This window comes from Rhizobium sp. Leaf371, assembly GCF_001424045.1.
Lineage (GTDB): Bacteria > Pseudomonadota > Alphaproteobacteria > Rhizobiales > Rhizobiaceae > Ferranicluibacter.
The window spans coordinates 1-57,267 of record NZ_LMQB01000025.1; the positions used below are offsets into that span (position 1 = coordinate 1).

At 62.5% G+C, this 57,267-nt stretch carries 49 protein-coding genes and 2 pseudogenes (1 of these 51 only partly in view); 28 read left to right on the forward strand and 23 right to left on the reverse strand.

Annotation, left to right across the window (positions count from 1 at the left end; translation table 11 throughout):
- A partial coding sequence (locus tag ASG39_RS16225) for a winged helix-turn-helix transcriptional regulator (protein ID WP_156468166.1) occupies positions 1-279 on the reverse strand: 279 nt, incomplete at its 3' end.
- 242 nt (positions 280-521) lie between these two features.
- Here ASG39_RS16225 and ASG39_RS16230 point away from each other — a divergent pair.
- From ASG39_RS16230 to ASG39_RS16295, 14 genes are all read left to right on the forward strand, one after another.
- Positions 522-1,550: a LacI family DNA-binding transcriptional regulator gene (locus ASG39_RS16230; protein WP_062596031.1), complete on the forward strand. Its 1,029-nt coding sequence runs from the start codon at positions 522-524 to the stop codon at positions 1,548-1,550.
- A 247-nt stretch (positions 1,551-1,797) separates the two neighbouring features.
- Positions 1,798-2,739 (forward strand): sugar ABC transporter substrate-binding protein, encoded by a 942-nt coding sequence (locus ASG39_RS16235; protein WP_062596032.1) that lies wholly within the window; start codon positions 1,798-1,800, stop codon positions 2,737-2,739.
- A gap of 66 nt (positions 2,740-2,805) precedes the next feature.
- Positions 2,806-4,344 (forward strand): sugar ABC transporter ATP-binding protein, encoded by a 1,539-nt coding sequence (locus ASG39_RS16240; RefSeq protein WP_062596033.1) that lies wholly within the window; start codon positions 2,806-2,808, stop codon positions 4,342-4,344.
- 28 nt (positions 4,345-4,372) lie between these two features.
- Complete coding sequence (locus ASG39_RS16245; protein WP_062596034.1) at positions 4,373-5,392, forward strand: ABC transporter permease; 1,020 nt, start codon at positions 4,373-4,375, stop codon at positions 5,390-5,392.
- Between the two features lie 81 nt (positions 5,393-5,473).
- On the forward strand, positions 5,474-6,412 hold the full coding sequence (locus ASG39_RS16250; protein ID WP_062596035.1) for a sugar ABC transporter substrate-binding protein: 939 nt from the start codon (positions 5,474-5,476) through the stop codon (positions 6,410-6,412).
- Between the two features lie 28 nt (positions 6,413-6,440).
- Complete coding sequence (locus ASG39_RS16255; protein ID WP_062596036.1) at positions 6,441-7,343, forward strand: sugar phosphate isomerase/epimerase; 903 nt, start codon at positions 6,441-6,443, stop codon at positions 7,341-7,343.
- A 1-nt stretch (position 7,344) separates the two neighbouring features.
- The gene (locus ASG39_RS16260; protein WP_062596037.1) at positions 7,345-8,355 is read left to right on the forward strand and encodes a Gfo/Idh/MocA family oxidoreductase; all 1,011 of its coding nucleotides are present in this window, start codon (positions 7,345-7,347) and stop codon (positions 8,353-8,355) included.
- 8 nt (positions 8,356-8,363) lie between these two features.
- Positions 8,364-9,149 (forward strand): TIM barrel protein, encoded by a 786-nt coding sequence (locus tag ASG39_RS16265; protein WP_062596038.1) that lies wholly within the window; start codon positions 8,364-8,366, stop codon positions 9,147-9,149.
- Positions 9,150-9,226: 77 nt separating this feature from the next.
- Complete coding sequence (gene iolC, locus ASG39_RS16270) at positions 9,227-11,164, forward strand: 5-dehydro-2-deoxygluconokinase (RefSeq protein ID WP_062596039.1); 1,938 nt, start codon at positions 9,227-9,229, stop codon at positions 11,162-11,164.
- A 1-nt stretch (position 11,165) separates the two neighbouring features.
- Positions 11,166-13,001 carry a 3D-(3,5/4)-trihydroxycyclohexane-1,2-dione acylhydrolase (decyclizing) gene (gene iolD, locus ASG39_RS16275; protein WP_062596040.1) on the forward strand — a complete coding sequence of 612 codons (1,836 nt, stop codon included), beginning with the start codon at positions 11,166-11,168 and terminating at the stop codon, positions 12,999-13,001.
- A 27-nt stretch (positions 13,002-13,028) separates the two neighbouring features.
- A complete protein-coding gene (iolE, locus tag ASG39_RS16280; RefSeq protein ID WP_062596041.1) occupies positions 13,029-13,946 on the forward strand; it encodes a myo-inosose-2 dehydratase in 918 nt (305 codons plus the stop codon).
- 14 nt (positions 13,947-13,960) lie between these two features.
- Positions 13,961-14,773 (forward strand): 5-deoxy-glucuronate isomerase, encoded by an 813-nt coding sequence (gene iolB, locus ASG39_RS16285; RefSeq protein ID WP_062596042.1) that lies wholly within the window; start codon positions 13,961-13,963, stop codon positions 14,771-14,773.
- Between the two features lie 21 nt (positions 14,774-14,794).
- The gene (locus ASG39_RS16290) at positions 14,795-15,184 is read left to right on the forward strand and encodes a tautomerase family protein (protein WP_062596043.1); all 390 of its coding nucleotides are present in this window, start codon (positions 14,795-14,797) and stop codon (positions 15,182-15,184) included.
- Positions 15,185-15,306: 122 nt separating this feature from the next.
- Positions 15,307-16,080, forward strand: a complete 774-nt coding sequence (locus tag ASG39_RS16295; protein ID WP_062596044.1) for a MurR/RpiR family transcriptional regulator — start codon at positions 15,307-15,309, stop codon at positions 16,078-16,080.
- Positions 16,081-16,094: 14 nt separating this feature from the next.
- Here ASG39_RS16295 and ASG39_RS16300 read toward each other — a convergent pair whose 3' ends face one another.
- From ASG39_RS16300 to iolG, 4 genes are read right to left on the reverse strand one after another with little or no spacing between them, the layout of a single operon-like run.
- The gene (locus ASG39_RS16300; RefSeq protein WP_062596045.1) at positions 16,095-17,141 is read right to left on the reverse strand and encodes a Gfo/Idh/MocA family oxidoreductase; all 1,047 of its coding nucleotides are present in this window, start codon (positions 17,139-17,141) and stop codon (positions 16,095-16,097) included.
- A 29-nt stretch (positions 17,142-17,170) separates the two neighbouring features.
- Positions 17,171-18,343: a Gfo/Idh/MocA family oxidoreductase gene (locus ASG39_RS16305; protein WP_062596046.1), complete on the reverse strand. Its 1,173-nt coding sequence runs from the start codon at positions 18,341-18,343 to the stop codon at positions 17,171-17,173.
- 22 nt (positions 18,344-18,365) lie between these two features.
- Entirely contained in the window at positions 18,366-19,280 is a 915-nt protein-coding gene (iolE, locus tag ASG39_RS16310) for a myo-inosose-2 dehydratase (protein WP_082477310.1), read from the reverse strand.
- Between the two features lie 26 nt (positions 19,281-19,306).
- Positions 19,307-20,314, reverse strand: coding sequence for an inositol 2-dehydrogenase (iolG, locus tag ASG39_RS16315; RefSeq protein ID WP_062596048.1), 1,008 nt, complete (start codon positions 20,312-20,314; stop codon positions 19,307-19,309).
- Between the two features lie 117 nt (positions 20,315-20,431).
- Between iolG and ASG39_RS16320 the strand changes: the two genes are divergently transcribed.
- Entirely contained in the window at positions 20,432-21,445 is a 1,014-nt protein-coding gene (locus tag ASG39_RS16320; protein WP_062596049.1) for a LacI family DNA-binding transcriptional regulator, read from the forward strand.
- Between the two features lie 523 nt (positions 21,446-21,968).
- On the opposite strand, the pseudogene ASG39_RS16325 reads toward ASG39_RS16320, so the two are convergent.
- Positions 21,969-23,353, reverse strand: a pseudogene (locus tag ASG39_RS16325) (DUF4158 domain-containing protein); the annotation flags it as partial.
- Positions 23,354-23,448: 95 nt separating this feature from the next.
- Here ASG39_RS16325 and ASG39_RS16330 point away from each other — a divergent pair.
- From ASG39_RS16330 to ASG39_RS23425, 4 genes are all read left to right on the forward strand, one after another.
- Positions 23,449-24,072 carry a recombinase family protein gene (locus tag ASG39_RS16330; RefSeq protein WP_062596050.1) on the forward strand — a complete coding sequence of 208 codons (624 nt, stop codon included), beginning with the start codon at positions 23,449-23,451 and terminating at the stop codon, positions 24,070-24,072.
- A 29-nt stretch (positions 24,073-24,101) separates the two neighbouring features.
- Positions 24,102-24,701: a GNAT family protein gene (locus ASG39_RS16335; protein ID WP_062596051.1), complete on the forward strand. Its 600-nt coding sequence runs from the start codon at positions 24,102-24,104 to the stop codon at positions 24,699-24,701.
- Positions 24,702-24,870: 169 nt separating this feature from the next.
- Positions 24,871-25,218: a hypothetical protein gene (locus ASG39_RS23935; RefSeq protein WP_156468167.1), complete on the forward strand. Its 348-nt coding sequence runs from the start codon at positions 24,871-24,873 to the stop codon at positions 25,216-25,218.
- A gap of 327 nt (positions 25,219-25,545) precedes the next feature.
- Positions 25,546-25,830, forward strand: a complete 285-nt coding sequence (locus ASG39_RS23425) for a PAAR domain-containing protein (protein WP_082477312.1) — start codon at positions 25,546-25,548, stop codon at positions 25,828-25,830.
- A gap of 17 nt (positions 25,831-25,847) precedes the next feature.
- On the opposite strand, the gene ASG39_RS24575 is transcribed toward ASG39_RS23425, so the two are convergent.
- The 4 genes and pseudogenes from ASG39_RS24575 to ASG39_RS16350 all read right to left on the reverse strand — a co-directional run.
- Positions 25,848-26,008 (reverse strand): transposase (locus tag ASG39_RS24575; RefSeq protein WP_347360166.1); only part of this gene is annotated, 161 nt, incomplete at its 5' end.
- Between the two features lies 1 nt (position 26,009).
- Positions 26,010-26,408: pseudogene (locus tag ASG39_RS23430) on the reverse strand (IS5 family transposase); the annotation flags it as partial.
- Between the two features lie 39 nt (positions 26,409-26,447).
- Positions 26,448-27,632 carry an IS3 family transposase gene (locus tag ASG39_RS16345; RefSeq protein WP_082477314.1) on the reverse strand — a complete coding sequence of 395 codons (1,185 nt, stop codon included), beginning with the start codon at positions 27,630-27,632 and terminating at the stop codon, positions 26,448-26,450.
- 102 nt (positions 27,633-27,734) lie between these two features.
- A complete protein-coding gene (locus ASG39_RS16350; RefSeq protein ID WP_062596053.1) occupies positions 27,735-29,555 on the reverse strand; it encodes a methyl-accepting chemotaxis protein in 1,821 nt (606 codons plus the stop codon).
- Positions 29,556-29,866: 311 nt separating this feature from the next.
- Here ASG39_RS16350 and ASG39_RS16355 point away from each other — a divergent pair, with 311 nt between their 5' ends.
- Positions 29,867-30,610: an alpha/beta hydrolase gene (locus tag ASG39_RS16355; RefSeq protein ID WP_244481254.1), complete on the forward strand. Its 744-nt coding sequence runs from the start codon at positions 29,867-29,869 to the stop codon at positions 30,608-30,610.
- A 209-nt stretch (positions 30,611-30,819) separates the two neighbouring features.
- Positions 30,820-31,728, forward strand: coding sequence for a HAMP domain-containing sensor histidine kinase (locus tag ASG39_RS16360; RefSeq protein ID WP_347360163.1), 909 nt, complete (start codon positions 30,820-30,822; stop codon positions 31,726-31,728).
- A 90-nt stretch (positions 31,729-31,818) separates the two neighbouring features.
- On the opposite strand, the gene ASG39_RS16365 is transcribed toward ASG39_RS16360, so the two are convergent.
- The gene (locus tag ASG39_RS16365; RefSeq protein WP_062596056.1) at positions 31,819-32,838 is read right to left on the reverse strand and encodes a LacI family DNA-binding transcriptional regulator; all 1,020 of its coding nucleotides are present in this window, start codon (positions 32,836-32,838) and stop codon (positions 31,819-31,821) included.
- A 262-nt stretch (positions 32,839-33,100) separates the two neighbouring features.
- On the opposite strand from ASG39_RS16365, the gene ASG39_RS16370 reads away from it, so the two are divergent.
- The 5 genes from ASG39_RS16370 (at position 33,101) to ASG39_RS16390 (ending at position 38,717) form a co-directional block, all read left to right on the forward strand.
- Positions 33,101-34,144 (forward strand): sugar ABC transporter substrate-binding protein, encoded by a 1,044-nt coding sequence (locus ASG39_RS16370; RefSeq protein WP_062596057.1) that lies wholly within the window; start codon positions 33,101-33,103, stop codon positions 34,142-34,144.
- A gap of 72 nt (positions 34,145-34,216) precedes the next feature.
- On the forward strand, positions 34,217-35,035 hold the full coding sequence (locus tag ASG39_RS16375) for an ATP-binding cassette domain-containing protein (RefSeq protein ID WP_062596058.1): 819 nt from the start codon (positions 34,217-34,219) through the stop codon (positions 35,033-35,035).
- The gene (locus ASG39_RS16380) at positions 35,032-36,282 is read left to right on the forward strand and encodes an ABC transporter permease (protein ID WP_062596059.1); all 1,251 of its coding nucleotides are present in this window, start codon (positions 35,032-35,034) and stop codon (positions 36,280-36,282) included. The genes ASG39_RS16375 and ASG39_RS16380 overlap by 4 nt, the downstream gene beginning before the upstream one ends.
- Before the next feature lie 21 nt (positions 36,283-36,303).
- On the forward strand, positions 36,304-37,032 hold the full coding sequence (locus tag ASG39_RS16385; protein WP_062596060.1) for an SDR family oxidoreductase: 729 nt from the start codon (positions 36,304-36,306) through the stop codon (positions 37,030-37,032).
- 47 nt (positions 37,033-37,079) lie between these two features.
- Positions 37,080-38,717, forward strand: a complete 1,638-nt coding sequence (locus ASG39_RS16390; protein ID WP_062596061.1) for an FGGY-family carbohydrate kinase — start codon at positions 37,080-37,082, stop codon at positions 38,715-38,717.
- 323 nt (positions 38,718-39,040) lie between these two features.
- On the opposite strand, the gene ASG39_RS16395 is transcribed toward ASG39_RS16390, so the two are convergent.
- The 6 genes from ASG39_RS16395 to ASG39_RS23945 all read right to left on the reverse strand — a co-directional run bounded on the left by ASG39_RS16395 (position 39,041) and on the right by ASG39_RS23945 (position 48,031).
- The gene (locus ASG39_RS16395) at positions 39,041-41,395 is read right to left on the reverse strand and encodes a hypothetical protein (protein ID WP_062596062.1); all 2,355 of its coding nucleotides are present in this window, start codon (positions 41,393-41,395) and stop codon (positions 39,041-39,043) included.
- A 106-nt stretch (positions 41,396-41,501) separates the two neighbouring features.
- Positions 41,502-44,021: a cellulose biosynthesis cyclic di-GMP-binding regulatory protein BcsB gene (locus ASG39_RS16400; RefSeq protein ID WP_062596063.1), complete on the reverse strand. Its 2,520-nt coding sequence runs from the start codon at positions 44,019-44,021 to the stop codon at positions 41,502-41,504.
- Positions 44,018-46,213, reverse strand: a complete 2,196-nt coding sequence (gene bcsA / locus ASG39_RS16405) for a UDP-forming cellulose synthase catalytic subunit (RefSeq protein WP_062596064.1) — start codon at positions 46,211-46,213, stop codon at positions 44,018-44,020. The genes ASG39_RS16400 and bcsA overlap by 4 nt, the downstream gene beginning before the upstream one ends.
- A gap of 46 nt (positions 46,214-46,259) precedes the next feature.
- Positions 46,260-47,324 (reverse strand): cellulose biosynthesis protein BcsN, encoded by a 1,065-nt coding sequence (gene bcsN / locus ASG39_RS16410; RefSeq protein ID WP_062596065.1) that lies wholly within the window; start codon positions 47,322-47,324, stop codon positions 46,260-46,262.
- 369 nt (positions 47,325-47,693) lie between these two features.
- Positions 47,694-47,864 carry a hypothetical protein gene (locus tag ASG39_RS23940; protein ID WP_156468169.1) on the reverse strand — a complete coding sequence of 57 codons (171 nt, stop codon included), beginning with the start codon at positions 47,862-47,864 and terminating at the stop codon, positions 47,694-47,696.
- Between the two features lie 5 nt (positions 47,865-47,869).
- Positions 47,870-48,031, reverse strand: a complete 162-nt coding sequence (locus ASG39_RS23945) for a hypothetical protein (protein ID WP_156468170.1) — start codon at positions 48,029-48,031, stop codon at positions 47,870-47,872.
- 189 nt (positions 48,032-48,220) lie between these two features.
- Between ASG39_RS23945 and ASG39_RS16415 the strand changes: the two genes are divergently transcribed.
- Positions 48,221-49,879, forward strand: a complete 1,659-nt coding sequence (locus tag ASG39_RS16415) for a calcium-binding protein (protein WP_062596066.1) — start codon at positions 48,221-48,223, stop codon at positions 49,877-49,879.
- Positions 49,880-49,901: 22 nt separating this feature from the next.
- Here ASG39_RS16415 and ASG39_RS16420 read toward each other — a convergent pair whose 3' ends face one another.
- Together ASG39_RS16420 and ASG39_RS16425 are read right to left on the reverse strand one after the other, a co-directional pair.
- Positions 49,902-50,951: an ornithine cyclodeaminase gene (locus ASG39_RS16420; RefSeq protein ID WP_062596067.1), complete on the reverse strand. Its 1,050-nt coding sequence runs from the start codon at positions 50,949-50,951 to the stop codon at positions 49,902-49,904.
- A gap of 124 nt (positions 50,952-51,075) precedes the next feature.
- Positions 51,076-51,882, reverse strand: coding sequence for a helix-turn-helix transcriptional regulator (locus ASG39_RS16425; protein ID WP_062596068.1), 807 nt, complete (start codon positions 51,880-51,882; stop codon positions 51,076-51,078).
- Between the two features lie 108 nt (positions 51,883-51,990).
- Here ASG39_RS16425 and ASG39_RS16430 point away from each other — a divergent pair, with 108 nt between their 5' ends.
- Complete coding sequence (locus tag ASG39_RS16430; protein ID WP_062596069.1) at positions 51,991-53,196, forward strand: MFS transporter; 1,206 nt, start codon at positions 51,991-51,993, stop codon at positions 53,194-53,196.
- A 3-nt stretch (positions 53,197-53,199) separates the two neighbouring features.
- Here the strand turns inward: ASG39_RS16430 and ASG39_RS16435 are convergent, their stop codons facing one another.
- The 4 genes in view from ASG39_RS16435 to ASG39_RS16450 are tightly spaced (each overlapping or abutting the next) and all read right to left on the reverse strand, a layout consistent with a single transcriptional unit that may run on beyond the window.
- Positions 53,200-54,675 carry an aldo/keto reductase gene (locus tag ASG39_RS16435; RefSeq protein WP_062596070.1) on the reverse strand — a complete coding sequence of 492 codons (1,476 nt, stop codon included), beginning with the start codon at positions 54,673-54,675 and terminating at the stop codon, positions 53,200-53,202.
- Entirely contained in the window at positions 54,659-55,648 is a 990-nt protein-coding gene (locus ASG39_RS16440; RefSeq protein ID WP_062596071.1) for a branched-chain amino acid ABC transporter permease, read from the reverse strand. The genes ASG39_RS16435 and ASG39_RS16440 overlap by 17 nt, the downstream gene beginning before the upstream one ends.
- Positions 55,645-56,556, reverse strand: a complete 912-nt coding sequence (locus ASG39_RS16445; RefSeq protein WP_062596072.1) for a branched-chain amino acid ABC transporter permease — start codon at positions 56,554-56,556, stop codon at positions 55,645-55,647. The genes ASG39_RS16440 and ASG39_RS16445 overlap by 4 nt, the downstream gene beginning before the upstream one ends.
- Positions 56,553-57,267, reverse strand: the 3' portion of a protein-coding gene (locus ASG39_RS16450) for an ABC transporter ATP-binding protein (RefSeq protein WP_062596073.1). It continues 26 nt past the right edge of the window; 715 of the gene's 741 nt are visible here — the last part of the coding sequence; its start codon lies beyond the right edge, outside the window; it ends in the stop codon at positions 56,553-56,555. The genes ASG39_RS16445 and ASG39_RS16450 overlap by 4 nt, the downstream gene beginning before the upstream one ends.

Sequence of the window (57,267 nt, forward strand, 5' to 3'; positions counted from 1 at the left end):
CCCCTCGTAGCCGAGGCTCACCAAGTCAGCATGCAACTGCTTCATCGTCCGCTTCTGCTTGCGGCCCTTCTTGGATTCCGTCTTCAGCCAGGCCGATAACCGATCTGCAAACGGATCGAGCTTGCTCGGCCGCTCCGGGACAGCGAACTTCGGCTCCACGCCATCAGCACGCACATATTTGCGGACGGTATTCCGGGATAAGCCGGTCCTGCGGCAAATCTCTCGGATCGATAAATGCTCTCGAAAATGCCAGCGTCGGATCACGCTCAGTAACGCCATGTCGATCACTCCAGAGCCCCCGCTGAAAACATGCAGGGGACGGTTGAAACATGGGTCAATTCTCAATGGAAATATAACGCTCGATCACTCCAGAGCCCCCGCTGAAAACATGCAGGGGACGGTTGAAACATGGGTCAATTCTCAATGGAAATATAACGCTGCGCCGGGTCAGCTCTCAGTGGAAATCAACAGCGAGTGATATAGCTGTCATTCTAGGATGAGTTTAATCATTTGGATCTCTCATGAAGCGTCCTACTATTGCTGACGTCGCACATGCCTCCGGGCTGAGCGTCGCAACAGTCGACCGGGTATTAAACGGTCGTCTCCCTGTTCGAGAAGAGACTTCTCGAAAGGTATACGAAGCAGCTGAGAAATTGGGCTTTCACGGTGCCAAGATCATCCGTCAGCGCATGATGGCCGATCTGCCGTCTTATCGTTTCGGCATTATTCTGCGGAAGGAGAGGCAACCCTTCTATCAAGCGTTTGCAGAACAGTTGAACGCGGCTGCGGCAGCCGTGAAGGATCGTCATGTCAGTCTGACGATCACCTATGCCGTATCAGGAGAGCCAAGCGAACTGTCGGAGCTAATGCTGGGTATGGCTGGCAAGGTTTCGGCTATCGCTGTGACCGGCCCGGATCACTATGACGTGACGGCTGCTGTTTCCACGCTCAAGACGAAGGGTATACCAACCTTCGCTCTCCTGACGGATCTGGCGCAAGGTGTGCGTGAGGCCTACCTTGGCACCAACAATATGAAAGTCGGCCGAAGCGCCGCCTGGATGATTTCCAAACTCTCGCCGTCACCCGGAAAGGTCGTTCTGTTTCTTGGAGGCCATCGCTTCCACGGGCATTCGCTTCGCGAGATGGGCTTCCGTGCCTACATGCGCGAGTTCGCGCCAAGATTTCAGGTTCTCGATGCTCATATCAACCTTGAGACTCGGCGGTTGACCTATGAACTCCTCATGGACACCCTTTCGCACCATCCTGACCTTGTCGGAGTCTATTGCATGGGTGGAGGTATGGAAGGCGCCATCGAGGCACTTAAGGAAAGCAAGCGCTCGGAGGAGATCGCCTGCCTCGTTAACGAACTTACCCCAGAGTCCCGCCAGGCGCTGCTCGAGCGCCGGATCTCGGGCGTTTTTCAGACGCCTCTCGTCGAACTTTGTACCGACCTCATTGCAACGATGGTGCATACGATCGAGCACGGCATGGCTGAAAGCCCTGGCCAGAGATTCTTTCCAGCTCTTTTATGGGTTCCTGAGAGCTTATGATGGCTTGATAGAAAACCTCACACGCATCTGAAACGTTTCTATCAGGAATGACGGCTGAACCCTCTCATGACGTGTTGACCCGCCGGGCCGACTGCGGAATTGTCCCCCTGCGGTGACGAGGTAGGAGCTCACCGCTTACGCAACAAGATCCTTGTTTCCCGCTGCTGGTTCGCCAGCGGCATCGGACACGCATGCCCATAAACAGCCGCGTAACGGCGGCAACACGAATAAAGTGGAGGAGAACCCGATGAAGAAATATTTCCTGGCGACAGCGCTCGCGACGATGCTCGCAACAACGGCCTCGGCCGAGACCATCGGCGTCTCGATGGCGCTGTTCGACGACAACTTCCTGACCGTTCTTCGCAACGGCATGACGGACTACTCGAAGGATCTGAAGGGCGTCACGCTGCAGATCGAGGACGCGCAGAACGATGTCGGCAAGCAGCTGAGCCAGGTGCAGAATTTCGTGGCGTCCGGCGTCGATGCGATCATCGTCAACCCGGTCGATACCGATGCGACCGTCGCGCTCTCGCAGGCGGCGGCGGCTGCCGGCATCCCGCTGGTCTATGTCAACCGGCAGCCGGTCAATGTGGACGACCTTCCCGAGAAGCAGGCCTTCGTGGCATCCGATGAAAAGGAGTCGGGCACGCTGGAAACGAAGGAAGTCTGCCGGATCCTGAAGGCGGCGGGCAAGACCCAAGCGAACGCGGTCGTGATGATGGGCGAGTTGTCCAATCAGGCGGCGCGCATGCGCACGCAGGATATCAAGGACGTCCTTGCGACACCCGACTGCAGCTTCATCAAGATTGTCGAGGAACAGACGGCCAACTGGTCGCGGACACAGGGCTCCGACCTGATGACGAACTGGCTTTCGGCAGGTGTGCAGTTCGACGCCGTGATTGCCAACAACGATGAAATGGCCATCGGCGCGATCCAGGCCCTGAAGTCGTCCGGGCGCGCCATGGACGATGTCATCGTCGCCGGTATCGATGCCACCCAGGATGCCTTGGCATCGATGGCCGCTGGCGAGCTCGACGTATCGGTGTTCCAGAATGCGGCTGGCCAAGGCCGCGGTGCCGTGGATGCCGCGCTGAAGATCGCACGCGGCGAGACGGTCGAGAAGAAGGGCTACGTTCCCTTCGAGCTCGTGACGCCTGCAAACCTCAAGGACTATCAGGCGAAGAACTAACCCTCTTTGCCACAATGGGGCGAGGCGACGCACGCCTCCCCCAACCCCATCATGGAGGGTTTGCACATGGTCAGTCCCCGCACTGCCGAAGCGATCAAGCACGTCATCGAAGAGACGGAACGCCACGGACTTCTCGCTATCGAGGGTATCCGCAAGGAGTTCCCAGGCGTCGTCGCACTCGATAACGTCCAGCTGCGCGTTCGCCGTGGCACCGTTCACGCCCTCATGGGAGAAAACGGTGCCGGCAAATCGACATTGATGAAAATCATCGCCGGGATCTATCAGCCGGATGCCGGCGAAATCCGCCTTCGCGGTGAGCTGGTCACGCTGAAATCGCCGCTCGATGCGCTTGAACAGGGCATCGCGATGATCCATCAGGAGCTGGCCCTGATGAACTGGATGACGGTCGCCGAGAACATCTGGATCCGGCGGGAACCGAAAAACCGCTTCGGTCTCATCGATCACGGCCGAATGGCCGAGATGACCGCCGATCTTTTCGCCCGTCTGCGCATCAAGCTCAATCCGCGCGCCCAGGTGTCGGAGCTGACGGTCGCTCAGAAGCAGATGGTCGAGATCGCCCGCGCCGTTAGCTACGATAGCTCCATCCTCATCATGGACGAGCCGACGTCCGCCCTGACCGATCGCGAGGTCGAAGGCCTGTTCTCGATCATCCGCGACCTGCGCGAACGCGGGATCGGCATCGTCTACATCACTCACAAGATGAACGAGCTTTTCGAGATCGCCGACGAGTTCACGGTGTTTCGCGACGGCAAATATGTCGGCTCCCATCTATCGACGCACGTCAACCGCGACGACATCATCCGCATGATGGTCGGGCGCGATATCACCGACATGTTCCCGAAGATCGAATGCCCGATCGGCGAGGTCATCCTCGAGGTTCGCAACCTCACCATTCCCGGCGTTTTCCACGACATCTCGTTCTCGCTCCGGCGCGGGGAGATCCTGGGGCTTGCAGGGCTTGTAGGATCGAAGCGGTCGAACGTCGCCGAAGCGATCTTCGGGGTCACGCCTGCCACATCCGGCGAGATCCTGGTCAACGGCATGGCGGTCACGATCGACAGTCCAAGTGCCGCGATGGCGCAAGGCTTCGCCTTCCTCACCGAGGACCGCAAGGAGACGGGCTGTTTCCTAACCCTGAATTGCCTGGAGAATATCCAGTCGGCGCTGATCACACGGTCGCACGTCAAAGGCGGTTTCGTTGACCAGTCCACCGTGACCAAGCTTGCCGAGGACATGGCCCGCCAGTTGAGGGTGAAAACACCGAACCTCTACGAGACTGTCGAGAACCTCTCGGGTGGCAACCAGCAGAAGCTGCTCATTGCCCGCTGGCTTTTGACCAAGCCGCGCATTCTCATCCTCGACGAACCGACGCGCGGCATCGACGTCGGGGCCAAGTCGGAAATTCATCGACTCATCACCGGTCTCGCGGCGGAGGGGGTCGCGGTGCTGATGATTTCGTCGGAACTGCCGGAAGTGCTGGGGATGAGCGACCGCATCGTCGTCATGCATGAAGGTCGCGTGTCCGGCGTCCTCGACCGCGCCGAAGCCACTCAAGTCAAGATCATGGACCTCGCTGCGCGCTAGTCGTGCACCGCGGGAGGAGACAGCGAACATGAACACCATCACGCAACCCGTTCCCCAGCTGCAGCAGACGCGACGGCGCGTTCCGCCGGAACTGACGATCCTTCTGGTGCTCGTCGGCATCTCGCTGACGTTCGAAATTCTCGGCTGGATCCTGCAGGGGCAGAGCTTCCTCGGCAACACGCAGCGGCTTTCCATCATGATCCTGCAGGTCTCGGTCATCGGGATCATCGCGATCGGCGTCACGCAGGTCATCATCTCCGACGGCATCGACCTCAGCTCCGGATCGATCGTCGGGGCAACGGCGATGATCGCCATGAGCCTGGCCCAGGTCGGGACCTTTGAGCGGGCGCTCTATCCCGGCCTGACGGATCTTCCGGTCATCGTGCCCGTTCTCGCCGGGTTGTTGGTCGGCGTCGTCTGCGGCGCGATCAACGGGCTCCTCATCGCTTACTCGCGCATTCCGCCGTTCATCGCGACGCTGGGTATGATGGTCACCGCACGGGGCTTTGCGAAGTGGTACACCAAAGGTCAACCGATCAGCTTTCCCACAGACAGCTTCGCCGCGATCGGCAAGGGGCTTGCGCCCGTCCTGATCTTCCTCATCGTCGCCGCCATCATGCATGTGGTCCTTCGCTACACCCGTTACGGCAAGTTCACCTATGCGATTGGCGCAAACAAGCAGGCGGCCCGCGTCTCCGGCATCGATGTCGAGCGTCACACGGTCAAGGTCTATGCAGTGGCAGGCCTTCTCTCGGCTCTGGCTGGCATCGTCGTTGCCTCCCGCGGCCTGACCGCCCAGGCCGGCATGGGCACGAGCTATGAGCTCGATGCGATTGCCATGGCCGTCATCGGGGGCGTTTCCCTTTCGGGCGGTCGCGGCTCCATCCTCGGAACCATGATCGGCATGGTCATCTTCGGGGTCATCATTTCCGGGTTCACCTTCCTCCGGCTCGATGCCTATTACCAGGAAATGCTCAAGGGCATCATCATCGTCGCCGCCGTCGTGGCCGACGTTTACCGACAACGAAAACGCGTGAAGACGGCCTGAAACCAGCCACGCCTTCCAAGGGGGCCGGCCTCCCAGCGTCCGACATCACCACCAAACAACCTTCAATTAGCGAGACCTCCGATGAGACAGCTCCTGATCACGACCGCACTTTGCCTTTTTGCAGCACCTGGCCTTCTTGCATCGCCGGCATTCGCCGAGACGAAGGTTGCGGTGTCCATGACGTCCTTCGACAATCCGTTCCTGACGATCCTGCTGAACGGCATTCGCGCCGGCGCAGCGAAAGATACGACCATCGAGCTTCTCACCGAAGACGCCCAGCTCGACCCGGCCAAGCAGCTAAGCCAGGTCGAGAACTTCATCGCCAATGGCGTCAATGCCATCATCGTCAATGCCGTTGATGGAGACGCGACGGCCGCGATCACACAGGCGGCGCTGAACGCCAAGATCCCGCTCGTCTACGTCAACCATCCGCCAGCCGAGCTCGAGAGCGGCTTGCCGGATGGCACCGCATTCGTCGGCTCCAACGAGCTTGATTCCGGGACCATGGAAGCGGACGCAGCCTGCAAGCTGATGGGAGGCAAGGGTCGGGCCGTCATTTTGATGGGTCCTCTCGAGAACCACGCTGCGTTGACCCGGACCAAGGATGTCGAGGCCGTGTTCGCGCGGCCCGACTGCAAGATCGAGATCATCGAGAAGCAGACGGCCAACTGGAACCGGACCCAGGCACAGGATCTCACCGCGTCCTGGCTGACCGCCGGCGTGCAGTTCGATGCCATCATTGCCAATAATGACGAGATGGCCATCGGTGCCGCCCAGGCTCTGAAGTCCGCCGGCGTCGACATGAAGAGCATCGTGATCGCCGGTATCGATGCCACACCGGACGGCCTTGCCGCCATGACCTCGGGCGACCTCGACCTGACGGTCTTCCAGAATGCGACCAAGCAGGGGGAGGTCGCGGTCCAGACGGCCGTCGCGATGGCCTCGGGCAAGCCTACCGAGAAGGCCCTTTGGGTGCCCTTCGAACTCGTCACGCCGGACAACATGGCGTCCTACAAGTGAAACCACAGCGGCCCCGGAGAAGAAGCCCATGAAACACACGCTCGACCCACACATGTTCCGGCACCTGTCACTGGAGGACACCTGCCGCAAGGTTGCCGATCTCGGCTACGATTACGTCGAACTGTCCCCGCGTCCGGATTTTCTCTCCTGGTGGACAAGGCCGAAAGTCTATCCGGAACGCGTCGCCAGCTTCAAGAAGGCGCTGAAGGATCATGGCGTCGGCCTCGCCACGCTCCAGCCGATGTATCGCTGGGCGAGCCCCTATCAGGATGAATGGGATAACGCGATCGACAACTGGAAACGCGTGATCGAGATCGCGGTCGAGATGGATGGCCCGATGCTCGTCTCTGAGTTCGGCCGTGGCGGATCGCCGGAGCGCAGCCTGAACGATCGTTCGGGCCTCCATCGTCCCGAAACCTGCGAGGCCCAGTTCTTCCGCGCCATGGATATTCTCGTGCCGCTCCTTGAGAAGGAAGGCCTCGTCCTGTCGCTGGAAGCGCACCCGGAAGACTGGATCGAACAGATCGCGCCGGCCGTCGACATCATCAAGACGATCAACTCGCCGTCCGTCAAAGCGTCGTTCATCGCGCCGCACACGTTCTTCTACGGCCCGGACATGGTCGCCAATCTCCGCGCCACGGAGGGGCATCTGGTGCATGTCCGGCTGGCCGACACCTACGACCACAACAAGTCGTCGGAGCTCCGCTACATCGTCAACCCTCCCGGTTCCAAGGTGCGTGTCCATCAGCACACCGACTTCGGTCAGGGCGAGATCGATTTCGATACGTTCTTCGCGACGCTCGCAGACATGAAATTCGACGGTGTCCTCTCAAACTGCGTGTTCGCCTGGGAAGACCGCGTCGACGACAGCGCGCGCTTCATGCTCAACGAAACCCGGCGCTATGTCACCAAATATTGGAATGAGGTCTGAAATGACTGTGAGAATTGGCGTTATCGGCACGGGCGCCATCGGGCGCGATCATGCGCGCCGCATTAACCATGTCCTCGGCGGCGCGAAGATCGTCGCTCTGAGCGACGTCAACCGGGCCTCGGCCGAAGCGGTCAAGGCGGACGTCGCACCGGATGCCGCCATCTTCGACACGGGCGAGGCGCTGATCGCGTCGCCGGATGTCGATGCCGTTCTCGTGACCTCCTGGGGTGCGACACACGAGCAATATGTTCTCGCCGCGATCGCTGCCGGTAAGCCGTGTTTCTGCGAGAAGCCGCTGGCCACCACGGCGGATGGCGGCAAGCGCATCGTCGATGCGGAGGTTGCCCATGGAAAACGCCTCGTGCAGGTCGGCTTCATGCGCCGCTACGATGCGGGCTACGTCGCCCTGAAGAAGGTGGTCGACAGCCAGATCGGCGCGCCGATCATGGTGCATGCCGCCCACCGCAACCCCGCCGTTCCCGAGCAATACGTCACCCCGATGGCGATCCATGACACGATGATCCATGAGATCGACGTGCTGCGCTGGCTGCTCGACGACGACTACGTCTCCGCCCGCGTTCTCTTTCCGCGGGCCTCCGCTCGCAGCCATGCCAAGCTCCGCGATCCCCAGATCGTCATTCTCGAAACCGCCAAGGGCACAATCATCGACGTCGAGATCTTCGTGAACTGCCACTACGGCTACGACATCCAGTGCCAGGTCGTCGGCGAGGACGGGATCGCGAACCTGCCCGATCCCATGGCGATCCCCATGCGGCTCGGTGCGCGACAGCAAAGCGAGATCCTGACCGACTGGAAGGACCGCTTCATCGCCAGCTACGACGTCGAGCTGCAGGACTTCATCCATGCAGCTGCCAAGGGCACCGCCTCCGGCCCGAGTTCCTGGGACGGCTATGTCGCCGCGATCACGTCGGATGCCTGCGTCAGTGCGCAGGAAGCCGAAGGGGCAGCCGTCGCCATCAACCTTCCCGCCCGTCCAGCGCTGTATAATTGAGGTCTCCCATGCGTTTTGCCATCAACCACATCACGGCCCCGAACCTGTCTCTCGAGGAATTCTTTTCCACAGCCCGCCGTCTCGGGCTGACGGAGGTCGAGATCCGCAACGACACCCCGGATGTCGTCCACACGATGGATCCCGCCGACGTTAAGGCGGCGGCGGAAAAGGCCGGCGTCGGGATCGTTTCGATCAACGCGCTCTACCCGTTCAACGTGTGGTCGGGAGACCTGCCGGCTAAGGCTCTAGCCCTTGCCGACTACGCTGCGGCAAGCGGCGCCAAGGCACTGGTCATGTGCCCTCTGAACGACGGGACAAAAGTTTCGTTCGATGATCTCGTGGCGGCGCTGACCGCCATGAAGCCGATCCTTCAGGAGCGCGGTCTGACAGGCCTCGTCGAGCCTCTGGGGTTCCCGATCTCCTCCTTGAGAACGAAGGCGGAAGCCCTGCGCGCCATCGACGCGGCAGGTGGCGGCGATGTCTACAGACTGGTGCACGACACCTTCCATCATCACCTTGCCGGCGAAACCGAGCTCTTTCCGAGCCGCACGGGCCTCGTCCATATTTCGGGCGTGGTCGATCCGGCGGTTGCCGTGGACGACATGCTAGACGCGCACCGCGTGCTGGTGGATGACGCAGACCGTCTGGAGAACGTGGCGCAGATCAAGGCACTGATCGCCGCCGGCTTCGACGGCCCCTTCAGCTTTGAGCCCTTCGCCGAAGAGGTCCACGCGTTGACCGATCCGGAAGCGGCCGTCCGCGAGAGCATCGCCTACGTCTCGGCCCATCTCTGACGCAACGAGCGACCGTGTCTGCGCGCCGGCGCAGGCACGGTCGATCCCTGTAACCACGGCCGATGCCGGAGGATGAAATGAACAAGTCACTGGATGTCATCACGATCGGTCGATCATCTGTCGATCTTTACGGCGCCCAGATCGGGGGACGTCTGGAGGATATGGGGTCCTTCCGCAAATATGTCGGCGGCTCGCCGACCAATATGGCTGCGGGAACGGCGCGGCTCGGCCTCCGGTCCGCTCTGATCACGCGGGTCGGCAACGAGCATATGGGGCGCTTCATTCGCGAGGAACTCGCGCGCGAAGGTGTCGATGTCACGGGCGTGAAAACCGATCCGGAGCGGCTGACGGCGCTCGTGCTTCTTGGTATCCGCGACGAGGAGACATTCCCGCTGATCTTCTATCGCGAGAACTGCGCCGATATGGCACTTTGCGAGGATGATATCGACGAAGCCCTGATCGCCCGCGCGCTCTCGGTCGTTGCCACTGGCACGCATCTGAGCCACCCCAACACCGAACAGGCCGTTCTGAAGGCGCTGGAGCTTGCCCGCAAGCACGGGGCCCGGACCGCGCTCGATATCGATTACCGCCCCAACCTCTGGGGCCTTGCCGGCCATGGAGACGGCGAAAGCCGCTTCGTCGAGAGTGCTACCGTCACATCCAAGCTGCAATCGACACTGCACCTCTTCGACCTCATCGTGGGGACGGAAGAAGAGTTCCACATTGCGGGCGGCTCCACGGACACGATTGCGGCCTTGCGTGCGGTGCGCGCCGTCTCGGGCGCGACGCTCGTCTGCAAGCGCGGTGCGGCAGGGGCCGTCGCCTTTGCGGGCTATATTCCCAACGATCTCGACGACGGAGAGACCGGCCCCGGCTATCCCATCGAGGTTTTCAACGTGCTGGGCGCCGGCGACGGGTTCATGTCCGGTCTCATCAAGGGTTGGCTCGAGGATGCCGCTTGGCCGCGTGCCCTTCAATATGCCAATGCCTGCGGCGCCTTTGCCGTCAGCCGCCACGGCTGCACGCCGGCCTATCCCTCGCTGGCAGAGCTTACGTTCTTTCTCGAGCGAGGCGTGAAGACCAAGGCTCTGCGTCAGGATCAGGAACTTGAGCAGATCCACTGGGCGACCAACCGCCACGCGGACTGGTCGACGATGCGTGTTTTCGCCTTCGATCACCGTATGCAGCTGGAAGCCATGCCGGGGGCAACCCCCGACAAGATCGGCCATTTCAAGGCGCTTTGCCTTCAAGCGGCGCTCGGCGTGCAGGACGGTCAGCCGGGATATGGCATTCTCTGCGACAGCCGCTTGGGCAAGCGCGCTCTGCATGCGGCATCGGGCACCGGCCTCTGGATCGGCCGCCCGGTGGAATGGCCGGGGTCGCGTCCGCTGACGCTCGAGCCGGAACTCGGCCCCGACTTCGGCGGCCTGGATGAGTGGCCGCTCGACAATGTCGTCAAGGTGCTGTGCTTCTGCCATCCGGACGATGCCCCCGATCTTAGAGATATGCAGGAGGAAACGGTCCGCCGACTTTTTGCCGCCGCGCGGCGCAACCGGCTGGAGTTTCTGTTGGAAATCATTCCGTCGAAGGTCGGCTCGGTCGATGACGACACGAACGCCACGCTGATCCGCCGCTTCTACGAGATCGGCGTCTATCCCGACTGGTGGAAGCTGGAGCCGATGGCGAGCCGCGTTGCCTGGGAGAAGGCCTGCACCGCCATCACCGACAACGATCCGAACACACGCGGCATCGTGGTCCTTGGGCTTGATGCGCCGGAGGACGAATTGGCGGCCAGCTTCAAGGTCGCCGCCAGCTTCCCGCTGGTGAAGGGCTTTGCGGTGGGACGGACGATCTTCGCCCAGGCGGCCCGAGACTGGCTTGTCGGTGCGACCACAGATGCGGATGCCGTTGCAGATATGCAGGCCCGCTACCGCCGCCTTTGCGTCCTCTGGGACACGGCGCGGGCGGCGGCGCAGGACAATGATGCGGCGGTTTCGTCGCAGGGAGGACTTTGACATGACCGACACCGTTCGACTGACCGCGGCGCAAGCCATGTTCCGCTGGCTTTCCGTGCAGATGACCGAAGAGGGAGACCGCTTCATCGAAGGCGTCTGGGCGATCTTCGGCCATGGCAACGTCGCCGGCATTGGCGAGGCCTTGCATGGAATTGGTGCGAAGCTGCCGACATGGCGCGGACAGAACGAGCAGACGATGGCGCATGCGGCAATCGCCTATGCCAAGACGAAGCGCCGCCGGAAAGCCATGGCGGTGACGTCGTCCATCGGCCCCGGCTCGACCAATCTCGTCACGGCCGCAGCGCTCGCCCATGTGAACCGCCTGCCGGTCCTCTTCATTCCCGGTGACGTCTTTGCCAATCGCCGGCCGGATCCGGTTCTCCAGCAGATCGAGGATTTCGACGACGGCACGATGAGCGTCACCGACTGCTTTCGTCCGGTCAGCCGCTATTTCGACCGGATCACCCGGCCCGAGCATCTTCTGACCGCACTGCCGCGCGCCCTTCAGGTGATGACGGACCCGGCCACCTGCGGTCCCGTCACGCTCGCCTTCTGCCAAGATGTTCAGGCGGAGGCCTACGACTATCCTCTGTCCTTCTTCGACACGAAGACATGGCGCATCCGGCGCCCGGAGCCCGACCTGCGGGAGGTCGAGGACGTGGTGGCGGCGCTGAAGGGAGCCGAGAACCCTGTGATCGTTGCTGGCGGCGGCGTGCTCTATTCGGGTGCTGACGCAGACCTTCTCGCCTTTGCCCGAAAGCACAATATCCCCGTCGTCGAGACGCAGGCGGGCAAAGGGGCGATCGACTGGCAGGAGCGCCTCAACTTTGGATCTCCAGGGGTTACCGGCACGGATTGCGGCAACGCGATTGCGGCGAAGGCCGACCTCATTCTGGGTGTCGGAACGCGCTTTCAGGACTTCACGACAGGAAGCTGGACCATCTTCTGCAAGGCGGACCGCAAGCTCGTGTCCATTAACCTCACCGGATACGACGCAGCCAAGCATGGCGCGATCCCGCTGGTCTCCGACGCGAAAGTGGCGCTGGAGCGGATTTCGAAGGGTCTCGGCGAGCACCGCTTTGCCGATCCGGATTTCGCAGGGCGTGACGCCTGGTTGAAGGCGACGGACCAGGTGACGGCTGCACCGGAGGCTGCGAGCGCCAATGTCCTGCCGTCCGATGCCCAGGTCATCGGGGCGGTGCAGCGGGTTGCCGGGCCACGGACGGTTGCCATGTGCGCGGCCGGCACCATGCCGGGCGCCTTGCAGATCCTCTGGCGGGCGGCCGCAGGCGGCTATCACATGGAATACGGCTTCTCCTGCATGGGCTACGAGGTCGCAGGCGCCTTTGGTATCAAGCTCGCAGCGCCGGAAAAAGAGGTCGTCTGCTTCGTCGGCGACGGCTCCTACATGATGGCGAATTCCGAACTGGCAACCGCCGTCATGATGCGCGTCCCCTTCACGATCGTTCTCACCGACAACCGTGGTTACGGCTGCATCAACCGGCTCCAGCAGGAGTGCGGCGGTGCCGAGTTCAACAATATGTACAAGGACAGCAACATCGAGGTGCAGCCCGAGATCGACTTCGTGGCGCATGCCGGCTCGATGGGCGCACATGCGGTCAAGGTCGATGGCATCGCTGCCCTCGAAAGCGAGATCGTTCTGGCGCGCGATCGCCAGATCCCCACCGTGATCGTCATCGACACCGAGGCGGAAACCGGTCCGGGCATCGGCGGCGCCTGGTGGGATGTCGCCGTTCCCGCGGTCGGCGATACCGACAAGCTCAGGCAGGCCCGCGCCCACTATGAGACCAACACCGCCCGCCAACGCATCAACTGACATTTCGACAGGCCGGAAGGAACGATCATGATACTCTACGGAACCAACCCCATTGCCTGGTCGAATGACGACGATCAGACGATCGGCGCGCATCTGACGCTTGAGGACTGCCTGTCGGACTGCCGCAAGATCGGCTTCGATGGCATCGAGAAGGGCCACAAGATGCCGAACGAGGGCGGAGCCCTGAAGGAAGCGCTCGGCGCGTTCGGCCTGCGCTTCGTCGGCGGATGGCACTCCACCAACCTCCTCGTCAACGACCTGGAGACCGAGATCGCCGCGCTGCAGACCTTCATCGACATGACCAGGGCCGCCGGCGGCGACCACATCAATGCCTGCGAATGCTCCAACACCGTCCACGGCAGCGAGGGCACGCCGGTCAATGACCGACCCATCATGACCGATGCCGAGTGGACACGGTTTTCGCAAGGGTACGAGGCGCTTTCCCGCCATGCTGCCGATCAGGGCGTCAAGATGGGCTACCACCATCACATGGGCACGATCATCGAGAGCGCTGCCGATATCGATCGCTTCATGAGCATGGCCGGGCCCCACACGCGCCTTCTCCTCGACACGGGCCACTGCACCTTCGGCGGTGCCGACCCGCAGGACGTCGCTCGGAAATACATGGACCGCGTCACGCACATTCATGCCAAGAACATCCGGCCCGAGATCATGACCCGCGTCCGCTCCGAAAACTTGTCGTTTCTCGATGGCGTGCGCCTCGGCGTCTTCACCGTGCCGGGTGATCCGGAAGGCTGCGTCGCCTTCGAGCCCGTCCTGAAGATCGCCGCAGAGCACGGCTATACGGGCTGGCTCGTCATCGAGGCGGAGCAGGACAGTGCCGTTCGGGAGCCGCTCCTCTACCAGGACATGGGCCTGAAAGCTCTGAAGGCGATGTCTCGTGACGTTGGTCTCGACACATCCTCCGCAACGTCAGCCGAATAAGGAGGCCGAGAGCGATGAGCATGCTTCGACGCCGGCCCTTTGGCAGTCACGGCAAGGTCCACGAGATCACGCCGCAATCGGCCGGCTGGCGTTATGTCGGCTTCAGCCTCTACCGCCTGCGCGCGGGCGACACGATTGGCGAGGCGACCGGTGCGATGGAGGCCATTCTGGTGATGGTCGAGGGCAAGGCACGGTTACAGGCTGCGGGCACGGATTGGGGCGAACTCGGCGATCGCATGAACGTCTTCGAGCGCACGCCGCCGCACTGCCTCTATGTGCCGAACAATGAGACATGGCAGGCGGAGGCGACCATGGACTGTACCATCGCCGTCTGCCTGGCTCCCGGCAGAGGCGGCCACAAGGCTCACCGCATTGGGCCCGACCGGATCACGCTCACCCCGCGCGGGGTCGGCGCAAACCAGCGCTTCATCAACAACATCGCGATGGAAGCCGACGACGACTGCGACAGCCTGCTCGTGACCGAAGTCTTCACGCCCGCCGGCAACTGGTCCTCCTATCCGAGCCATCGGCACGACGAGGACGATTTTCCGCGGATCACCTATCTGGAAGAGACCTATTACCACAGGCTCAATCCCGACCAGGGTTTTGGCGTCCAGCGGGTCTACACGGAGGATGGCACGCTGGACGAGACGATCGCCGTGAAGTCGCACGATGTCGTCCTCGTGCCGCGCGGCCATCACCCCTGCGGCGCGCCCTATGGCTTTGAAATGTACTATCTCAACGTCATGGCAGGTCCGTTGCGGAACTGGCGTTTCGTGCCTGACCCGGCCGTCCAGTGGATTATCGATCGCGATACCAAGGCGTAACCGCTGTCGAAAGGACGTATCATGCCGCTGATCAAGCTGCACATTCGCAAGGGCCGGTCGGAGGCCGACATCACACGGCTTCTCGACACGGTGCATGCGGTCATGCTGGACGCCTTTCATGTGCCGGAGCGGGATCGCTACCAGATCGTGTTCGAACACGAAGACACGCATTTTCGCGCGCTGGACACAGGCCTCGGCTTCACGCGAACGGATCGTTTCGTCCTGATCGAGGTCGTCTCGCGGCCGAGGCCGAGATCCGAAAAGCTCGCATTCTATCAGGGCCTTGGTGGTCAATTGTCTGAAAGATGCGGCATCCCGGCGTTCGATCTTATGGTGTCGTTCGTTGAGAACAGTGACGAGGACTGGTCGTTCGGTGCGGGTGTCGCCCAATTCGTGACGGGTGATCTATGACCGGTTGCCTGGACCCCGTCCCGCGAGGTCGTCGGGCGTCTGCCTCCGCACGTTCGTTTCAGACACCGCTATCGGGTGACAGGGACCACGGTCCGCCGGATCTCGATACGCTGAAAGCCGTGATGCTGGCGCGGCACGCAGACTTTCCCAAGCGGATCGCAACGCTTGCGCACTTTGCCCTTGAACATCCTGATGACATCGCGTTCGGCACTGTCGCATCGATTGCGAAAGCTGCGCAGGTTTCGCCGTCGGCGCTCGTCCGCTTTGGGCAGTTTTTCGGATATAGTGGGTTCAGCGATCTTCAGTCGGTGTTCCAGCAGGCGGGACGCACGAGAATCGTTGCCAAAGCCACATCTCATGTCGCATTGAAGATTGGCCCCGCCTGCGGCCACTGGAATGCCATTCAAGAGACGGTCGAGGCCTGCCGCATGTCGATCGACGTGATGGGCGAGACCATCCCGCTTACCGATATGAGGGCTGCGTCGGGCATGCTGTCGACGGCGGATAGCATCTTCATTCTCGCAGGCAAAGATGCTCTGCCGTTCGCGAGCTTCTTCCACCGGCGTCTTGTCGAGATGAGCATCCGAGCGATTCTGCTGACCGACATGGCCTCTGCAACCGATATCCTGGCTCTTGCAAGACGCGGAGATGCGGCCGTCATCCTGGAGACCGCCCCGGTCAGCAGCGCGCTCGCCGCTCATGTCGTGGCCATCAAAGAGTTGCAGCTGCCGATTGTCTGCATGACCGACACGCCATTGTCGCCCACGGCAGCACTCGCCAGCGTTCGTTTCGATCTCGCCGGTGCCGGCAGAGACGCCTTGTCACGCGTGACAGCAGGCCTCGTGCTCGGCAACGCCCTGGCCAACGGCATTCGTGCGTCGCTGCAGACGCCGTAACGGGTGACGGAGGCCTATTCCAACAGCCCTGCCTGCGTGAAGTCGATACCAAGCGCCTGACGTATGCCGTCGAGCAGCCGCATGGTGGCAAGCGATGCCTCGGCTGGTCGGCACGCGGTCTCCAATTTTCCTTCCGCAAGAGCCCAGGCAATCTCGGCGGCCTCATGGAAAAGCCCCTCGAAATGCGCGCCTCTCGGCTCTTCGTAGCGGAGGCGGCGGGTGCCATCGAGGGACCAGACCTCGAAGCTGCCCGGCAGGTGAAACTCCGTCTCGAACCGGATCGTGCCTCGGCTGCCTATGATCGCCGCGTTCGTCGGGCTGAAACCGTAAGGCGAAGTCGACATGGTGCCGAGAGCGCCGCGCTTATTGGAGACGACGACGGAGAGTTGTCCGTTGACACCGGCCGGGTCCGGCGTGGCGAGGCCGACGATGCGCTCGTGCGTGCCCAGAAGCTTGGCGAGAAGCGAGACGGGATATGTCCCGAGATCGAGAAGGGGGCCGCCTGCAAGCTTCGCGTCGAAGATGCGATGCTCGCGCGGCAGGTACTCGCCATAGTCTGTGTAGACGGATAGGATGTCGCCGATGATGTCGGTATCGAGGACTTGGCTGATCACGTCGAATTTCGGGAGGAAGTAGGTCCAGAGAGCCTCGGCGAAGAACACACCCTTCGCCCGCGCGGCCGCCACCATGTCCGCTGCCTGTGCGTGATTGAGAGCCACCGGCTTCTCGACGAGAACATGCTTTCCCGCCGCGATTGCCAGCATGGCGTGCTCATGGTGCCTGTTGTGCGGTGTGGCGACATAGATAATGTCGATATCGTCCGCGGCGACGAGCGCCTCATAACTGCCGTAAGTGCGAGGAACCTGCCAGGTCGCCGCAAACCTTTCAGCGGCCTCAGGCGATCGGGAGCCGACCGCTGCGATCGTCTGGCGCGTATGCGCCTGAACCGACTCAACAAACTTCGCGGCGATCCATCCCGTGCCGAGAATACCCCAGCGAAGCGGCGGTGCCTCCATTGGCGGCCGGGTCCGGGGCAGGGGCAGTGTTTCTGGGAAAGACATGAGGGCTCCTCCTTCTCGTCAATAGTGCGTCAGCCGGCGGTCTTCTGCCAGGACCCGGTCTCGACGGAGCGTTCCATCGCGTCGATGATGCGTTCGTTGGCCAGACCGAAGTCGAAGTTCGGAAAACAGTCCGCGCTGTTGCAGATGCCCTCGATAAGATCGCGGACCTCGATAACCTTGACGTCGAAATAGCCGAGACCGCCGCCTGCAAAATCGAACCCGAAGAAGGCGCCGAACTGCGGCACCTGGCTTCCCGCGAGGATGGTCTTGAAACCGCGGTCCGGTTTCGGATCGTTGAAGCGCGAGATCTTCAACTCGTTGAAGCGCTCGCCATCCATGATGATCGTGCCCTCTGTGCCGGAAACCTCCCAGTAGATGCCGAAGACCTTGCCGGCAGCGACGCGCGATGCCTCGATCGTACCGCCCGCACCATTCCTGAAGCGGATTAGCGTCTGGATCTGGTCCTCATTCTCCACAGTCGCGCGCGGCGCATCCGTGTCCGACGTTGCCCCGTAGCCGGAACCGCTTTGCGGCACGGGTCGCGTCGGAAAGAAGGTCTGCGTTTGCGCGATGACCTGGTCGATATCTCCGACCAGATATTGCGCCACCGAGATCACGTGGCTTCCCAGATCCCCGAGCGCTCCCGAGCCCGCATCCTTGCGTGTGCACCGCCAGGAAAACGGCAGGTCCGCATCGTTGAAGAAGCCTTGATCGAACCATCCGCGAAACCGCATCGGCCTGCCGATATCGCCGCGGTCGATCATGATTTTGGCGAGCATCGCAGCAGGGGTCTTGATGTTGTTGAAGGCGACCATGGTCTTCACGCCCTGCCTCCGTGCCGACTCGGCCATCTCTTCGGCCTGCGCCAGCGTCACAGAGAGCGGTTTTTCGCAATAGACGTGCTTGCCCGCGGCAATGGCAGCAAGCGCCATCTCGTGGTGCATCGCGTTGGGCGAGGTGATGTCGACCACGTCGATGTCAGGATCGGTCACGAGGGCACGCCAGTCGCTGGTGCTCCGCTCAAACCCGAAACGGTTGGCGGCATCTGCCGCAAGCTCGCTCGTGACATCGGCAAGCATGCTCAGATGAGGGATTGCAGGCAAATCCCGGTAGAGCGTGGCCGCGCGACGGTAGGCGTCGGCATGGGCCTGCCCCATAAAGCCGGAGCCGATCAGACCGATATTCAGCGTCTTTTTTGGCATCGTCACTGTCCTCAAGGGGCCATCAGGCCGAAAATTGCGCAAAGATATGGTGAAAGGCCGCAGTGACGGCCGGCAAGGGCGCAACGATCGCCGGATCCTGCTCCGCCTCGACCACAAGCCATCCGCGATAGCCGTTCTCCCGGACGAAGCGCGCCAGTGGCGCAAAATCGAGGCTGCCATCGCCCGGCACCGTGAACATGCCGCTCCGCACGCCGTCATTAAAGCTCAGGTCACGGGCACGAATCCGGTCGAGAATCGGCGCGCGGACATCCTTCAGGTGAATATGGACAATGCGGTCGCCGAAGCGCTCGATCAGCTGGGTGTCGGCAAAGCCCGCCGCCGCGGCGTGACCTGTGTCCAGGAGAAGCCCAACCGACGGCCCTGCCGCGTCGAAGATCGACGAGATCTCGTCGAACGTCTCGGCGACCATCATGAGATGATGGTGATAGGCGAGCGTCAGGCCGTACGCATCGGCGAGCCTGGTGCCGAAATCGGTCAATCGGGCCGAATAGGCCGCGACATCCTCTCCCGGTAGTCGTTGCCTCTGCGACATCGGCGCATCGAGAGGTGCGCCCGGCGTCATCATGGCCGTTTCGCCATAGACCATGACCGTCGAGCCCATGGCGCGCAACAGATTGGCATGGGCCGCGACAGCAGCCATTTCTTCCTCGACGCTCCCTTCGGCGAGTCGACCGGAATGCCAGCCTGAGGCAAGCGACAGCTTCCGGCTGTCGAGCAGGGGCGCCAGCAATTCTTTTGTGCGCGGAAGTTTGCGGCCAAGCTCCACGCCGTCGTAGCCCGCACGGGCGGCGTCATCGAGACAGGTCTCGACCGGGATATCGGCGCCAAGATCCTCCAGGACATCATTGGCCCAGGACAAAGGGCTCACGGCGAGGCGGACTCCAGAAGGAAGCGTCGATAGGGTTTCAGATCTCATCATGGTCTCCGGTATGAAGGACTGTGTCAGGGCCGCCAGTCGGAGCCGATCCGGACGGGCAGGCCGGTCGCGACGGATTTCACCGCGGCTTCCGCGATCCGTTGCGCTTCCAGACCGTCGCGGATCGTCGCCAGCGGTTTTGCGCCGGTCCGGATCAGGTCGATGAAAGCGGACATCTCGGCGCGATAGGCCGTCGAGAAGCGCTCGATGAAATAGTTCATCGGCGGGGAGGCCCTGAATCCATCGGCATCGGCGATGAGGACCCCTCGCTGCGGGCGGTTCTCGACATAGAGCACTTCATGGGCACAGAGCGCTTCGAGACGCTGGTCGTAACCAAAGGGTGCACGGCGGCAGTTGATCATCTGAACGAAGCGCCCGGATGCGGATGTCAGCGTGACCATGGCCGTATCGATATCGCCGGCTGCGCCGATCTCGGGGTCGATGAGGCAATTCCCCACGGCATAGACCGTCACGATCTCCTCACCCAGCAGGTAGCGCGCCATGTCGAAGTCATGGATCGCCTGATCCCTGAACATGCCGCCGGAACGCTCGACATAGGAGCGGGGCGGCGGCGCGGGATCGCGCGTGTGCATGACGATGTGTTCCAGCGGTCCCGCAGTGCCATCCGAAATCCGGTCTCTCACGAAGCGGAAATCGGGATCGTAGCGGCGCTGGAAGGCAAGCAGGCACGGCACACCCGAGCGCTCCACCGCGTCCGTAACCGTCTCGACCGTCGCAAAATCGAGGCTCACAGGCTTTTCGCAGAAGATGGCCATGCCGGCACGCGCGGCCTCGATCAGCAGAGCGGCATGCGTGTCCGTCGAACTCGCGATGACGACACCATCAATCGACGGATCGGCGAAGACCTGCGCAGCCTCGACGATGTCGGCGCCGACCCTTGACGCAAGCTCCGACCGGGCCTCACTCTCGATGGGATCGACGAGATAGCGTACCCGAACAGAGGGCAGGCTTGCAGCGTTCGTCGCATGCACATGCCCGATGCGCCCTGCACCGAAGACGGCGAGATGTATCATGGCGATCCTCCCGATCCACGCGAGCCGTTTTTGGCCTCGTTCGTTGTCGGCAGTCTAGCGCGGTGCTAATGAGGGGATACGTCGATCTTGATGAGATCTCCTCAAACGGAGTGCGCCGTGGGCAAGCCGACATCGCGAGATCTCGCCATCGCAGCCGGGGTATCGCTGGCAACGGTCGATCGTGTCCTCAACGGGCGCGGCGGAGTGAGCCCGGACAAGGAGCGGCGTGTTCTCGAACAGGCGAGAAGGCTGAAGATCAACCGCGTGATCGACCCACGCGCTGCCCGGACGCTGCGTGTCGCCGTTCTCCTTCAGTCGCGCGCAAATCCGTTCCATGCGGCCGTGCAGGATGGTTTCGAGGGAGCGACGCGGCTCTACCCTCAATATAACCTGCAGTTTCAGGTTCATCACATCGACCCGGTTCGACCAGCCGCCACCGTGGCGCTGATTCAGGCCTTGGGCGGGCATTGCGACGCACTGATCATCGTGAGTTCCCAGAACGAGGATGTCGCGAGCGCCCTTAGAGCCTGGGGCGGGCAGGGGAAACCCGTCATGACGCTTGCCACCGACATTCGCAACGCGGATCGCATCGCCTATATCGGGCCCGACAACCGGAAGGCAGGACGGGTCGCCGGAGATCTGATGGCGCGCCTGATGGGCAGGCAAGGCGGCGAGATCGTGATCATCTCCGGCATGCTGAGCATGATCGGCCATGAGGAGCGCGAGATGGGCTTCCGCGCCGTGTTGCGCGAACGCTTTCCGCAGTGCCGGGTAACGGACGTGCTTGAGAGCCTGGAACGCGCGGAAACGGCCGGCGATCTCGTCTTCGATGCTCTTCGCAGAAATCCTGAGATCCGTGGCATCTACAATGCCTCCGCTGGTGCCCAGACGGTCGTAACGGCGCTCAAGACACTCGGACGCGCCGACGAGGTCGTCTTTATTACGCATGAACTGACCGACGACCGCCGCCAGCTCATTCGCCAGGGCCTCATCGATGTCATCATCGACCAACGACCCGAACTCGAAGTGCAAACTGCCGTTCAGGCACTGGCGTCCTATTTCGGCAGAAACGATCATCCCCCGGTATCCCTCGTGACACCGATCGATATCTACATGGTCGAGAATGCTTGAGGCGATAATGCCAAGCGCAACGTTTCCTGAAAGCCCCTTCGATCTCATACCTAATAGCGGCAACGATCGGCGCCTCACATCCTCTCAAGGCGGCGGACTTGAAATGGCCTGTGACTAAGTGCGGAACTTGCACCGCTTTCGGCGCCGAAGCATGATCGCAGCGAGCGTGCGCTAACCTGCTAACCGAATTGACCTTTCGGCAGAATGCCTAGGCTCAGGACCTATTAATCTCTTGCGGCGCGCTCTGCGTTTTGATTCACTGGGATCGAAAGGAGACGCTGCCATGAGTGACCTGATGCTGTTGTCGATTTTCGTCTTGCGCAACGGCCTGCGGTGGCGCGACGTGCCGCGTGAACACACCAAAACCCCTGCGCCGTAAAGGCCGGGGGTTTTGGTGTTCTTGGGATGCGTGACGCGGGGGAGGGGATGGCGTGCCATCTGGCCGGGTGCTGCACCGCATGCTCGGCCGGTAGGGGCACATCCGATGGTGCTGGAGGAAGTTCAGGGGCTCAGGTCATCCAGCCCGCAGGTGGAACAGGACCGCCACCTCCCGAAGGCGATTGTCGCCCTGGTCTTGTGCTCTCAAATGGCGGTGCCATTTCGAATTCGGCCGCAAGAAATTGTCGGTCGCCGGTAGTGACGCTTGCATTTCGCCAATGGCTTTTGCAGCCGCAATCAAGGGCTGGGCCACCGATGCTGCCTTGAGCTTCAGACACCGCAACATGCGCGGCGCGTAGCGACGGAAGCGATGATATTCTTGTCCGACATGAGCCAATGGATCGTCCGTCAGCGTATTGCTGAGCTGGGCGCCGGTCGCGACCAGTTGTTCGAGCCGGCCCCATTCCGCCGATTGGCGACCGCCATTTCTATCGGCACACCATCATTGCGGGCTTCAAGCAGGGAAGCTCCCAGTGCGGTAAAGGCACGTAACGTATCGGGGACTGCTGCCTTGGAATCGGCAATCCGTTCGTCATGCAGCCGCTTCGCCTCGCGCTAGGTCTTTCCGACGATCCGATCATGGGTCTCGACGGCCGCATCGGCGATCGCCGCTTCCCATTCCACGGCGCAGACGGCAAGGATTGCCCAGCGCCGATCAGAGCTGATGTCGCGCAAGCCATCGGTAAAGTAGCGCTCGCCCTGCCGACGCAGGCGTGCCACACGGTGTGGCGGGATACCGGCGAGAAGCTGCGGATCAAGAGCAAGGCCACGCAGCAATTCCAACCTGTCGAGCAGCCGGTTTGCCGCTGCGGAATTGTTGCCGACCTCGAACTGGCGAAGCCAGATGAAGCGGCTGACATTGGCATCGAGCAGTTCGGTCAGCAGCCCATCAAGCTGTTCGCGTGCGTCGGTATCGAGCCTTTCCGCGATCCGCGTCTCGATCCGACGTTCAGCGGCTACTAAGGCGTCTGCGCATAGTCCCTCGATTGTTGATACCGCTGGCAAGATCGTAAGATTTTCGCGACAGCGCGCGACCGAGCGCTGGGCAAGATCCTCGTTCGAGCGGGCATCTTCCGCCTGATCGAAAAGCCAGTCCCGCAGATCACGGGCACCACGACCCGAGAAGGTTTTATAACCGTAGATTTCGCGCAACGCCTCCATATGCTCCTAGCGGGTCTGCCGCCGGGCAGCATAGGTGAGAAGCGCATCGGCAGGGATGCCGAGCTGTGCCCCGATGAACGACAGGACCTCATGCGGGATCACCTCGCCCGGAGCCAACGCTCGCCCTGGATATCGCAACGCGCAGAGTTGCAGGGCGAACCCCAGCCTGTTCTCCGGCCTGCGGCGTTCCTGGATGTGTCCGAGATCGTCGTCACCCATTGTGTAATGCCGAAGCAATGACAATTCATCGGTCGGCAGATCGAACAGTGCCGAGCGCTGTCGCTCGGTGAGAATATGTCGCCTCGGCATGCGGGCATTGTCCCCATTGAAGTATAGTCTGTTTTGGACAAAAATCAGCTCATTCAAATCAAGGCCTTCCGGTACCAAAATCCACGAGGGTTCAATTGGGACAACGCGCAGCCATCTACTGCCGGGTTTCGACTGCTGACCATTCATGTGAGCGGCAGGAGCGAGACCCGACGGCATTTGCCGGCCGCGCTGGTTACGATGTGTCGGAAATTTTCAAAGAGACTGGTTCCGGCGCGAAGCTAGATCGAGCCGAACGCCGCAAGATCATGGCCCTTGCCCAGGCCCGACAGATCGATGTTGTTCTCGTGACCGAGCTGTCTCGACGGGACCGCTCGACGATCGACCTCCTCAATACGCTGCGCGAACTGGAGAGCTGGAAGGCTTCCATCATCGCCATGAACGGTATGGCGTTCGACCTGTCGTCTCCGAATGGCCGGATGCTGGCGACATTTCTCTCTGGTATTGCCGAGTTCGAGCGCGACTTGATAAGCGAACGCGTCAAATCCGGCCTCGCCGCCGCGAAGGCGCGCGGCAAGAGGCTCGGTCGTCAGGCCGGAGAGCGCCCGAAGTCGGACCGGCTCACGCCGAAAGTGATGGCAATGATTGCGGAAGGCCGCAGCTACCGCTGGATCGCTCGCGATCTTGGCATCAGCAAGAATACGGTTGGCGAAATAACAAGGCGCAACAACCGACCTGAGAAAACCTCGTCAATGTCATAACCATCGAAACGAATTTTGGAGTGTTCTGAATGTCAGTTTGGCCAGATCTGTTTACAGCAGAAGGCAATTTCGCATCCGTCGTTCCGCTTACGATGGAGCATCATGATGACCTGGTCGAAGCCGCCCGCGACGGTGAGTTGCATCGACTTTGGTACACGAAAGTACCAGAGCCAGAAAATATCGGCGCCGAAATTGAACGACGGCTTCAGCTCCGCACTATCGGCTCCATGTTTCCATTTGCCATTCTTGAAGAGGCAAGTGGCAAAGCTGTTGGAATGACCACCTATATGAACATCGACGCTGCAAACAGACGGCTTGAAATCGGGGCTACGTGGTGCCGTCAGTCTGTGCAAAGGTCACCACTCAACACCGAATGCAAATTGCTTTTGTTGCAACACGCCTTTGAGAGGCTGGATTGCATATGCGTGGAATTCAGGACACATTTTATGAATATTCAAAGTCGCCGGGCGATAGAGCGGCTGGGAGCCAAGCTCGATGGGGTGCTTCGCTCCAATATGGTGATGGCCAATGGAACCATTCGCGATACGGCTGTTTACTCGATAATCGCTTCTGAATGGCCTGCCGTCGAAGCCAACTTGAGGTGGCAATTGGAGAAGCCAAGACCATAACTTCCAAAACTCTCGGTTCGGCATCACCCACTGCTTAAAGTGTCTTTTCGCCCCCAGCCGGAACCGACCCCATGATCGGCACAATTATGGAAATCAAATCCTGGCGAATACCCAAGGTCACTTCGCTTCCAACTCAAATTTTGTAGGACGCCTGGGCACTCACGTTATCATGATGCAGGAACTTCCTGCCTGGTATCAGAATCTAAACAAATCCACTGACGTACTCGTTGAACAGTATTTAGATAGTGAGCGTACAGTAAATTTTCTGAACAAAGTGGGCTATGGCAGTGCCGGAGGTGCCGCAGCAGCTGGAGCGGCGGAAATGATTAAGAAAGGCAGCGTTAAAGACGCCGCCAAAAAAACTGCCGAGAGGTTGGTCGGAAAAGGCGCGATTCAGGAAGCAATTGTAGGGCGCATCGGACAGAAAGCTGCAAGCGCTGCACCGTGGGTTGGCGCTGTTATCATCGTTGGCGGAAATCTCGCCTATCATGGAGGTCTGAGCAAATGGAAGAAATAAAAAGCATCTTGAGAGACCGTTTCCAAAAGGGAGACATGACCAATGAGCAGTATAAGAGTGTTTGTGGCTCGCAAATCGATCCAGATGATGTGAAAAAATATTGGGAAATGTGACATGAGGAGGAAATTTTTCAAATTAACTCACCGAACTGGCTTTATGATTTTTATACCATTGTCCGGAGCGATATCAATTTTATATTCCTACTTCGTAGGAACCTATACCTTTAATTGGTATTTTTTGCACTTTCTCACATTCATACCACTCTTTTACTTTGTCAGAAATAACATCGAGTGGATCGACAAGAAGGACATGTGAGAGGTCACTATAATGCCCCAACCAGTATCTCTTAAAGGTCACCAACATAAATGTCCCGTTCATGATCATGAGGGCGGACCAATTACGGCAACACAGCAAAGCTTCGTAACCGTAAATGGCGTAGCGATTGCCACGGTCGGTGACGTGTGTGTCTGTACAGGTATTCCGACCGACGATCAAATAGCAGAAGGCTCTACTTTGGCTTTCGTTGAGGGAAAAAAGATTGCGCGCTTAAATGATAAGTGTGCCCACGGCGGCGAGATTGTCGAAGGGATCACTTGGATAAAGTTTGACTAGGCTCAGGACTCATTGTTTCAAATCCGGAAGATGACGGTTGCAGCGATGCAGATGGCTGAGAAGAAAGTGTGGGCGCATTGGTCGTATCGTGTAGCGATGCGTCGCCAGTCCTTGAGCTTGGCGAAGAGGTTCTCGACCTTGTGGCGCTGGCGATAGAGTACCTTGTCGTAGGGATAAGNGGTCGTATCGTGTAGCGATGCGTCGCCAGTCCTTGAGCTTGGCGAAGAGGTTCTCGACCTTGTGGCGCTGGCGATAGAGTACCTTGTCGTAGGGATAAGGAATTTTCCGGCTTCGGCTCGACGGAATGCAGGGTTCGATGCCCTTGGTTACGAGCGCCTGCCGGAACCAGGAGCTGTCGTAGCCGCGATCGGCGATAAGGACGTTGGCTGGCGGGAGGGCGGTCAGCACGAGACGGGCGCCTTTGTGGTCACTCATCTGACGTTCCGATAACAGCATGACGACGGGACGGCCTTTGTCGTCGCAGACGGTGTGGAGCTTGGAGTTCAGGCCGCCCTTGGTGCGTCAGATACGTCGGGGAACATCCCCTTTTTAAGCAGGCTCGCTGCCGTGCGGTGGGCTGAACCGCACCGGGTTTGCCGGAGGCCATTTCGTTTAAGTTATGCGGCCATGGCTGCTTCGTCCAGCATGGCGTAATATCGCTCTTCAGCTTCGGCTGGCGGTATGTTTCCGATGGGCTCCAGGAGGCGTCGGTGGTTGAACCAATCGACCCCTTCGAAAGTGGCGAATTCGACCGCTTCGAAGTTCCTCCATGGCCCGCGCCGGTGGATGACTTCGACCTTGTAAAGACCGTTGATCGTTTCGGCGAGGGCGTTATCGTAACTGTCGCCGACGCTTCCGACAGAAGGCTCGATGCCAGCTTCTGCCAACCGCTCGGAGTACCGAATGGACACGTATTGGACGCCGCGATCCGAGTGATGCACAAGGCCGCCGCCATGAACGGGACGCCGATCATGAAGTGCCTGCTCAAGGGCATCAAGGACGAAGCTTGCATGTGCCGTCCGGCTCGCCCGCCAGCCAACGATGCGACGAGCAAATACGTCGATCACGAAGGCCACGTAGACGAAGCCCTGCCAGGTGGCGACATAGGTGAAATCCAAAACCCACAGCCTGTTTGGTGCTGGGGCTTTGAACTGGCGGTTAACCCGGTCAAGCGGGTTCGGGGCCGACTTGTCCGAGAATGTCGTGCGGATCGGCTTTCCTCGAATGATACCCTGCAGGCTCATCGACCTCATAAGCCGAGCAACGGTGCAGTGGGCGGCGTCAAAGCCTTCACGCTTCAATTGCCGCCAGACCTTGCGAACGCCATAGACGCGGAAGTTCTGTTCGAAGACACGGAATATCTCGATCTTCAGGCCGATATTGCTGCGGGCGCGGATCGACAGGCGATCCACGTCCAGGCGTTTGGCGACATTCTCGTAGTAGTTGACGGGGCGGCCGAGCTCCCCTTGCCCGGCAAGCGAATGCTTGCATTCGCTGAAAGGGGCCATGGCGAAATAGGCCGAAGCTTTGCGCAAAATCTCGTTGGCCTGACGAAGCTCCCGATTCTCCGGCTCAAGAACCTTCATCTTCTCGGCGACATCGCTCGGCAGGCCCGTTCTATTGCCGCTGTCGACCTCGGTCTTCTTGACCCATTCGTGCAGGGCGGCTAGCGAGCAGCCGATCTTGGCAGCGATAGATGAAACGGCAGCCCAGCGGGATGGATGCTCGGCCTCGTGGTCCAGCACCATATGTGTGGCACGGCTACCGACTTCAGGTGAAAACTTGTTCGTTGTCTTGCTCATGATGACTCCACTTTCTCAGAAGTTGGAGCCTCCGGCAAACCCGGCGCGGTTCAGTTCTGACTGAGCCCCCCGCTACAACGCGGAGGCCCCATCAAGCGGCTATCATGCGGCATGGCGTCCCGCAGTTCTTGCCGCATCCTTGTCGTTCGTCAGCTTGAACTTGGCGATGAGATCGTGAAGCAGCAGGCTCTCGTTGGCGAGCGTTGCGCTGGCGGCGTTCGTTTCCTCGACCATGGCCGCGTTGCGCTGCGTCACCTGGTCCATCTGGTTGACGGCCGTGTTGACTTCCGCAAGGCCGACGGACTGTTCGCGCGAGGAGGTGGCAATTGCGTCCATGTGTCGGTTGATGCTGGAGACGTGGGTCTCGATCGCCTTCAGCGCTTCCCCCGTTTCCCGCACGAAGGTGACGCCACTGGCGACTTCGGTCGACGAGATGCGGATCAACTCCTTGATATCCTTGGCTGCCTGGGCGGAGCGCTGCGCCAGTTCGCGCACTTCCTGGGCGACGACGGCAAAGCCTCGTCCTGCCTCGCCCGCTCGCGCGGCCTCGATGCCTGCGTTCAGCGCGAGCAGGTTCGTCTGGAAAGCAATCTCGTCGATGATGCCGATGATGTTAGAGATTTTGCCCGAGGACTCCTCGATCCGTTCCATGGCGCCGACAGCTCCGGCCACGACAACACCGGAGCGGGTCGCGCTGGTGTTCGCGAGGATCGCAACTTCGCGGGCCTCGTCGGCCCGTTTGGAGGCGTTCGAGACATTGGCCGTGATCTGATCGAGCGCCGCTGCGGTTTCTTCCAGCGAAGCGGCCTGCTGCTCGGTGCGCTTGGACAGGTCGTCGGAGCTCGTGCTGATCTCCCGCGTGCCGCTGTCGATGGAGATTGCTGCATGCGCGACGGAGCTCAGCGTGGTGCCAAGCCGGGAGACGGCATGATTGAGGTCGTGGCGCAGGGACTCGAAATCCGGAGCGAATGGTTCCTGGAGCTGAAAGGACAGGTCTCCGTCTGCAAGGCGTCGCAGGCCCGTCGCCAGGCTGCTCGTCGCCTGCTGCAGGCGCTGCTGTGCCGCAGCCTCCGCGTCCCTTGCAAAAACGGCCCGGTCGCTCTCCGATTTCTGTCTCTGGGCCTCGGCTTCGGTCTCGAGTTTCCGGTTTGCGATGGCCGCTTGACGAAAGACCTCCACGGCCTTTGCCATCTGACCGATCTCGTCGGACCGATCCTTGCCGGCGACGCTCGATTCCGTATGACCTGCCGCAAGGTCCTGCATCGCTAGCGATAAGGTCTCTATCGGCTTCGTGATCGTCCGGCGGCTGATCACGAGCAGCACGAGTGCGGACGCGACCGAGAATGCGAGGATGGACAGCAGAACCATCGAGACCAGCGTCGAGAGGTCACCGCTGTGCTTCAGGACGTCCTCGGACGACATCTGGATCGCATCTCCGGCCTTCTCCATGGCAGACTCGAGGGCCGTGAACTTGGCCTTGAAGTCCGGGAAGGCGGCTTGCATTGTGTCCGGAGCGGAGGTGGCTTTGTCGACGAGCTGCGTTGCGGTTTCGATATAGTCCTGCAACGGCGCATTCAGGTCTTTCAGCACGCTGCCGATCGGGCTTTCGCCTGCAAGCTTCGTGTTTTCGGCAATCGCCGAGCGGAAGTTGGTGACATGTTCTGCGAGATCGCTTTTGACCTCGGAAATCTCGATATTGGTGGATGGATCCCGCGACAGCATCGCGGAGAGAACGTCGGCGCGGAGGGCGTCATGCATCATGTCCGCCTCCATATGGTTGCGAAGGATGCTGGCGGAGTCCGAGACTTCGGTGACGTTTGCCGTCAGCAGGCGCGAACTGAGGAGACCGACCCCTGCCGAGCCTCCGGCCAGCGCGAACATCGCGACACTCACGATGATCATCTTGCTTCTGATCGTTGTCATTTTCCCACCCCACGCCCGACTTCCAGTAACAAGCGACAGAATGGCACAAAACAAATAAGGAATATCTTAACCGGCTTGGGATGCGGGAAGGTGACCTTCGACCGAGGCTTTGCCTGGTGATGGCAACGGAAGCCGCCGTTCAATCCGCTTGCCGCTACCAAACGCTTGAATTTTGCGATATTCGGATGAACTGAAGCGCCACTGTCGGTATCGGGTCGGTATCCGGGGCGTCTGGGCCGAATGGAAATGGAATGCCTCTCTCCGCGCATCAGCGTAACAATGTCAGGACCACCGGGAACGGGCCCCGGACGATGATGTTTGCCCACGGCTATGGGTGCGACCAGGGCATGTGGCGATACGTCGCCCCGCAATTTTCGGAAGAGTTCAGGATTCTGACCTTCGATCATGTCGGCAGCGGGGGGTCGGATAGCAATGCCTTCGATCCGGCCAAGTACGCGACTTTAAAAGGGTACGCCGAGGATGTGATCGAGATTGCGCGCGAGGCGAGTGTTCAAGGCGGGATCTTTGTCGGGCATTCGGTGAGCGCGATGATTGGCGTCCTCGCCGCGATCGACGCGCCTGAACTGTTCGACGAGCTCGTACTGGTCTGCCCGTCACCATACTTCCTCAATGACGGGGATTATCTCGGTGGCTTTACGCAGGGCGATATCGATGAGCTTCTTGCGTCGATGAGCAACAACTACGCCGCCTGGTCGAACACGATGGCACCGGCGATCATTGGCAATGCCGACCGGCCCGAGCTGGGGCAGGAGCTTGCGAGTGCTTTCTGCCGGATGGATCCTGCTATCGCGGGCACGTTTGCGCGGGCCACATTCACATCTGACAATCGGCCGGACCTTCCCAAAGTCTCTGCGCGAACGCTTGTCCTGCAGTGCCGGGATGACATTCTGGCCGGCGAGCATATCGGGGCCTATGTCGCCTCGCAGGTTCCCGACGCGTCGCTCGTCATACTCGATGCCACAGGCCACTGTCCAAATCTCAGCGCGCCCCATGCCGTCAACGAGGCAATCAAGGCGTTTGTCGGATCGCCATGACTCGACCGGCAGCAACAGGTCTCCCGACCCCGGACGATCTTTTCGAGAATGCACCCTGCGGGTATCTCGTGCTCAGCGAGGACGGGACGATCAGGATGGTCAACGGGACCTTCTGCCGTTGGCTTTCGTGCGCGCGTGCCGAACTTGTCGGAAAGCGGATCGCGGCGCGCCTCAGCGTTTCGAGTCGGATCGCCTATGAGACCCATTTCATGCCGCTTCTGCGCCTTGGAGGCGCCAGCCACGAGATCTCTTTCGACTTCCTCGACGCCGGCGGAGGGGCTTTCCCGGCCAGTGTCAGCGCTCTCTTCTGTCCTGCCGGCGAACAGGAGTCTTCGATCAGGCTCACGGTGTTTCCAGCCGTTCAGCGCCGCCGGTACGAGCGCGGTCTTCTCGAGGCGCGAGAGGCGTCCGAGGTGGCGCGCCACAGCGAGTTGGAGACGGGCAAGCTGCGCGAACAGTTCGTCGCCGTTCTCGGACACGACCTGCGCAATCCGTTGGCTGCCGTATCGGCAGGTGTCAGGGCCCTTTCACGTGAGGGTACGACAGAACGCGGCGCGCGCGTCCTCGTTCTCATGGAGGGAAGCGTCCAACGGATGTTCGGCCTCATCGAGAATATCCTTGATTTTGCGCGCGCGCGGCTTGGTGGCGGCATCGTGCTGACACAGTGCATCACCGACCAGCTGCCGGCGATTTTGAGCCAGGTTGTCGATGAACTTCGAGCCACGAACCCGGACAGGGTCATCGACGCGACATTCGACCTGCGGACGCCGGTCGAGTGTGATCCGAGCCGCATCGCTCAGCTCGTTTCGAACCTGCTCGGCAACGCCATCTCGCATGGGGCGACGGATCGCCCCGTCCGCCTCAGCGCCGTCAGCACCGCATCGGGAGATCTCACCGTCATCGTCACCAATGAAGGCCCGACGATCCCGCCGGACGCGATGGATCGCTTGTTCGAGCCGTTCGTCCGCGGCGCGTCCAGCGGCTATAGCGAAGGTCTCGGCCTGGGGCTGCACATCGCCTCCGAGATAGCGAAGGCGCATGATGCGGTTTTAGACGTGACATCAGAGGACGGCGTGACGAGCTTCAGGTTGCGCTTGTCATCGGTTCGGGCAAGCTGATGCTCGAAACACTCGGCGAGATCCCATCTCTGCGATGCCCCTGGAAGAGACGCGAACGAAGCGCACATCGTGTCGAGCGTCAGCGAGAGGTTAGAAGTTCTCGCTGAAGATGGGTGGAATCTCGATCCGTGTGCTGTCTGCCGCGCCACTCTCTATGATGGCGAAAACGGCATCCAGCATCGAGGGGACATCCTGGCGGACCATTTCGACATCGTCGCCCAAAAGAGCGGCGAATGGGTCCCAGTCGAAGCAGCCGATGACGGGCGAGTGCTCGCCATAATGGCCCGATCGCTTGATCCAGCGCATCACGCCTTCCAGCGAGATCGTGGAGTTCACGAACATCCCCGATGGCAGCGATCCCTCCGTTCTCGCCAATGACGCGAGCGAAGCCTCTGCTTTTTCCGGTGCGTAGCCGCTCGCCAGGATATGGCTCTCGTCGACGGGCACGTCGATATCGGCATGCGCCGCGCGAAAGCCGCGGATGCGCTCCGACGTGTTGTGATCACTGGCTCGGCCGCCAATGAAAAGCAACGGCTGGGCTTGCCCGAACTTCACACGGCTGTTCAGCATGATGCGGCGGGTCAGTTCACGGGCGCCGGTGAAATTGTCCGAGATGATCGAGGGCGCCTTTGTGCCGGGCAGGTCGAGGTTCAGGCTCCCGACGTTTGCGGCCGCACACAGGTCGCTGATGCGATCCGGATCGGTCGCACCCGTCGAGACGAGCCATTCCACCTGATAGGACAGCATGGTCCGTGCCGCCTCGACCTCCAGTTCCGGATCGCGCCGCGTGCAGGTGATGATGGGGAAGAGCCCGCGCTCGCGCGCCATCGTCTCGAACGTTTCGACAATCGAGCCGAAATAGCGGTTGTCGTATTTCGGCACGATCATGCCGATGATCTTGGATTTTTCACGCCGGAGCAGGCTCGCCTGCATGTTGACTGCATAGCCCTGCTCGTCGGCGAGCGTGGTGATGCGCTCGGCCAGCTTGGCGCTGATCCGGCGCTTCTTCCATGTTCCGTTGAGAACCGCGCTGACGGCACTGGCCGACGTGCCGGCAAGTTCTGCCAGATCGTAGATGGTCGTCTTCTTCGATGATTTTTCCTGATTCACATCAGTCTCCATTCTCCCCAACTTGACACCGATTCAATCTCGTGACAAACATGCTCCATCGATTGAGCAAGAGTGCGCAATCGATGAATTGGCCAACTGGAGGGTTGGCCTGGAGATGTTCGCCCGATTTTGATCGAAGCCGATGCCGGAGCACGATGTTTCGGCTCTGCGGACCGCGATGCCGAATGGCATCCCGCGCGTCGGCGACGATGAGGTGTGGCGAGGTCTTCGGTGACGCAGACGATTTCAAAAGGAGGAGACTATGACTTTTCGCTCTACACTGCTGGTGACGACGGCCGTTGCCGCCATGTTCTCGGGCTCTGCCTTCGCGCAGGAAGCCGCGACCGTCGCGTTCCTGATGCCGGACCAGGCCTCGACGCGCTACGAGAACCACGACTATCCCGGCTTCAAGGCCGAGATGGCAAAGCTCTGCGCGGCCTGCACCGTCATCTACCAGAACGCCAATGCGGACACGGCCCTGCAGCAGCAGCAGTTTAACTCGGTCATCGCGCAGGGCGCGAAGGTCATCGTTCTCGACCCGGTGGATTCCGCCGCTGCCGCCGCGCTTGTGGAAATCGCCCAGTCGCAGGATGTGAAGGTCATCGCCTATGACCGTCCGATCCCGGCCAAGGCCGCCAATTTCTACGTGTCCTTCGACAATGAAGGCATCGGCCACGCCATCGCCCAGTCGCTGGTTGCCCATCTGAAGAAGAGCGGCGCTGCCGAAGGTGCCGGCGTACTGCAGATCAACGGCTCGCCGACCGACGCTGCCGCCGGCCTGATCCGCGACGGCATCCATCGCGGTCTGAAGGATTCCGGCTACAAGACGCTCGCCGAATTCGACACGCCGGAATGGGCGCCGCCAAAGGCGCAGGAATGGGCTGCCGGCCAGATCACCCGCTTCGGAGCCGACATCAAGGGCGTCGTCGCGGCCAATGACGGCACCGGCGGTGGCGCCATCGCGGCCTTCAAGGCGGCCGGCGTCAATCCTGTTCCTCCGGTCACGGGCAACGATGCGACCATCGCCGCGCTGCAGCTCATCATCTCGGGCGACCAGTACAACACGATCTCCAAGCCGTCGGAAATCGTGGCGGCGGCGGCCGCCAAGGTTGCCGTCCAGTTCCTGAAGGGCGAGACGCCGGAAGCGAAGACCTCGCTTTACGACACCCCTTCGGAACTCTTCGTGCCCGCTGTCGTAACGGCCGAGAACATCAAGGCCGAGATCTTCGACAAGAAGATCCAGACGGTGGCCGAAGTCTGCACCGGCGAATACGCCGAAGGCTGCGCCAAGCTCGGCATCCAGTAAGCCGCTTGCGGCAAGCGACCGGTCGCGTTTCGGCTCGACCGGTCGATCCCTCCTCAACAGAGAGCGCGCATCATGGCGGACAGACAGACGGAAGGCTCGGCGACGGGCGGTCCCATTCTTCGGTTGACCAAAATCTCCAAGAATTTCGGCGCGGTTTCCGCGTTGACCGATATCGATCTCGAGGTGAATGCCGGCGAGGTCGTCGCGCTCGTCGGGGACAATGGTGCCGGCAAATCGACCCTGATCAAGGTTCTCGCCGGCGTGCACCAGCCGACATCAGGACAGATCGAATTCTGCGGCAAGCCCGTCAGCCTCGACAGCCCCAGCCGGGCGCTGGAGCTCGGCATCGCCACGGTGTTCCAGGATCTGGCGCTGTGCGAAAACCTCGATGTCGTCGCCAACCTGTTCCTCGGGCATGAAGTTTCGCCATGGAGCCTCGACGAAGTGGCGATGGAAGTCCGCGCCTGGACGCTCCTGAAGGAGCTTGCCGCACGGATACCCTCCGTGCGCGAGCCGATCGCGTCGCTCTCCGGCGGTCAGCGGCAGACCGTCGCCATCGCCCGCTCGCTGCTGCTCGACCCGAAGATCATCATGCTCGACGAGCCGACGGCGGCGCTGGGCGTCGCCCAGACGGCCGAGGTGCTCAACCTCATCGAGCGCGTCAGGGAGCGCGGGCTCGGCGTCATCATCATCAGCCACAATATGGAGGACGTGCGCGCCGTTGCCGATCGCATCGTCGTGCTGCGGCTCGGGCGCAACAACGGCGTCTTCAGCCCGGATGCCTCCAATCATGAGCTTGTCGCTTCGATCACCGGTGCGACCGAAAATGCGGTCTCGCGCCGGATCGAGCGCAAAGCCGATGTCAACCCCTTGAGCGGGAGCACCGCATGAGCCAGAATCCCAACCTCAAGGGCCCGGCGCTTGACCGCAGCGACGTTCGCGTCGTGCATGCCGAAGGTCTCTCGGGCGCCCTGCATACCCTTGTCGGCCGCGTCAAATCCGGCGATCTCGGCATGCTGCCGGTCGCCATCGGCCTGATCGTCATCTCCACCGTCTTCAGCATTCTGAACCCGATTTTCCTCGCGCCGAACAACCTCGTCAATCTGCTGTTCGACTGCGCGACCGTGGGCATCATTTCGCTCGGCATCGTCTGCGTTCTCATCCTCGGCGAAATCGATCTCTCTGTCGGTTCGATGAGCGGACTTGCCTCGGCCATCATCGGCGTTCTCTGGGTCAATTCCGGTCTGCCGCTGGTCGTCGCCATCGGTGCAGCCCTTGTCACGGGTGCGCTCGTCGGTGCGCTTTATGCGTTCATGTACAATCGCCTGGGCATGCCGAGCTTCGTTGCCACGCTCTCCGGCTTGCTCGCGCTGCTTGGCCTGCAGCTCTATATTCTCGGGCCGACCGGCAGCATCAACCTGCCTTATGCCTCGCCGCTCGTGCGCTTCGGCCAGATCCTCGTCATGCCCGGCTGGATGTCGGCGCTGCTCGGCCTGCTTCCGGGCCTCGTCATGGTCGTCGTCGGCCTGTCGGTGCGCAAGCGTCGCGAGGCGGTCAACCTCTCGTCCCAGCCGCTGAGCACGTTGTTCGTCAAGGCCGGCATCCTCACGATCGTCATCGAGGCAATCGTCTCCTATCTCAATCTCGGGCGTGGCGTGCCGTGGATGTTCGGCCTCTTCGTGGTGCTGGCCATGGTTCTGAACTATGGCCTGACACGGACGCAGTGGGGCCGGTCCATGTTTGCCGTCGGTGGCAATCGCGAAGCCGCCCGGCGCTCCGGCATCAATGTGCGCCGAATTTACACCAGTGCCTTCGTGCTCTGCTCGACCCTCGGCGCCCTCGGCGGTATTCTCTCCGCCTCACGCCTTGCGTCATCGAGCCAGCAGGCCGGCACCGGCGACGTCAACCTTAACGCCATCGCCGCAGCGGTCATCGGCGGCACCAGCCTCTTCGGCGGACGCGGCAGCGCCTATTCCGCGCTGCTCGGCATCATCGTCATCCAGGCCATCTCCAATGGCCTGACCCTGCTCAACCTCAACTCGTCTTTGCGCTACATGATCACAGGCGCCGTCCTCGCCATCGCCGTGATCGTGGATTCGCTGGCTCGCCGCTCGCGCGTCAGCCACGGCCGAGCCTGAAACACTACGGGAGAATGTCTCATGTCTGATCTCATGACCGGAAAAGTCGTCGCCATCACCGGGGCCGCCTCCGGCATCGGCCTTGCCTGTGCCCGCACTCTCATCGCCGAAGGCGCCACCGTCGTCCTCATCGATCGCGCCAAGGACAAGCTCGACACGCTCTGTGCGGAACTCGGAGACCGCGCCAAGCCGTTGGTCATCGACCTGATGGACGGCAAGGAACTCTCGGGCATTCTGCCGCGCATCCTCGAGCTTGCCGGGCGCCTCGACGTCTTCCACGCCAATGCCGGTGCCTATGTCGGCGGCGCGATTGCCGAGGGCGATCCGGATGCGTGGGACCGGATGCTGAACCTCAACATCAACGCGGCATTCCGCTCGGTCCACGCGGTTCTGCCGCATATGATCGCCCAGAAGTCCGGCGACATCCTGTTCACGAGTTCGATTGCCGGTGTCGTGCCGGTGATCTGGGAGCCGATCTACACCGCATCGAAGTTTGCCGTTCAGGCCTTCGTTCATTCGACGCGCCGCCAGGTCGCGCCGCATGGCGTTCGCGTCGGAGCTGTCCTTCCCGGCCCGGTGGTCACTGCCCTTCTCGACGACTGGCCGAAGGCCAAGATGGACGAGGCCCTGGCCAATGGCAGCCTGATGCAGCCGAAAGAGGTGGCCGATGCCGTGCTCTTCATGCTGACGCGACCGCGCAACGTCACCATCCGCGACCTCGTGATCCTCCCCAACAGCGTCGATCTCTGATCGGCGGTCGATCCGCGACGCCCAGAGACAAAGCCAGAGACAAGACAATGATAGAAGACGACAGCGCGATCACCCAGCCAGCCGCCCGTTATGTGATCGGCGTCGATGTGGGCACGGGCAGCGCACGCGCCGGCGTCTTCGATCTCGAAGGCCGGATGCTAGGCGTCGCCAAACGCGATATCACGCTGTTTCGCGATGCCGGCGGGATGGTCGAGCAATCGAGCCGAGAGATCTGGGCGGCCGTCTGCGATGTCGTGCGCAACGCCGTCGGCAAGGCGGGCATCGATCCCGCCGCGGTGATCGGCCTCGGCTTCGATGCAACGTGCTCGCTGGTCGTGCTCGGGCCGGGGGGCGCCTCCCTTCCGGTCGGCCCGTCTGAGGATCCGGACCGGGATATCATCGTCTGGATGGATCACCGCGCCGTGGCGCAGGCCGAACGCATCAACGATCTCGGCCACGACGTGCTGCGCTATGTCGGTGGGCGGATCTCGCCCGAGATGGAGACGCCGAAGCTCCTGTGGCTGAGGCAAATCCGGCCCACCGTCTTCGACGCGGCCTGGCAATTCTTCGATCTCGCCGACTTTCTCACCTGGAAAGCGACGGGCAGTCTTGCCCGCTCCACCTGCACGGTGACCTGCAAATGGACCTATCTGGCCCACGAAAAGCGGTGGGACCCGAGCTTTTTCCATAAGATCGGTCTCGACGTGCTGGCAGAGGAAGGCTTCGCCCGGATCGGCACGGAAATCGTCGCACCGGGCACGCCGCTGGGGCAGGGACTGTCGGTTGATGCAGCCCTCGCCATGGGCCTGAGCCCTGGTACCGCGGTTGCGGCGGGCATGATCGATGCTCATGCGGGCGGCATCGGCACCGTCGGGATCGACGGGGGCCCAGGTGCCAATCTCGGTTATGTCTTTGGAACCTCGTCCTGCACCATGACATCGACGACGGAGCCGGTCTTCGTACCCGGTGTCTGGGGCCCCTATTTCTCCGCGATGGTGCCGGGAATGTGGCTGAACGAAGGTGGCCAGAGCGCCGCTGGCTCGGCGATCGACCATCTTCTGGCGTTCCATCCCGCAGCCGCATCGGCGAAATTGGAGGCGGCAGCGGCAGGTCTCTCCCTGCCGGTCTTCATCGCCAACGCGGCCGCCTCCCGCACAGCCTCGGCGTCGGAGGCCGCGCGGCTTGCGACCGGCCTGCATGTCGTCCCGGAGTTTCTCGGCAACCGCGCGCCCTTTGCCGACCCCCACGCCCGCGCCGTTATCGCGGGGCTCGGCATGCAAGAGGACACCGAAAGCCTCATTGCCCTCTACGTGGCCGGCCTCTGCGGCATTGGGTATGGTCTTCGCCAGATCATCGACACGCAGACGCAAGCCGGTGCGCCCGTAGACCGCGTGGTGATCAGCGGCGGCGCCGGCCAGCACGATCTCGTCCGCCAGATCCTTGCCGACGCCTGCGGCAAACCGGTCGTCGCCACCCGCTCGGAAGAGCCGGTCCTGCTCGGCTCGGCGATCCTCGGTGCCGTCGCCAGCGGCGCTTTTCCCGAGACCGGCGCTGCCATGAAAGCGCTCAGTCATGCAGATCGGACATATGCCCCTGCGGAAAACGAGATCGCAACCCTTCATCATCGCCGCTACGGGGTTTTCACCACGTTGCAAGAGCAGGCGCGCGCAATGAGAGAGTTTTGATAAGCCCAAAGGCTTGCATCCGGTCTCCCGAAGGCTTGCATCCGGTCTAAAGATTCGGATCTGATCGGTCCGAAAAGCCTGCGACGCAGATCCCTGCACGGCGGTAATGGGCGGCATTCAGGGAACGGAAATCGTTATCATCTTGAGATGTTGGTGCGCGTGCTGGCGACAATGCCGTCTCCGGCATGACAGAACCCCCGGTTCGAGAACGGACCGGGGGTTCTGGCGTTTCGGCCCGAGAGTTCCGGGAAGGGAAATCAATGGCGACGCAGACGGTCGTCTGCCACCGTTTGCGGCGAAGGTCTCGCCTCCGCCGCAGGCCCTCAATGCCTTGACGATACGGCGGCGGGGGTGGCCGCACGGGCGTTGGCAAGGCCACGGATGGCTTCCTGATTTCCGGTCGCAGCCAGCGTCTCGAAGGTGCGGATCGCTTCGCCGAAGCGCTTGAGCCCGAGAAGAGCGTAGCCGCGCAGGACCATCAGGTCGATCCGCTCGGGCGACAGTTGCGCACGGCGGTCGAGCAGGATCAGGGCCTCGGAGAAGCGCTTCTGGTTGAAGGCGACGAGAGCGCGGTCCGAGAGAAGCGCGATCTGGATTTCCGTCGCCTTCGGCGCGTCCATCTGTCCACGCGTTGCGGCAACGGATGCCTTGTCGGTCAGGCCCTGTCGCAGATAGGCGAGGCTCTGCCCATAGGCGGCTTCGCTGCGGATGCGCGTGTCGCCGCCGCGGATCGCCGCATCGAAATGTCGTGCGGCTTCGAGCGGACGGTTCAATTCCATCAGGCACCACCCGCGCCCAAGCGCTTCGTCGGCCGAAAGTCCGGACGGGTCGGTGGAGGTGCTGCAGCCTCGACCGGAGGCTGACGCGGTGCTGTTCCTTGGAGCTACCGAGCGTGCGGGGCGCTGGCGCGCTGCTGTTTCGCCGCTCGCCGACGCTGCTCGCGACGACGACCGCGCGACCGGCCGGGCCGGTTCGCGCTGAGGCGCGCCGGAAACGGCTCCGGCAGACGCCATGCGCGAGGCTTCCGTCGCATCGTCGTCTTCACCGAGCAGCGCGATCCGCGGAGAGCGGCCGGCCCACTGCCTCTGGATGCGCGCGACATCGCTGGCCATGTCGAGCTGGTTCGCGGTGATCGCAAGGCCATAGGCAGAGGGTTCCGTTTCCGGTGCCCAGGTCAGCGAGGTCGAGAACCATTGCAGCGCGAGCTGCGGCTGTTCGAAGGCGCGTGCATACCAGCCGAACTGCTGGGCGACGTCGGCGCTTCTGGCGCGGATCGCCTCCTGGGCCATGCGCTGCAGAATGTCCGCTTCGATCACGATCGGCGGGTCGAGAGCCAGCAGGTTCGCGGCGGCCGCCAGATAGGTATTGCGCGTATCGTCGGACGTGTCGCGCCAGGGATAGAGGACGGCTTCCGCTTCGCCCGGAGTCTTCCGGGCAATGAGCGTCAGCGCCAGACCTTGGGAGGCTGCAGCGGAATCCTCTTCCGCACGCGCCCGCCGGAACCAGTTCTCCGCCTGTTCGCTCTCGTTGCGCCGGACGTAGTACCAGCCGAGCAGCAAGGCGTCGGAGGCCTTTCCGCCCGTTTCGGCCGCTCGCTGAAGACGCGACAGATAGGTCGGGGGAACAGTAAGCTTCGGGTCTTCGCCCGCAGCCGCGACGAACTGGCGGGCCAGTTCGTCCTTCACCGGCTCGAATTCGCCCTTGCCCGAGGCATCGGTTTTTTCCTGCGTCAGCAGCTGCTCGACCATCGGGCGGGGCAGCAATGACGCTGCCTTCTGCAAGGTTGCCAGCCGGTCCGCGCTCGCGGTGCAGCTGGAGAGAATATAGGTATAGGCGTCCATCGCCCGCTGCGGACGGTCGGTCTTTGCGAAGGCTTCGGCCAGACGCCAGAGAAGGTCGATCTCGCCGCAGACGAGCAGTTGCGGCATCTGCGCGGAAACATCGACCACGATGGGGTATTGCTGCAGGTTGGAGGCGTTGATGAGACGCTGCCGCGCTTCGCCGAGCGCCAGCATGGAAAGAAGATTTTCCGGAGGCTTCCAACCCGGTTCGCGCGCCTGGCGGTCGGCGATCGCCTTGCGGACGTCGGCATAGCGCGTTTCGCCATAGAGCGCCCACATGGCCTCCAGCTGCGTATCGGCATTCGGCGGGGCTGCCAGCGGATCTGCCGGAGGTTCCCAGTCGGGATAGAGCGTGCGCAGTCGGGCGATTTCGGCCTGAACCCGAGCGGTGTCGCCCTGACGTGCGAAATAGCGCAATGCGCCTTCATCGACGATCGGCTTCGCTGGCTGCGACGCGGCAGACGTCGAGGGAGGTGAGGGGGCTGCAGCCGGCGGCGGTTCGCTTTGTGCCTGTGGCTTCGGTTCCACGGGCGCCTCGGTGAGCGCTTTCGGTGCGGGTTCCGCACTCTCGTTTTTGGGCGTAGCCTCGGCGTCGGGCTGCGTCGCCTTCGGCGGCAGGTCCTGCGACAGTTGAACCGGACGCTGCTGGCTGGAGCGCGCAGCGGGCGCCGGGGGAACCAGGCTCAGCCGGTTGCCCTTCTCGTCGACGGCGGCGGGCGGCGCGAGGATCGAGCCGGTCGTCAGCTCTGCCTCAGGCCAGATGTCGGAGCCGTAATAGGTTGCCGTTGCCGTTGCTGCGGCCAGCGTCGAGAAAAGCAGGATGCGGGCGGTGGTCATGGGAACTCCCGGTGGAAAGTCCGAGGAAGAAAGGACACGCCGGGCAGGCGCGTCGAGGCAAAGCTCGGCAGAACGGCTGTTTCGCAACGTCGGCGGCGAAGGATTGTCATCGGCTGCGCCCCAACAGGCGCAGCATCAGTGTTGTGATGATGCCGAGCAGGGCAAAACCGCTGATGAACATCACCGCGAAGAAGAGGATGTTGGTCGAGAGCCAGTTCGCGGCGATCAGACGCCAATTGGCAATCGAGAACGGCTGCGTCGGGTTCAGATGCAGGTCGCGCACGGGCACCATCGCGACCTCTCCCGTGGATTCCGCAAAGGTCGTGATGCGGCCATCGACGCCATTCCAGCGCGCCTCCTGCACCATCGCGCCCATGCCGGCCTGAAGGCTCGCGGGTGTCGGGCCCGTTGCAAGCGTCCATGTGCCGGCGCCGGACGGGCTTCGGCTCTGGGCGATCATGAAGCTGACAGTGTCCGGGGGAGAAAAGTCCTCTTCCTTGCCGGGCAGGAAGCGCAGCGAGTCCATCGACAGATCGAGATCGCTTTTCAGCCAGGCTTCAAGGCGCGACCCCTGGCCGAGCCAGCTGCCGCCGGAAACCTTGCCGCGCCACTCTTCAAACAGGGTGCCGCTGCCGTCGTCCGGCTGGCCGGCGGCGTGATGCGTGCCCCAGTTGGCGGGTGCCGCACCGATCTGCATCTGGCTGAGCAGCGGCGGCGGAAGCTGCGAAAGCGTTCCGACGATCACAGCGTTGCGATCGCCGAGGGCTGCAGGCGAAGCGACCGTGTCGAGCGCGAGCGGATTGCCGGCGGCAACCGCGAGACGCCCGAGCAGCGTTGCCGCGGCCGACAGCGTTTCGGGGTCGAGACGGTCGAGATAGAGGGCCGTGGGTTGCTCGGAGCGGCGGTAGGGCTGCCCCGTGGACGAGGTCGCCGCAAGGCTGGGGCTGCTGTCGATCCGGGCGAAATCCGGCATATGGAATTCGGTCGTGTCGAACAGGGCAAAGCGCGGTGTGGTCTGCGCCGGTGTGCCCGTGGCGCAGGTCTCGTCGTCCGACGTCAGCAGCACGGCTTCGATCGAGATGCGGTTCACGCCCGGTACGAAATGGCGCATCGTCACGGTGATCGGGAGGTGGCTCAGAATGCCGCCGCCGGCTGTGGAAAGCGGCGTGGTCGTGGCGATATTACCGTTGACATAGACGTCGATGCGGCTGCCCGGCAGAACGGACGGCGAGTAGCCGGCATCGAGCAGGATCACGGCATCGCCATAGGCGCTGGCATAGAAATCGGCGGGAACGCCAAGCATGAACTCCGTGCGGAACCTGCGTCCTGCGAATTCGCTGGTGGTGATGCCGAGTTGCGACAGCGCAACGCGCGTATCGCCAACGAGGATCGGCGCATCCGGCGTGTGCCACGCTTTGGTGGAAAACGAGGTGCGTGAGGTCCCCGGTGCCGCATCGAGAGGGCCGGCGAGCGTTTCGACAGCCTGCCGGAGCGCTTCGGCCGTTGGGCCGGTGACGACGAGGGCGTTGACGCCGGGCGTCGTGGCCGGCGCAAACGTCACCGTCGGGCCGACGGCCGTACCGGCCGGAAGTGTCGGGAGCATCCCGTCGATTTCGAGTTGCGTGCCGACCAGAACGGTCAGGGCACCGGCGGCCGACGTCGTCGGCATGGTCGTGTGGAAGGCGACCGTCTGGTTCGGCATCTGGACACGCAGCGCCAGCGCCTGAGCCAGGCGCAGCAGCATGTTCGAGCGGCTGGGATTGGTCAGTCCCGGTGCGACGATGTCGATGGCTGTGACGCCGGAGCCATCAAGGCCGACGGCCTGGATGTCGTCGATGCTGGACAGGCGGTTGCCGACGGGCGCATCGAAGGTCAGGTAGGTCCGGCTCGGATCGATATTGGTCCAGAGATCATAGGTCGATTGAATGCTGCAATCGGTCCGGTGGCGCTGCTGGGTGGACAGGCGCACGACGTTCGCGCCGGCCTGCAGCGCGCCGGTGGGCAGCTCTAGAACGATATCGCTCACCGACTCGGCCGAGGCGACGGGCACCTCGCCGATCACGGCGCCGTTCAGCTCGACGGAGAAGCTCGATGCTTCCGGCGCGACGACGATGGAATTCTGGTAGCCGATGGTGATGGCGGTGGCGGCCACTGCCTGTTCGGGCGTGAGATAGATCGTCCAGGTCCGCCTGTCGGCCTCACCGGAGAGGTTCAGCTTTCCGAACGGCAGGATGTAGCGACGGTAGGCATCGGTGTCCGAGGCCGTGCGAACGGGTGTCCGGGCGGCGGCTGGTTCCTCCGGAGCGGAAGGCGCTGCAGGTGCCTCCTGCGCGGGCGCGGGGGACGCCGGCTTTTGCTGCGCCGGTTGTGAAGACGGTGCGGCCGGCGCGCTGGGCGATGCCCCGAAGGGCGGCTGCTCTGTTACCGGCGGCTGTTGACGAACCTCGGGTGCTTCTGCGGGCGGCGGTGTCTCCACTGCCGGCTTGGGGGCGCCGGCTGCCGGGGCCTGTATTGCCGGGGCCTGGGTTGCCGGGCTCTCGCGGGACATGTCGAACGGCGTTGTCTGGGCGAAAAGCGGCAACGGCGCGAGGAGCGCAAGCGTGGATGCGATGACGAAGGATTTCATGGTCTTGCTGCCTCCTTCTTGGCGGGAGTGGCTGCGTCCTTCGGCCCGCCGAGGCTTCGGAAGAAGTAGAAGAGACCGCGATTGGTTTGAAAGAGCGCGATCGCGAAGAAACTGATCGTGCCGCGAATGAGGCCGGGGTTGCGCCGTCGGCCCATCTGGAATTCGGTCCATTGTGCCGAGTTTGCAAAGATGATGTCGGCGAGCAGCCGGCGTTCTTCCGGTTCCCGCGGCGCGAACGTGCAGCCGACGAGCACGAAGCCATCGCCCCGTGCGCTACGGACGATCTTGACCGGCATGGAGGACGGTGCGCCCGGACTGAACGTCTCGACGCGGATCTCCTCCATCGTCCCCTCCGTCAGCGGCTGCATGGAACGATCGTAGACATGGACGAGAAGTCCATTGACCGAGACGTTCTCGATGATGCCCGGAAGCCACTGATCGCCGACCTTGAACTCGCATCGGCGCTTGACGTTGACCCGCCTGGACGACGATTTTTCGCCGCGTTCGGACACCACGCCAAGGGCACAGCCGGCGAAGATGAGGTTGAGCAGGTTCCAGCCCGCGACGACCAGCGTCACGTCGGATTTATACGGCTCGGCATAGATCTTGTAGAACGACATGGCGGTGGCGATGAGGAGCACGCCGAAGATGACGAAAAACGGCCGGCTGATCTCCGAAAGTCGATTGGTGCTGATCGACTCGTCCTTCGCCGTGACCTTGAAAGTGGGCTTTGACGGATTGAAGATCACCGAAATAACGGCCGGCAAGAGGTGTACGGTCTGCACATACTCGTAGAGCTCGGAGATCCACGGCCAGCGGAAGCGACCGTAGAGATAGTTCTGCATGAGCAGGTTCACGAGCATGTAGGTGGTCGTATAGGCCAGGAACTCGCCGCCGGAGCCGACGAAGATTTCCAGATCGAAGAAGATGTAGAACAGCGGGGCGAACAGGAAGACTGTGCGCGGAAACGGGAACAGCCAGAACAGCGTCGAGGACATGTAGCAAAGCCGCTGCGGCATGGAGAGGCCGCGCTTGAACAGCGGCATGCGGAACATGAGGATCTGCATCATGCCCTGCGCCCAGCGACTGCGCTGGCCGATGAAGCTTGCGAAGGTCGCCGGCTGGAGACCGGCGATCAGCGGCTTGTCGACATAGACGCTGTTCCAGCCGCGGGCGTGCAGCGCAAGCGCCGTCTCGCAGTCCTCGGTGATGCTGATGCCGCTGAAGCCGTTGGTGTCTTCGAGCGCACGCCGGTTGAGCACGGCCGCCGAGCCGCAGAAGAAGGCGGCGTTCCATTTATCCAGCCCGCGCTGGATGATGCCGTAGAACATTTCGTTCTCGCTCGGCATCTTGTTGAAGGTTTGCAGGTTCCGCTCGATCGGATCGGGATTGAGGAAGAAGTGCGGCGTCTGAACGAGAAAGAGACGCGGATCCTCCTCGAAATAGCCGACCGTCTCGCGCAGGAAGTCGCGCGCCGGCGCATGGTCGGCATCGAAGACGGTGATCAGGTCGCCCTGGGAATGGCGCATGCCGTTGTTCAGATTGCCGGCCTTGGCATGTTCGTTGCGATCGCGCGTCAGGTAGTTCGCATCGAGGTTGCGGCAGAGTTCTTTCAACTCCTCGTGGCGGCGCTGGGCGGCCTGGCTGTCGGGAATGCTGGCCGCGTTCCGCTTCTGCAGCGTGCCGCCGTCGTCCAGAAGCCAGACGGTCAGCTTTTCCGGCGGATAGTCCATGTTCTTGGCAGCCGCGAGCGTATTGGCCAGCAGGTCGGCGTCCTCGTTATAGGTCGGGATGAAGACATCGACCGACGGCGCGTAATCCGGCGAGCCCGGGCGCGGCCTGTTCGGCGGAAGCGGCATGGAAACGATGAACAGGCTGAGGGCCAGCATCGCCACGCTGTACATTTCCGCCAGGTAGAGCAGAAAGCCCGGAATGAAGTTCTCGAGCTGGTTGACGGGCGGCAGCGTGCTGGTGGTGCGCCAGTAGACGTAGCGCAGCACGATGGCGGTTCCGAAACCGAGGCCGATGAGGCGCCAGTTGCCCTCCGCCTTTAGCATTTTCAGCACGGCGAGAAGCGCCATGCAGAGAAAGGCGGCAACCAGATGGGTCTGGAGGCTGACCGGCAGTGTCGTGATCGCCACGATGACGATCGACATGCAGATCCACGCGACGACGATAAGCGCCTTGGCCATGATCCTAGTTTTCCTGTCCCGAAGTGTGCTGGATACGGCGCATGGATTACATTTTCCTGGTGCAGGAGCTGGTCGGGGAAATCGTGCAGGGAACGGCCGGAATGACAGGCCGTGCCTGAAGCGCGGACGCCTTGGCGGTGCGCGCGGCATCGTTGTCGTTCAGCTGGCTCGTCGGCCGGGTCAGCGGAGGCGGCAGGATTGTCGGACCCGGCACGACCGCAGACGCCGGCTGGCCGGCACTTGCGGCGGGTGTGGTCGAAAGCATGTTCGGTGCGGGGATGGCGACCGAGGGAACCGACGGTCGGATGGCTTGAACGCGGGCAGCTGCGGGCCGCGTGTTCTGGCTTCCCAGCCTGCGCAGGGCAGGCCGCATGGGCGCGACATCGGACACGGCCGGTGCAGCGGACAGCGGCTGAAGCCTGGAACCCGCGCCGGCGGCATAGATCGGCCGGCCGAGCTGGCCGACGGAAGGGTCGAGAGGCGGCACGTTGCCATAGGGGTTCCAGCCGACGCTGTCGAACGCCCCGGTCAGCGTATAATTGTACATCACCGACAGCAATTCATCGCGCGAGGCGCCGGTCTGGCAGAAACGGACGCGCGTCTGGATCCTGCCGAGATAGCGGAAGGTGCGCACGAGATTGTCCGAAGCCCTGATCTGCTGCCATCCATAGAGGCAGGCATCGCCCGAACCTTCGTTCGTTCCGTATGCGTATGCAAATGCGCCGTAATTGTTCTGCACGAAGCTCGGGGAGATGCTCATGCGGATGGTCGGAAACTCCGTCCGCATCTCACCCACCGCCTGTCCCGTCGTCATGATCCGGGTCGAAAGCGGCGATGCGCCGGCAAACGAGGTGGAGGACGGACCGAAGTAGCGAACCTGGATGTAGTTCTGGCCCTGACCGCGGGCATCGGTGCCGAGAAAGATGTCCTGCTGGACCGCGTTGGAGAAGTTGCGCTCTATCACGCTCACGATGGCGGGGCCACCGGGTGGCGGAAACGCCAGTGCCTTCTCGGTTGCGACCTCGGTCGGTGCCGAGGACACTTTCAGTCCGCCCGTCTGCGTGCAGCTCGAGAGCGCCAGAGCACCAAAGGCCAGAAACGCGCCCTGCATGGCCGTTCTTCCTGCGATTGCGAGAGCCGTATGAAACATGTGCGCGGTGCATCCAGTGATGGAATCAGTGTTCGTCGGCCTCATTTCTAGCGGGTGGAGTTAATGTTCGGTAAATCTTTTTTCATGTGTTGCGCAGATACGCACCGAGACCGATGATTTCCTGTCGCGTCGTGACCAAGAAGCCACGCTAAAGGCGCTTGACGACCGGAAAAAATGCTGTTCGGGGCTCCCCGTGTTACGAACCGAGAAATGGGAGGGGCTCGAAGCGAACGGGTATTCTCTCCACGCAGGTCATTGCCGTCTTTTGAAGCCCGCGCGATGAACCGAAAAGTTGCGCGTTCGAACGGTCGAACGTACCGACGTCTGCGACTATTGTGCGCCGGTGGTCGGCCCCGGATTGTTCGGCATCGTCTGTGCCGGTGCCTGCCTTGCACTGCCGCCCGCAGGATCTCGCTGAGATGGGCTCATCACCAGCCAGCCGATCGCGAACATGATCACGACAAGAATGGCGATGCTGAGGGCTGTCCGGTTCAACGTCATGACGTCTAGCCCTTTTCGGCCTGATCGGCTGTCACGACATTCGCCTTGGGATCGATGCGCCCTGCGGCATCCTCCACACGGGTCGCGGCGGCGTAGACGAACAGGACGCAGATCAGGGACATGGCCAGGACCACGATGACGGATTGGTTTCCGGTGCGAACTCTCATGACGGGGAAAGGCATCCGCGCACCGTAAGTTCCCGTTGGGTGCAAGCTTGTGGCGTCCAGCGTTAAGCACGTCGCACAGTTCTCGCAGAAAATGCGGACGCCGACACGATTTGGGGAGGTGTGACGGTCGATTCACGAACGGTTGTCATGTAAGGACTTTCAGACCGATAAAACGAGTGGCACGCCGCGATGGCATTCAGGTTTCTGACCAAGAGCACGAAGACCAGTGTCAGCTTCACCGAAGCCGATACGAAACTGGTGCTTGTGAAGGATGTTACGATCAGCGTGACGGGCAGCGGCATCGTCGCGTCCGGTCTGGCGATGTCGCGCGACGTCGTGATCGACGGCAAGGTTTCGGCCGGAGCATCCGGCGTCCTGTTCGGTGCGGCGAATGCCGGCGATCTCGATGGTTCCGTCGTCGTCTCGAGAACCGGCTCCATCGCTGCCGGCACCTTCGGGATCTCGGCCACGGCGGTCGGGATGGATCTCGTCAATCGTGGCAGCCTTGCCGGCAAGCAGGCCGGCATCAACGTGGTCGGCAGCAAGGCGAATGTCGCCAATGAATCCAGCATCACATCGTCCGCGGGCAGCGCGGTTCTGGTAAAGGGTGCGGCGGCGATGGTGGTCAACAACGGCAAGATGGCCGGGCAGCTCGATGCCCTCAAGCTTTCCGGCGATCGCATCGTCATGACCAACAACAAGGACATCTCGTCTGCCACCGCTGCCGGCATCGTGGTCGATGGCGTCGGGACGATCGTCACCAACAACGGGTCGATCTCCACGCGCGGCAATGGCGTGACGGCCACCGGGGCCTCCGAGATCATCACGAACAACGGAACGGTGAACAGCGGTACGACGGCGATCGCGGCGAAGGGCAAGAATGCCATCGTCACGAATTCCGGGATCTTGCAGGCGAGTGGCGACGGCATCGTGCTTTCCGGCGCCAAGGGGACGGTAACGAGTACGAAGACGATCGCGGTCGGCGGCATCGCCATCCACGTCATCGCCGACGACGCGATCGTCAACAACCGGGGCTCCTTGACCGGTGCCGTCGGCATCTCGGTCGACGGAGACTCCGCGCGCGGCGCCAACAGCGGCACGATTTCCGCCTCAAAGGGCAGCGCCGTCGATTTTACCAAGGCCGATCAATCCAGCTTCAACAATAGCGGCGTTCTGTCGGCGACCTCGGGCATCACGTTCAAGGGTGGTGACGGCCAGCAGTCGGTGACCAACAGCGGCACCCTGAAGGGCGACGTGCTGCTGGGCGGTGGCAACGATTATTTCGACGGTCGCGCCGGAACGGTCACGGGCAAGGTTGCGGGCGGCACCGGCAATGACACCTACGTCATCGACAATGCGCGCACCCTCCTGGTCGAAGCCAAGACTGCCGGAAACGATCTCGTCATCTCCCATGTCAGCTACACGCTGGCGGACAATTTCGAATTTCTGACGCTCGGTGGCACCGCAGCCGTCAACGGGGCCGGCAATGGGCTTGCCAACCAGATCCACGGAAACAGCGCCGCCAACCGGATCGACGGCAAGGCCGGCAACGACATGATCTGGGGCCATCGTGGCGCGGACACGCTGACGGGCGGTGCCGGCAGCGACCATTTCGTGTTTTCGACCGGCGACGGCCGCGACGTGATCACGGATTTTGCGGCCAGCGGCTCGACCCATGACATTCTCGACCTGACCACCGTCAAGGCGATCACGGATTTCGCCGACCTGATGAAAAACCACGCCCGGCAGGTCGGCAGCGATGTGATGATCGATGCCACCGGCGGCGACAGCATCCTGCTCAAGAATGTGAAGCTCGGCCATCTCGACAAGGGCGACTTCTTCTTTTGAGCTTTCCAGGCATGCGGGCCTCTCAGGCTGCGGCGCGCTGGAGCATTCCGAACAGGTCGCGCGGATCGTCGGGATCGGCGATGATGTCGATCTGCTGGAAGAAATCGGTTCCGGCCAGTGCGGCACGCACGTAGCGCAGCGCGGAAAAATCCTCCACGGCAAAGCCGACGCTGTCGAACAGCGTGATCTGCCGCGCGTCTTTCCTGCCGGCAGCTTCGCCCCGAACGACACGCCAAAGCTCCGTCACCGGGTAATCCGGCGCCATCTGCTGGATTTCGCCTTCGACCCGGGTCTGCGGCGGATATTCCACGAAGGTGTCGGCGCGCAGCAGGATGTCCCGATGCAGCTCCGTCTTTCCCGGACAATCCCCGCCGATCGCGTTGATGTGCACGCCGCTGCCGATCATATTGTCGGTCAGGATGGTCGCATACTGCTTGTCCGCCGTGCAGGTGGTGATGATGCCGGCACCCTCGATCGCCTGCTCGGCGCTTTCGCAAGCGTGGAGCTTGAGGCCTGAGCCGGTGAGATTGCGCACGGCCTTCTCGGTTGCCCGCCTGTCGATGTCGAAAAGACGGATGTCGGTGATGCCGAGGACGGCCTTCATCGCCAGGGCTTGGAATTCGGCCTGCGCGCCATTGCCGATCATCGCCATCACCCGCGTGTCCTTCGGCGCGAGATGCCGGGCGGCCATGGCGGAGGTCGCGGCTGTGCGCAGGGCCGTCAGCAGCGTCATTTCCGTCATCAGCACGGGATAGCCGGTCGCCACATCCGCCAGCAGGCCGAATGCCGTGACGGTCTGCAGGCCTGCAGCCATATTCTTCGGATGCCCGTTCACGTATTTGAAGCCATAGATTTCGCCGTCCGATGTCGGCATCAGCTCGATTACGCCCTCTCGGGAATGCGATGCGATCCGCGGCGTCTTGTCGAACACCTCCCAGCGCCGGAAGTCGTCTTCGATCGTGTCGGTCAGTTCGCGGAGAACGCGCTCGATGCCGAGATGGTGGACGAGCCGCATCATGTTCTCGACGCTGACGAAGGGGATCAGGGCCTTTTCGGATGGCAGGGCGGACATGGGTTTTTCCTCGTTGCAGATACAGATCGTAGCAACCGGAAATGTTTGCCGAAACGTCGGACAATTGGCATAAATGGCTCTCACTTGAGCAGTTTGCAGGGTAAAATTGTGTATTCCGTCAATGTCAGCGAGAGAGAAGATACTGCCGCGGCGCGGTGCCCATCATGCGCCGGAACATGGTGGTGAAGGCCGCGATGTTCTCGTAGCCCGCATCGAGGGCAACGCTTGTGATCGAATGCCCGGCGGCCAGCCGCGGCAGCGAGGCGAACAGGCAGGCCTGCTGGCGCCACGTGACGAAGCTGACCCCGGTCTGGGCGCGAAAGAAGCGGGTGAAACTGCGGCGGCTCATGGCGAGCGTTGCCGCCCAATCATCAATGCTCGCCACGGCGCGCGGCGCCTGCAGAAAGGCGCGGCACGCATCTGCGAGCCGCGGATCGTTCGGAAAGGGCAGGCCGAGCGGCACTTCGGGCAATTGCTGCATCTCGTCCAGCAGCAGATCCATGACCAGCTCCCGTCGGCGCGGATTGGGAAAGGGCGGCGTCTCCCGCACCAGCTCGTCCATCAGGTTTGCCGCAAGCGTCGTGACGTTGACCACTTTCGGTCGCTCGACCAGCGCCAGTTGCGCATCGACATAGATCGACAGCATCTCGACCGGGCTCATGGTTTCCGATGCGTGCTCCAGGCCGGCCGGAATGATCAGGCCATGGCCCGGCGGGATCATCCAGCGCCGATCGCTGGTGCCGACGACGACGACCCCGCGACGGGCATGCCAGAGCTGCGTCTTCCGGTGCGAATGCAGGAGGCTGCGCTCGCCTTGTCGGTAGCTCCGGCCGACCGCGTAGAGCGGCTCCTGCGCCGCATCGATCCGGCTCAGGCTCTGATGGTGCTCGTCGAGATCGGCATCACTTTGGGGAAGGTCGAGGAAACGCATTTGGCCCACTCACGAAAGAAAGGGACCAGAGCGCAAAGGCAGGCCAGCGTCAAGGCCTGTAGGACATGCCAAGCGGCGCAAACGTCGGCGAGTCAGGGGAGGCGAGGTATGGCGAGCGTAAACACGGAAAGCGGTGTCCGGGCGGAGACCATCACGGTTTCGATCATTGCGGCAGCAAGTTTCTGCCACATGCTGAACGACATCATGCAGTCGCTGCTGACGTCGCTTTACCCGCTGCTCAAGGAAAATTACGCGCTGGATTTCGTCCAGATCGGCCTCCTGACCTTTGCCTTCCAGGTGACGGCGTCGCTGCTGCAGCCTGTGGTCGGGGTGGTGACGGATCGCTGGCCCATGCCGTTTTCGCTGCCGGCCGCCATGCTGTCCACCTGCGCCGGCCTGTTCACGCTGGCCTATGCCCACAGCTTCGAGATGCTGGTCGTCGGCGCCTGCCTCATCGGCGTCGGTTCCGCCGTCTTCCATCCCGAGGCTTCGCGCGTTGCGCGTCTTGCATCCGGCGGACGGCACGGACTGGCGCAATCCTTCTTTCAGGTCGGGGGCAATGCGGGAACGGCGACCGGGCCGCTTCTGGCGGCCTTCATCGTCATCCCGCGCGGACAGCAGACGCTCGCCTGGTTCTCGATCATCGCGATCGTCGGCTTCATCGTGCTGTCCTTTGTCGGCACATGGTATCTGCGTCACCGCCGGGCCAATGCCGGACGCCCGACGCTCGATCGCGCGCTGCCGCTGCCGCGCAATCAGGTTCTGTGGACGCTCGGCGTTCTCACGGTGCTCACGGCAACGAAGAATGCCTATCTCGCCAGTCTTTCCAGCTACTTCACCTTCTTTGCCATCGAGAAGTTCGGGGTCGGCGTACAGGATGCGCAGATCATGCTTTTCCTGTTTCTCGGTGCTTCTGCGGCCGGCGTCTTCTTCGGCGGGCCGATCGGCGATCGCTTCGGCGCCCGCGTCGTCATCTGGTTCTCGATCCTCGGCGTCATCCCCTTCGCGCTGATGCTGCCCTATGCCAACCTCTTCTGGACGTCGGCCCTCGTTATCATCATCGGCTTCATCTTCTCCTCGGCCTTCTCCGCCATCGTCGTCTTCGCGCAGGAACTGGTGCCGGGCAGGGTGGGGCTGATCGCCGGCATGTTCTTCGGCTTTGCCTTCGGGTTCGGCGGTATCGGCGCGGCCGTGCTCGGCCTGTTTGCCGATCGCTACGGCATCGAGTTCGTCTACCGCCTCTGCTCCTACCTGCCGCTGCTCGGTCTGCTCACGGTCTTGCTGCCGAAGCTGCCCGGCCGCAAGCGCGCCTGAGCTTTACACGGCAGACGGGCCGTCGCAGATGGCCTCCGCCTCGATCTCGACCGCGTAGTCGCCGATCAGGTCGCCCGCCTGCACCATGGTGTTGGCGGGCAGACTTGTGCCGAACACCCGGCCATGGGCGCGCGAAACCGGCTCCCACTGGCCGGCGTCGCGCAGATAGACGCGCGTCCGCACGACATCGTCCATCGATCCGCCGAGGGCGGTGATCGAGGCGGCGATCTTGTCGAGAATATAAGTGGCCTGCGCGCCGGCATCGCCCGGCGCGACGCAGCGGTCGGCGGCATGCGTCGCCGTCGTGCCGGACACGTGGATGCGGTCGCCCACACGAACCGCGCGGCTATAGCCGGCGATCGGCTCCCAGACGCTGCCGGAGGAGACGCGGCTTCGCCCCGGCCGGCCCGGCACCGGCTCGGCGGTGTAGATCGAGGGGATGGCGCTCAGGTGATGGCTGAGATCGCCGGACGCGGTCAGAAAGGGTGGCTTGCGGTATTCGTCGCCGCAATCGCCCGGAATGGCTTGCGTGCCGGCGAAGGCCGCATCGAGCGCCGCATGATCTTCGGCATCGAGCGAAAAGCGGAAGACGTTGAGATTGTCGTCCCTGTGCTCGTTCTCCCCGAGGCGCGCGCCGATGATGGTGGCGGCGACGGCCGGGTGTTCGAGGACCCAGCGGCTGGCGACATTCGAGAGCGACACACCGTGGCGCTTCGAGATGCGCGATGCGGCGGCGAGGATACCCTGAAAGGCTTCCCAGCCACCGGCGGTGTCGATGAAGCGCTTGTATTTCGACCGGCTCCAGTCGGGGATCGCAATCGGCTCGGGCTTTCCCAGCCACGTCTCGGAGAGAAACCCGCCGCATAGCGTGCCATAGGCAAGCAGCTTGACGCCGCGCCGTGCGCAGAGATCCGAGAGTGCCCCGGCGGCGCGCCGATCGATGAGCGAGAACGAGACTTGATTGGTGGCGATCTCGATGCCATCGGCAAGCGCCAGCGCCAGATGCCCGGCGTCGAAATTCGTCAGGCCCAGAGCACCGATCAGGCCTTCTTCCTTCAGCCGCTGCATTTCATGCAGGGCATCCAGCCAGGCCGGATGCTCGAAGGTCCACCAGTGGAACTGCAGAAGATCGACCCGCTCCAGCCCGAGCCGCGTCAGCCGTTCCTCGATGCCGCGTCGAACGACGTCCCGCGTCATCTGGCCCGGTTCGGGGCACCATTTCGTAAAGGCGACAGGGCGCGCGTCACGCGGATATCGTGACAGCAGGCGCCCGGTTATAAGCTCGGCCGAGCCGTAATGGTCGGCCATGTCGAAGGTGTCGAAGCCGTCCCGGGCATAGGCGTCCAGCGCGTCGGCACCCTTGTTCGGGTCGATCGTGGCGCCGTTCTTCTCGATATCGGCGACCTGCCAGAGGCCGCAGACGAGGCGGCTGATCTCCAGCTCGGGGGTCAGGCGAATGCGGTCAGGGCGCTCGGTCATCAGGAGGTCTCCCGGGCTTGCGCCCGTGTTTTCCGCGGGGGCCGAGCGCGCTGCGCTCGCCCACGATGCCGCGGGGCCGAAGAAGAAGGATGGCGCAGAGGCCGACGCCGATCGCGACGATCTGAAGCGCTGCGGCGCGGGCCTGCTGCTCCGGCGGTACGAAAGCGGAAACGGCCGCCGCCGAGAGCGCCCAGAGCCCCCAAACGAGGATCGCGCCGAGAATGGCGCCGCGATTGTTGCCGGAGCCGCCGACGATGAGCATGGCCCAGACCTGAAAGGTCAGGATCGGGAGATAATTGTCCGGCGCGATGAAGCCGATGAAATGACCTTGCGCCGCCCCGGCTAGACCCATTATGGCACCGCCGATGGTGAAGGCCTGCAGACGAAAGCGGATCGGCCGTTTTCCGAGCGCCTGCGCTGCCGTCTCATCCTCGCGGATCGCCCGCAGCACGCGGCCCCACGGGCTTTTTGCCAGATGCTCCAGCGCGAGATAGAGACCCGCCACGAGACCGGCCATCAAGGCGAGATTGGCAAGCCCGAAGGCGAGAGCGTCGCCGGCGAGATGCGAAAAGGGGCGGGGAATGAAGCCGATGCCGAAGGCGCCGCCGGTCAGGCCCTGCAGGTTCAAAACGCAGAGCTGCACGCAGACCGCCACGCCGAAGGTCGCGATCGCCAGATAATCCGATCGGAGCCGGATGGTCAGCGCGCCGACGAGCCAGGCGGCGAGACCGGCGGCCGCGGCTCCCCCCAGCCAGCCGATCAGAATAGGCATGTCGAAACCGCCGAACCTGTCGGGCGTCGGCGGTGTCGTCAGCAGCGCGGAGACATAGGCGCCGATTGCCACGAACGCCGCGATCCCGACATTGAACAGCCCCGTCTGCCCCCATTGCAGGTTGAGCCCGAGACACATGACGGCATAGGTCAGCGCCATCGTGAGGAAGAAGGCGGCATAGGCGATGAGATCGAGGCTCATGCGGATCTCCCGAAGAGACCGCGCGGCCGAAACAGAAGCACCGCGACCAGGATGAGGAAGGAGACCGCCGCCCGCCATTCCGCCCCGACGAGCTGCACGGCTGCCGCCTCCGACAGGCCGACGATGAGGCCGGCGAGCATGGCGCCGGGGACGCTGCCGATCCCGCCGAGGATGGCGGCGGCAAACAGCGGCAGCAGAAGGTCGTGGCCGAGATAGGGACGGACCTGCACCAGCAATCCGGTCATGATGCCGGCAAGGCAGGCAAGGCCGGCGCCCAGCATCCAGACCACGCGGATGACGCGACGGACATCGACGCCCGCAATTCCCGCCAGCGCGGGGTTCTCGCTGACCGCCCGCATGGAGCGGCCGACATCCGTGCGCGTCATCAGGAGGTGCACGGCGAGGACGGCGAGGAGGGAGACGCCGAGCGACAGCAACTGATCCGGCGTTGCCCGCATACCGCCGCCGAGCGGCATGGCGATCTGCAGCGCCTTGGTGAAATAGGCGGGCTTCGAGGTGAACAGGAATTCGAGCAGGCTGCGCAGCGCCAGCGATGCGCCGAAACTCGCCATGACCAGAATGATGACGGCACTGCCGCGCGCGCGCAGACGCCCGAAGAGAACGGCATCCACCGCAAGCGCCAGAACGCCGGTGAGGAGAATGGCGAGGAGGGCGGCGAGGGGAAGCGACCAGCCGAAGGAGAAGGGACCGATCGGCCGCGTCAGCGAGGTCGACAGCAGGCCGAGGCCGCCGCTGACCGCAAGCGCGATATAGGCACCCCAGGAAAGAAGCTCGCCATGGCCGAAATTGGCGAAGCGCAGAATGGAATAGGTCAGCGTGACGCCGATGGCGCCGAGGCCGATCATTGCGCCCGCGATGAGCCCGTCCATGAGGAATTGCGGGTTCACGATGCGGCGACCTCCGCGGAATGCGAGGCGCCGAGGTAGAGGCGGGCCAGCAGCGGGTCGCCGAACAGGCCGTCGGCCTGTCCTTCATGCGCGATACGGCCTTCGACCAGCACGACCGCGCGACGGGCGATCGCCAGAGCCGCTTTCACATTCTGCTCGACCAGCACGATGGTGACGCCGTCCGCATTGATCTCCTGGAGCATGGCAAAGACTTCCCCGACGATCTTCGGCGACAGGCCCGCCGAGGGCTCGTCGAGGATGAGAACCGTGGGATCGACGATGAGGGCGCGTGCGACCGCGAGCATCTGGCGCTGTCCGCCGGAGAGCGCGCCGGCCAGCCGCGAAGGCTGGCGCGCGAGATCCGGAAAGCGCCGATAGAGACCAGCGATCCGGCCCGCGCGATCCGGTTTCGGAAGGATCGCTGCGGCGAGTTGCAGGTTCTCGTGAATGGAGAGGGTCGCGAAGATGTTTTCGGTCTGGGGCACGAAGGCGAGGCCGCGGGCAATCTTGCGATGGGAGGGGACGCTGGTGATGTCCTCTCCGCCCAGCAGAACGGCACCGGCGTGGATCGGCACGACGCCGGCGATGGCCTTCACGAGGGTCGATTTCCCCGCGCCGTTCGGGCCGAGCAGAACGAGAAGATCGCCCGGGGGAACGACGAGGTCCACGCCGCGAACGATCGGTAGGTCGGGCTCGTAGCCGGCGACGAGC

Excerpts from the sequence above, each read along its gene's own strand:
- ASG39_RS16370 (WP_062596057.1), top strand. The coding sequence starts at position 33,101 with ATGACTTTTCGCTCTACACTGCTGGTGACGACGGCCGTTGCCGCCATG.
- ASG39_RS16255 (WP_062596036.1), top strand. The coding sequence starts at position 6,441 with ATGAAACACACGCTCGACCCACACATGTTCCGGCACCTGTCACTGGAG.
- bcsA (WP_062596064.1), bottom strand. The coding sequence starts at position 46,213 with ATGGCCAAGGCGCTTATCGTCGTCGCGTGGATCTGCATGTCGATCGTC.
- ASG39_RS23935 (WP_156468167.1), top strand. The coding sequence starts at position 24,871 with ATGATGCAGGAACTTCCTGCCTGGTATCAGAATCTAAACAAATCCACT.
- ASG39_RS16390 (WP_062596061.1), top strand. The coding sequence starts at position 37,080 with ATGATAGAAGACGACAGCGCGATCACCCAGCCAGCCGCCCGTTATGTG.
- ASG39_RS16265 (WP_062596038.1), top strand. The coding sequence starts at position 8,364 with ATGCGTTTTGCCATCAACCACATCACGGCCCCGAACCTGTCTCTCGAG.
- ASG39_RS23425 (WP_082477312.1), top strand. The coding sequence starts at position 25,546 with ATGCCCCAACCAGTATCTCTTAAAGGTCACCAACATAAATGTCCCGTT.
- ASG39_RS16250 (WP_062596035.1), top strand. The coding sequence starts at position 5,474 with ATGAGACAGCTCCTGATCACGACCGCACTTTGCCTTTTTGCAGCACCT.
- iolB (WP_062596042.1), top strand. The coding sequence starts at position 13,961 with ATGAGCATGCTTCGACGCCGGCCCTTTGGCAGTCACGGCAAGGTCCAC.
- ASG39_RS16435 (WP_062596070.1), bottom strand. The coding sequence starts at position 54,675 with ATGACCGAGCGCCCTGACCGCATTCGCCTGACCCCCGAGCTGGAGATC.
- iolG (WP_062596048.1), bottom strand. The coding sequence starts at position 20,314 with ATGATACATCTCGCCGTCTTCGGTGCAGGGCGCATCGGGCATGTGCAT.
- iolE (WP_062596041.1), top strand. The coding sequence starts at position 13,029 with ATGATACTCTACGGAACCAACCCCATTGCCTGGTCGAATGACGACGAT.
- ASG39_RS16395 (WP_062596062.1), bottom strand. The coding sequence starts at position 41,395 with ATGACCACCGCCCGCATCCTGCTTTTCTCGACGCTGGCCGCAGCAACG.
- iolC (WP_062596039.1), top strand. The coding sequence starts at position 9,227 with ATGAACAAGTCACTGGATGTCATCACGATCGGTCGATCATCTGTCGAT.
- ASG39_RS16380 (WP_062596059.1), top strand. The coding sequence starts at position 35,032 with ATGAGCCAGAATCCCAACCTCAAGGGCCCGGCGCTTGACCGCAGCGAC.
- ASG39_RS16230 (WP_062596031.1), top strand. The coding sequence starts at position 522 with ATGAAGCGTCCTACTATTGCTGACGTCGCACATGCCTCCGGGCTGAGC.
- ASG39_RS16375 (WP_062596058.1), top strand. The coding sequence starts at position 34,217 with ATGGCGGACAGACAGACGGAAGGCTCGGCGACGGGCGGTCCCATTCTT.
- ASG39_RS16295 (WP_062596044.1), top strand. The coding sequence starts at position 15,307 with ATGCTGGCGCGGCACGCAGACTTTCCCAAGCGGATCGCAACGCTTGCG.
- ASG39_RS16420 (WP_062596067.1), bottom strand. The coding sequence starts at position 50,951 with ATGTCCGCCCTGCCATCCGAAAAGGCCCTGATCCCCTTCGTCAGCGTC.
- iolE (WP_082477310.1), bottom strand. The coding sequence starts at position 19,280 with ATGAGATCTGAAACCCTATCGACGCTTCCTTCTGGAGTCCGCCTCGCC.
- ASG39_RS16300 (WP_062596045.1), bottom strand. The coding sequence starts at position 17,141 with ATGTCTTTCCCAGAAACACTGCCCCTGCCCCGGACCCGGCCGCCAATG.
- ASG39_RS16345 (WP_082477314.1), bottom strand. The coding sequence starts at position 27,632 with ATGAGCAAGACAACGAACAAGTTTTCACCTGAAGTCGGTAGCCGTGCC.
- iolD (WP_062596040.1), top strand. The coding sequence starts at position 11,166 with ATGACCGACACCGTTCGACTGACCGCGGCGCAAGCCATGTTCCGCTGG.
- ASG39_RS16290 (WP_062596043.1), top strand. The coding sequence starts at position 14,795 with ATGCCGCTGATCAAGCTGCACATTCGCAAGGGCCGGTCGGAGGCCGAC.
- ASG39_RS16385 (WP_062596060.1), top strand. The coding sequence starts at position 36,304 with ATGTCTGATCTCATGACCGGAAAAGTCGTCGCCATCACCGGGGCCGCC.
- ASG39_RS23945 (WP_156468170.1), bottom strand. The coding sequence starts at position 48,031 with ATGAGAGTTCGCACCGGAAACCAATCCGTCATCGTGGTCCTGGCCATG.
- ASG39_RS16355 (WP_244481254.1), top strand. The coding sequence starts at position 29,867 with ATGATGTTTGCCCACGGCTATGGGTGCGACCAGGGCATGTGGCGATAC.
- ASG39_RS16350 (WP_062596053.1), bottom strand. The coding sequence starts at position 29,555 with ATGACAACGATCAGAAGCAAGATGATCATCGTGAGTGTCGCGATGTTC.
- ASG39_RS16305 (WP_062596046.1), bottom strand. The coding sequence starts at position 18,343 with ATGCCAAAAAAGACGCTGAATATCGGTCTGATCGGCTCCGGCTTTATG.
- ASG39_RS16235 (WP_062596032.1), top strand. The coding sequence starts at position 1,798 with ATGAAGAAATATTTCCTGGCGACAGCGCTCGCGACGATGCTCGCAACA.
- ASG39_RS16260 (WP_062596037.1), top strand. The coding sequence starts at position 7,345 with ATGACTGTGAGAATTGGCGTTATCGGCACGGGCGCCATCGGGCGCGAT.
- ASG39_RS23940 (WP_156468169.1), bottom strand. The coding sequence starts at position 47,864 with ATGACGTTGAACCGGACAGCCCTCAGCATCGCCATTCTTGTCGTGATC.
- ASG39_RS16335 (WP_062596051.1), top strand. The coding sequence starts at position 24,102 with ATGTCAGTTTGGCCAGATCTGTTTACAGCAGAAGGCAATTTCGCATCC.
- ASG39_RS16360 (WP_347360163.1), top strand. The coding sequence starts at position 30,820 with ATGCCGCTTCTGCGCCTTGGAGGCGCCAGCCACGAGATCTCTTTCGAC.
- ASG39_RS16245 (WP_062596034.1), top strand. The coding sequence starts at position 4,373 with ATGAACACCATCACGCAACCCGTTCCCCAGCTGCAGCAGACGCGACGG.
- ASG39_RS16415 (WP_062596066.1), top strand. The coding sequence starts at position 48,221 with ATGGCATTCAGGTTTCTGACCAAGAGCACGAAGACCAGTGTCAGCTTC.
- ASG39_RS16430 (WP_062596069.1), top strand. The coding sequence starts at position 51,991 with ATGGCGAGCGTAAACACGGAAAGCGGTGTCCGGGCGGAGACCATCACG.
- bcsN (WP_062596065.1), bottom strand. The coding sequence starts at position 47,324 with ATGCAGGGCGCGTTTCTGGCCTTTGGTGCTCTGGCGCTCTCGAGCTGC.
- ASG39_RS16425 (WP_062596068.1), bottom strand. The coding sequence starts at position 51,882 with ATGCGTTTCCTCGACCTTCCCCAAAGTGATGCCGATCTCGACGAGCAC.
- ASG39_RS16440 (WP_062596071.1), bottom strand. The coding sequence starts at position 55,648 with ATGAGCCTCGATCTCATCGCCTATGCCGCCTTCTTCCTCACGATGGCG.
- ASG39_RS16400 (WP_062596063.1), bottom strand. The coding sequence starts at position 44,021 with ATGAAATCCTTCGTCATCGCATCCACGCTTGCGCTCCTCGCGCCGTTG.
- ASG39_RS16240 (WP_062596033.1), top strand. The coding sequence starts at position 2,806 with ATGGTCAGTCCCCGCACTGCCGAAGCGATCAAGCACGTCATCGAAGAG.